The organism is Portibacter lacus (genome assembly GCF_021533215.1).
Lineage (GTDB): Bacteria > Bacteroidota > Bacteroidia > Chitinophagales > Saprospiraceae > Portibacter > Portibacter lacus.
In genome coordinates this window covers 634,385-692,055 of sequence record NZ_JAJNKA010000001.1, presented here as the reverse complement: position 1 = coordinate 692,055, position 57,671 = coordinate 634,385, and the positions used below count along the sequence as shown (strand labels likewise).

At 35.2% G+C, this 57,671-nt stretch carries 43 protein-coding genes and 1 tRNA gene (2 of these 44 running past the window's edge); 12 read left to right on the top strand and 32 right to left on the bottom strand.

What is annotated here, in order from left to right; genetic code table 11:
• The 5 genes from L2586_RS02440 to L2586_RS02420 form a co-directional block, all read right to left on the bottom strand.
• Nucleotides 1–483, bottom strand: the 5' portion of a protein-coding gene (locus L2586_RS02440; RefSeq protein WP_235291175.1) for an amidohydrolase family protein. Its footprint begins 1,257 nt before the window's first position; 483 of the gene's 1,740 nt are visible here — the first part of the coding sequence; it begins with the start codon at nt 481–483; its stop codon lies beyond the left edge, outside the window.
• Nucleotides 484–487: 4 nt separating this feature from the next.
• Nucleotides 488–1,690 carry a DUF4350 domain-containing protein gene (locus L2586_RS02435; protein ID WP_235291174.1) on the bottom strand — a complete coding sequence of 401 codons (1,203 nt, stop codon included), beginning with the start codon at nt 1,688–1,690 and terminating at the stop codon, nt 488–490.
• On the bottom strand, nt 1,687–2,397 hold the full coding sequence (locus L2586_RS02430; protein ID WP_235291173.1) for a hypothetical protein: 711 nt from the start codon (nt 2,395–2,397) through the stop codon (nt 1,687–1,689). Before L2586_RS02430 ends, L2586_RS02435 begins: the two co-directional genes overlap by 4 nt.
• 83 nt (nt 2,398–2,480) lie before the next feature.
• Nucleotides 2,481–3,419 carry a hypothetical protein gene (locus L2586_RS02425; protein WP_235291172.1) on the bottom strand — a complete coding sequence of 313 codons (939 nt, stop codon included), beginning with the start codon at nt 3,417–3,419 and terminating at the stop codon, nt 2,481–2,483.
• On the bottom strand, nt 3,394–4,365 hold the full coding sequence (locus tag L2586_RS02420; protein WP_235291171.1) for a stage II sporulation protein M: 972 nt from the start codon (nt 4,363–4,365) through the stop codon (nt 3,394–3,396). The genes L2586_RS02425 and L2586_RS02420 overlap by 26 nt, the downstream gene beginning before the upstream one ends.
• Nucleotides 4,366–4,449: 84 nt before the next feature.
• Between L2586_RS02420 and L2586_RS02415 the strand changes: the two genes are divergently transcribed.
• From L2586_RS02415 to L2586_RS02400, 4 genes are all read left to right on the top strand, one after another.
• Complete coding sequence (locus L2586_RS02415) at nt 4,450–5,172, top strand: RDD family protein (protein WP_235291170.1); 723 nt, start codon at nt 4,450–4,452, stop codon at nt 5,170–5,172.
• Between the two features lie 166 nt (nt 5,173–5,338).
• The gene (locus L2586_RS02410) at nt 5,339–7,546 is read left to right on the top strand and encodes a T9SS type A sorting domain-containing protein (RefSeq protein WP_235291169.1); all 2,208 of its coding nucleotides are present in this window, start codon (nt 5,339–5,341) and stop codon (nt 7,544–7,546) included.
• 108 nt (nt 7,547–7,654) lie between these two features.
• On the top strand, nt 7,655–9,250 hold the full coding sequence (locus tag L2586_RS02405) for a T9SS type B sorting domain-containing protein (RefSeq protein WP_235291168.1): 1,596 nt from the start codon (nt 7,655–7,657) through the stop codon (nt 9,248–9,250).
• Nucleotides 9,251–9,360: 110 nt separating this feature from the next.
• Nucleotides 9,361–10,905 carry a gliding motility-associated C-terminal domain-containing protein gene (locus L2586_RS02400; protein ID WP_235291167.1) on the top strand — a complete coding sequence of 515 codons (1,545 nt, stop codon included), beginning with the start codon at nt 9,361–9,363 and terminating at the stop codon, nt 10,903–10,905.
• Between the two features lie 62 nt (nt 10,906–10,967).
• On the opposite strand, the gene L2586_RS02395 is transcribed toward L2586_RS02400, so the two are convergent.
• Nucleotides 10,968–14,273, bottom strand: a complete 3,306-nt coding sequence (locus tag L2586_RS02395; protein WP_235291166.1) for an AAA domain-containing protein — start codon at nt 14,271–14,273, stop codon at nt 10,968–10,970.
• Nucleotides 14,258–15,394, bottom strand: a complete 1,137-nt coding sequence (locus L2586_RS02390) for a glycerate kinase (RefSeq protein WP_235291165.1) — start codon at nt 15,392–15,394, stop codon at nt 14,258–14,260. The genes L2586_RS02395 and L2586_RS02390 overlap by 16 nt, the downstream gene beginning before the upstream one ends.
• Before the next feature lie 154 nt (nt 15,395–15,548).
• On the opposite strand from L2586_RS02390, the gene L2586_RS02385 reads away from it, so the two are divergent.
• From L2586_RS02385 to rpmA, 5 genes are all read left to right on the top strand, one after another.
• Nucleotides 15,549–16,871, top strand: a complete 1,323-nt coding sequence (locus L2586_RS02385) for an OmpA family protein (protein ID WP_235291164.1) — start codon at nt 15,549–15,551, stop codon at nt 16,869–16,871.
• A 260-nt stretch (nt 16,872–17,131) separates the two neighbouring features.
• The gene (locus tag L2586_RS02380) at nt 17,132–19,303 is read left to right on the top strand and encodes a DUF7133 domain-containing protein (protein WP_235291163.1); all 2,172 of its coding nucleotides are present in this window, start codon (nt 17,132–17,134) and stop codon (nt 19,301–19,303) included.
• A gap of 25 nt (nt 19,304–19,328) precedes the next feature.
• Nucleotides 19,329–20,573 (top strand): aspartyl protease family protein, encoded by a 1,245-nt coding sequence (locus tag L2586_RS02375; RefSeq protein WP_235291162.1) that lies wholly within the window; start codon nt 19,329–19,331, stop codon nt 20,571–20,573.
• Between the two features lie 79 nt (nt 20,574–20,652).
• Nucleotides 20,653–20,964: a 50S ribosomal protein L21 gene (rplU, locus tag L2586_RS02370; protein WP_235291161.1), complete on the top strand. Its 312-nt coding sequence runs from the start codon at nt 20,653–20,655 to the stop codon at nt 20,962–20,964.
• 19 nt (nt 20,965–20,983) lie between these two features.
• Nucleotides 20,984–21,616 carry a 50S ribosomal protein L27 gene (gene rpmA / locus L2586_RS24765; RefSeq protein ID WP_348535545.1) on the top strand — a complete coding sequence of 211 codons (633 nt, stop codon included), beginning with the start codon at nt 20,984–20,986 and terminating at the stop codon, nt 21,614–21,616.
• Between the two features lie 354 nt (nt 21,617–21,970).
• Here the strand turns inward: rpmA and L2586_RS02360 are convergent, their stop codons facing one another.
• The 3 genes from L2586_RS02360 to L2586_RS02350 are packed head-to-tail and all read right to left on the bottom strand — an operon-like array spanning nt 21,971 to nt 25,672.
• Nucleotides 21,971–22,738: a hypothetical protein gene (locus L2586_RS02360; protein WP_235291160.1), complete on the bottom strand. Its 768-nt coding sequence runs from the start codon at nt 22,736–22,738 to the stop codon at nt 21,971–21,973.
• Nucleotides 22,735–24,510 (bottom strand): OstA-like protein, encoded by a 1,776-nt coding sequence (locus L2586_RS02355; protein WP_235291159.1) that lies wholly within the window; start codon nt 24,508–24,510, stop codon nt 22,735–22,737. Before L2586_RS02355 ends, L2586_RS02360 begins: the two co-directional genes overlap by 4 nt.
• A gap of 22 nt (nt 24,511–24,532) precedes the next feature.
• Nucleotides 24,533–25,672 carry an NAD(P)/FAD-dependent oxidoreductase gene (locus tag L2586_RS02350; protein WP_235291158.1) on the bottom strand — a complete coding sequence of 380 codons (1,140 nt, stop codon included), beginning with the start codon at nt 25,670–25,672 and terminating at the stop codon, nt 24,533–24,535.
• An 87-nt stretch (nt 25,673–25,759) separates the two neighbouring features.
• Between L2586_RS02350 and L2586_RS02345 the strand changes: the two genes are divergently transcribed.
• Entirely contained in the window at nt 25,760–26,194 is a 435-nt protein-coding gene (locus tag L2586_RS02345) for a DUF4293 domain-containing protein (protein WP_235291157.1), read from the top strand.
• Nucleotides 26,195–26,246: 52 nt separating this feature from the next.
• Here the strand turns inward: L2586_RS02345 and L2586_RS02340 are convergent, their stop codons facing one another.
• From L2586_RS02340 to L2586_RS02315, 6 genes are all read right to left on the bottom strand, one after another.
• Nucleotides 26,247–26,714, bottom strand: a complete 468-nt coding sequence (locus L2586_RS02340) for an ExbD/TolR family protein (RefSeq protein WP_235291156.1) — start codon at nt 26,712–26,714, stop codon at nt 26,247–26,249.
• 21 nt (nt 26,715–26,735) lie between these two features.
• Nucleotides 26,736–27,275, bottom strand: coding sequence for an ExbD/TolR family protein (locus L2586_RS02335; RefSeq protein WP_235291155.1), 540 nt, complete (start codon nt 27,273–27,275; stop codon nt 26,736–26,738).
• A gap of 7 nt (nt 27,276–27,282) precedes the next feature.
• Nucleotides 27,283–27,762, bottom strand: coding sequence for a hypothetical protein (locus tag L2586_RS02330; RefSeq protein WP_235291154.1), 480 nt, complete (start codon nt 27,760–27,762; stop codon nt 27,283–27,285).
• A gap of 19 nt (nt 27,763–27,781) precedes the next feature.
• Nucleotides 27,782–28,507 carry a MotA/TolQ/ExbB proton channel family protein gene (locus L2586_RS02325; RefSeq protein WP_235291153.1) on the bottom strand — a complete coding sequence of 242 codons (726 nt, stop codon included), beginning with the start codon at nt 28,505–28,507 and terminating at the stop codon, nt 27,782–27,784.
• Between the two features lie 86 nt (nt 28,508–28,593).
• Nucleotides 28,594–28,681: transfer RNA gene (locus tag L2586_RS02320), tRNA-Ser, on the bottom strand.
• 248 nt (nt 28,682–28,929) lie between these two features.
• Complete coding sequence (locus tag L2586_RS02315) at nt 28,930–29,709, bottom strand: TatD family hydrolase (protein WP_235291152.1); 780 nt, start codon at nt 29,707–29,709, stop codon at nt 28,930–28,932.
• A 45-nt stretch (nt 29,710–29,754) separates the two neighbouring features.
• On the opposite strand from L2586_RS02315, the gene L2586_RS02310 reads away from it, so the two are divergent.
• Complete coding sequence (locus L2586_RS02310; RefSeq protein WP_235291151.1) at nt 29,755–30,381, top strand: ribonuclease H1 domain-containing protein; 627 nt, start codon at nt 29,755–29,757, stop codon at nt 30,379–30,381.
• A 1-nt stretch (nt 30,382) separates the two neighbouring features.
• Here the strand turns inward: L2586_RS02310 and def are convergent, their stop codons facing one another.
• The 13 genes from def to L2586_RS02245 form a co-directional block, all read right to left on the bottom strand.
• On the bottom strand, nt 30,383–30,943 hold the full coding sequence (def, locus tag L2586_RS02305) for a peptide deformylase (RefSeq protein WP_235291150.1): 561 nt from the start codon (nt 30,941–30,943) through the stop codon (nt 30,383–30,385).
• Nucleotides 30,940–31,350, bottom strand: a complete 411-nt coding sequence (ruvX, locus tag L2586_RS02300) for a Holliday junction resolvase RuvX (protein WP_235291149.1) — start codon at nt 31,348–31,350, stop codon at nt 30,940–30,942. Before ruvX ends, def begins: the two co-directional genes overlap by 4 nt.
• 27 nt (nt 31,351–31,377) lie before the next feature.
• Nucleotides 31,378–31,863, bottom strand: a complete 486-nt coding sequence (locus L2586_RS02295; protein WP_235291148.1) for a hypothetical protein — start codon at nt 31,861–31,863, stop codon at nt 31,378–31,380.
• Nucleotides 31,864–31,866: 3 nt separating this feature from the next.
• The gene (locus L2586_RS02290) at nt 31,867–32,367 is read right to left on the bottom strand and encodes a hypothetical protein (protein ID WP_235291147.1); all 501 of its coding nucleotides are present in this window, start codon (nt 32,365–32,367) and stop codon (nt 31,867–31,869) included.
• A 10-nt stretch (nt 32,368–32,377) separates the two neighbouring features.
• Nucleotides 32,378–33,901: an ABC transporter permease family protein gene (locus L2586_RS02285; protein WP_235291146.1), complete on the bottom strand. Its 1,524-nt coding sequence runs from the start codon at nt 33,899–33,901 to the stop codon at nt 32,378–32,380.
• Nucleotides 33,898–34,728 (bottom strand): ABC transporter ATP-binding protein, encoded by an 831-nt coding sequence (locus L2586_RS02280; protein WP_235291145.1) that lies wholly within the window; start codon nt 34,726–34,728, stop codon nt 33,898–33,900. The genes L2586_RS02285 and L2586_RS02280 overlap by 4 nt, the downstream gene beginning before the upstream one ends.
• 47 nt (nt 34,729–34,775) lie before the next feature.
• Nucleotides 34,776–37,298: a type VI secretion system protein TssR domain-containing protein gene (gene tssR / locus L2586_RS02275; RefSeq protein ID WP_235291144.1), complete on the bottom strand. Its 2,523-nt coding sequence runs from the start codon at nt 37,296–37,298 to the stop codon at nt 34,776–34,778.
• Nucleotides 37,299–37,304: 6 nt separating this feature from the next.
• Complete coding sequence (locus L2586_RS02270) at nt 37,305–38,825, bottom strand: hypothetical protein (RefSeq protein ID WP_235291143.1); 1,521 nt, start codon at nt 38,823–38,825, stop codon at nt 37,305–37,307.
• A 67-nt stretch (nt 38,826–38,892) separates the two neighbouring features.
• Complete coding sequence (locus L2586_RS02265) at nt 38,893–39,504, bottom strand: hypothetical protein (RefSeq protein WP_235291142.1); 612 nt, start codon at nt 39,502–39,504, stop codon at nt 38,893–38,895.
• A gap of 1 nt (nt 39,505) precedes the next feature.
• Nucleotides 39,506–41,557 (bottom strand): T9SS type A sorting domain-containing protein, encoded by a 2,052-nt coding sequence (locus L2586_RS02260; RefSeq protein WP_235291141.1) that lies wholly within the window; start codon nt 41,555–41,557, stop codon nt 39,506–39,508.
• A 13-nt stretch (nt 41,558–41,570) separates the two neighbouring features.
• Nucleotides 41,571–46,865 (bottom strand): T9SS type A sorting domain-containing protein, encoded by a 5,295-nt coding sequence (locus L2586_RS02255; protein ID WP_235291140.1) that lies wholly within the window; start codon nt 46,863–46,865, stop codon nt 41,571–41,573.
• A gap of 206 nt (nt 46,866–47,071) precedes the next feature.
• Nucleotides 47,072–52,126 (bottom strand): T9SS type A sorting domain-containing protein, encoded by a 5,055-nt coding sequence (locus L2586_RS02250; RefSeq protein ID WP_235291139.1) that lies wholly within the window; start codon nt 52,124–52,126, stop codon nt 47,072–47,074.
• 176 nt (nt 52,127–52,302) lie between these two features.
• The gene (locus tag L2586_RS02245) at nt 52,303–54,048 is read right to left on the bottom strand and encodes a PKD domain-containing protein (protein ID WP_235291138.1); all 1,746 of its coding nucleotides are present in this window, start codon (nt 54,046–54,048) and stop codon (nt 52,303–52,305) included.
• Nucleotides 54,049–54,382: 334 nt separating this feature from the next.
• Here L2586_RS02245 and L2586_RS02240 point away from each other — a divergent pair, with 334 nt between their 5' ends.
• Entirely contained in the window at nt 54,383–55,390 is a 1,008-nt protein-coding gene (locus tag L2586_RS02240; RefSeq protein ID WP_235291137.1) for a tellurite resistance TerB family protein, read from the top strand.
• Nucleotides 55,391–55,445: 55 nt separating this feature from the next.
• Here L2586_RS02240 and L2586_RS02235 read toward each other — a convergent pair whose 3' ends face one another.
• The 3 genes in view from L2586_RS02235 to L2586_RS02225 are tightly spaced (at most 15 nt apart) and all read right to left on the bottom strand, a layout consistent with a single transcriptional unit that may run on beyond the window.
• Nucleotides 55,446–55,970 (bottom strand): DUF4199 domain-containing protein, encoded by a 525-nt coding sequence (locus L2586_RS02235; RefSeq protein WP_235291136.1) that lies wholly within the window; start codon nt 55,968–55,970, stop codon nt 55,446–55,448.
• 15 nt (nt 55,971–55,985) lie between these two features.
• Nucleotides 55,986–57,476, bottom strand: a complete 1,491-nt coding sequence (locus tag L2586_RS02230; RefSeq protein ID WP_235291135.1) for a hypothetical protein — start codon at nt 57,474–57,476, stop codon at nt 55,986–55,988.
• Nucleotides 57,476–57,671 carry the end of an ion transporter gene (locus tag L2586_RS02225; RefSeq protein WP_235291134.1) on the bottom strand. Its footprint extends 710 nt past the window's final position, so only the last 196 of its 906 coding nucleotides appear in the window; its start codon lies off the right edge, out of view; it ends in the stop codon at nt 57,476–57,478. The genes L2586_RS02230 and L2586_RS02225 overlap by 1 nt, the downstream gene beginning before the upstream one ends.

Genomic DNA, 57,671 nt, shown 5'->3' with positions numbered 1-57,671 from the left:
GGTCATCATTACATGAGCTCCATCTTGTAATTTATTCATCTCCTCCTTTCTATCAAGAAAACGATAAGAGGCTCCTACATCGATTACATCTGTAATTCCATTCTGTAAGTACCTTCGCTGAATGCTTGCTGCTTTTTCATGAGCATCATCAATTTCTTCTTCGTAAGATTTAAACTTTCTAAGGTCGATCACATCCGGACGCGTGTAGAGGCCACCACTTTGAAAGAAGTGAACGTGAGCATCGGTCAGCCCTGGAATTAAATACTTGCCCGCTCCATCTATTTCTTCCGCTCCACTTGGAATTTTAATTTTTTCAGCATCTTGGATATCCGAGATCTGATCACCAGTAATGACAACCGTTTGATTCGTAACGAATTGACTATTGATAACATCTGCTACTGTAACATTGGTAATGTACGTTTGCGAAAATATAGGTAAAGCAAACATTAAGAAAACAGGAAAAATCAAATAGCGTTTGTTCATCAGTTTATGTGGTTTTTTCTTGATTATAAAATTCATTAATCTTCTTCACGATGGCTTTCAGCTGGGCATCTGAAATTTCTGACAATCCACGAAATTCATTTTCCAACTGAAATATTCGATCGATCACATCTTTTTTAGCACCTGATTTCAATTTTAATTTTTCTGCCTCTGCATGTGAAAAACTGATATCCTTCATAAAAAACTGGCTGTACAAGTGCTCTTTGAACACTTGAATCTTCTTTTCAAAGATATCTTTATTATTTCCTTTGTTATAGTATAGACTTCCTAGCGTTCTAACAAAGTTCACACTTTCATTTCTAGGTGGTTCGATAACTGGAATTGCTCGTTGCTTGCGCTTCGCATAAAAGATCATAAATAAAACCACACCCGAAATTGTTAGCCAATAAGCCCACCGAAATGCATCATATCTCATCAGCACACTTAGTGGTGATTGCTGCACAGCTGATCGATGAGGCTTATAATATTCATCCCATATTAAGTCATAGTCTTGAGGCAACTGAGAGAACACTGAAGAGATATATGATCGATTTTCCTCTTTCATCAGATAGTAATTCGTTAACGCATATGGAAAGCAATGCAGGTAAAAATTACCAGATTTGTACGGGATTTTGATGTAGTTGTAAAGACTATCTTGCCAGCCAATTCCTGAGTGTTCCAACTCGCTAGAATTCCTTCTAATAAAATAAGTATTCACCCATTGCGCCTTAAATTCGTAGACATCATCAGAATCTCTAATCTCCAGTTGAGAAATTCCACCATCTAACTCATTCACGTTTGCAAAATTATTAAGGTGCGTTTCTGTTGTCACACCTAAAGAATCCAAAAACTTATCATCGAAAGATTCTGCGCTTATAAATACATTATTTCCTGCTCCAGCAAAAGTAAAAAGTGCCGACTTATCTAAGGAGTCAACATAAAAACTTGAATTCAGAAAAATATAGTTCGAATTCGAAATGCTGGTATCTTTCAGCAAATTGTATAAAGGTTCATCGGAAATAAAAGTCTTCTCCGTTCTGAAAAGATCCTTAATGTTTTCATGCACCGCTTCAGCGCCATATGGAGTATTATGATGCTTACTGAAACTTGGACTCCAGTCTAGTTGCCGCGGCATGAATACTCCCATCAAAACAATAATGATTACATAGAGTATAATAAGTCGAATATTGCGTTTAGTCCCTTTGATCATAAACTGACTTGCTTAAATCTTTGAAAAAAGGACTGAAACGACGATTTTAGGCTTTCGTATTTTTCATGGTCAATGTCAAATTCTCCATAAACAACATACTCGAAGCTGTGACTCAGATCTTGAAAAGCAGTTTTAATTTCGGCATCTACAATTTCGTCTTCGTATTCAATATTAGTTTTAAAATCTCTCCACTCTATCAATTCTTGAAGATCTAGTGTCCGAAGTGTTTTCAGAAAAAGGTAACTGATTGCAAGTGAATAATCTTGCTCCTGCTCTGCTTCTGAAATCAGTCGATCTAAGTTGACACCTCCAGATTGGCTTTTAATTAATGTAGAGTGAAAATCAGGACTCTTATCCGATCGATTAAAGAAACTTGACTTAGAAGAACCTAGTAAAAACCACAGTAACGCACCAATTCCTCCTAGAATTAATCCATATTTAATGATTTCCCAAGTAATGTTCAAAGTGTTCCTTCCTAATTTCTCTTTTAGATTTTTCCACAATTGATACCACCATTTCCTCAATGGATTCTGTTCATACTTGGGATCTAAGTCATAATTATAGTCTTTCTTGCTCGTAAATTGCTCAATAGTTTCTGCTTTGAAATTTCGAAGTGTTATAGGAGATGTGTCTCGTGCAATTTCTACTTGGCCTGATGCCAGAAAGACATTGACCAAGAAAAAAAATACCATGAAAACAATCTTCATATTTAGCAAATTCAATAAATACTTTATAATTCTTATTTGATCCGATAATACATTGACCTTCCTACTAAAAACCCAAGCGGAAATTAAAATTCACCTTCATTTTCAAACATAGAAGATTCTCCACTTCCGATGGAATCAATTTTATCATATAACGAAGTACTATCCTTACTTTCTCGAAGATCGTAATACTTTAATACGACAGCTGAAGCGGTATAAATTAACACAATTGTACTTGCTATGACCGAAACGACAATCATTATTCCCATCCAAAAACTCATCATACTTGAGGCATCTCCTGTTGCATTATCACTACTCATCATTTGAACCATCATAATAGCATAAACAGGAATAATTAATATATAACTTGCGAAACTTCCTATAATATTGGTAATCAATATTACTCCGAAAGTTGACCACCATTCACCCTTTATTAACCGAATAGTATCTTTCAAAGCGTCTATAAAACTAAGATCAGAATCGAGATAGACGAGCGGAAAAATATTCAGGAAAGGAAACAAGTAGAACATTCCCACTACCATCCCAAGTATAACAAAAGCACTTAAAATAGGGCTAACCCAAATAAAGAGAAACATTATAGCCATCATCACAAAAACCATCCCGATCATGGCTAAGAAATAGATTATGTATTTCACTGCATTCTCTTTCATGAAGTTAATAACCATATATCTATCAGGGGTTTCATTATTATTTCGTTGGTAAGTGATTGCAGAGGAAAAGATGATAAAATAATAGATCAGAAACGACAAAATCATTAAACCATATCCAATAATGATCTTAAACCCGCCAAACATCGAAAAAGGATCAGTTTCATCCACATTTAATAAATCCATCTCACTAAAAACAAAGTACATATTATACAATGCAAATAATAAAAAAGGAAATACTAGGACTAAAAACAGCCCTCCTATAACTTTGAAATTACGTCGAACTAAGGTAAATCCATCAGAGATTACATCTCCTAAGTTTCTTGATTGATCAAGAATTAATTGCTTCTGTGCCATGTCTGTATAATTTTCTAGGGTACCAAATAAAATACCAAATTATAAAAATAAAGGAAACTATAATGATCGCCCACCTCCCGATGGATCCTATTTCTAAATAGTGCTTGGTTACAAAACTTTCCAGCACTGCTGCTGCAATAATCACAGGAATGAGCCCAATCATAATCTTCAAGGATCGCTTAGCTCCTCTTTTCAGAGATTCCATTCTGGTAAAGGTTCCAGGAAATAAGAAAGAATTACCCAAAACCATTCCCGCTCCACCAGCAATTGCAATTGCTGACAGTTCAAGTGCTCCATGAATAAAGATGGTGCTGAATGCAAGTCCGAACAATCCTTTGCGAATAAAAAAATGCAAAAAAGTGCCTACCATGATGCCATTCGTTATCAAAATAAAGGCAGAAATAACAGAGCCGAAAATCCCCAGTACAAAGGCATATAGTGCAACTTTCACATTATTCTGACCTATTCCGATAAACATAGAAACACTTTCAGAGTCATATACTGCCATCGGGTCGCCTTTCTCTATATTATCAAGGGTCATATTCACATAAGAATCACCCAGAATTTGTCTTGTAAAGTTTTCATCGATCACATTAGACAGCAATCCGATTCCAATAGACAGAAGGAAAATAAAAAGTGCCCATCCTATCGTTGTTCTGCTCTCCCATATGGCCAACGGCACTTCGAATTTGAAAAAAGAAAGAAGTCTACTTTTCTCTTCCTTCTTATTGCGGTAAATCGATGTGTGGGCCTTAGCAGCTAGCGTATTTAAATAACTTATTAAATTGCTATTAGGATAGAAAGTTTTCGCATACGATAAGTCATCCGTTAGTTGGATATAGTAATCAGCAAGCACATCTGGAGAGCGCATTTCATGGCTATCCAAGAAGGTTTCAAATTCTTTCCATCTGGACTGATTCTTTTTGATGTATAAAACTTCCTTCATTTAAAACCAATATAATACAGTTTTATAAACTTTGCTGAGAATTCAAAACATATCTTAAATTTGTAAAAAGAGATCTACTAGCTTATGCCTCACACTATTGCCATTACAACCGCACAAAATGTAAACATCGATTATGAAGTTGCTAACCTAGGAGATCGGATTTTGGGATTCATCATTGACATGGTTATCAAGATAGCTTATTTGTTATTGGGTGCTTTACTCTTCGTACCCTTTCTAGACGATATGAGTTATCAATTAGCTATGATCATCGGTTTCCTTTTTGCACTACCGATCGTACTTTATTCATTAATATTTGAAGTTTTCAACAATGGACAGACCCCTGGAAAGCGTCTTCTAAAAATGAAGGTCGTCAGTCTAGACGGAGATGAAGTGTCATTCAGTGGTTACTTCCTAAGGTGGCTATTTCGAATAGTAGATATCAATATGTTAAGTGGAATAATTGCTGTGTTAGCCATTGCTTTTTCAGAAAAAGGGCAAAGAGTAGGCGATATTGTCGCTAATACTTCTGTGATCAGTCTAAAGAATAAAAGCAATCTTCGAAATACAGCATTTCTTCAGCTAGAAGACGAATATACGCCTATATATCCGTCGGTTATCAATCTTAGAAATGAGGATATAATGATTATCAAAGAAGTGCTCAAAAAAAGATCTGAAGATGCATTTCATCTTAGAACTAAATTAGCTGAAAAGATAGAACAAGTAATAGGAGTTTCTAAATATGGTAGCTCGGAAGAGTTCTTAAAACAAGTAATTTCTGATTACAACTATTTTGAGCAGTCCGAGTAACGAGATCATTATACATTTATATTTAAAATATATATTATTTAGCAATAAACTTAACACTGTTAATTTGCAATGTTACAATTCTCCGCTTATCTTCACAAAAACAAAACCAACTGATAAGCAATCACCTTGCTTGTTATGTACGTTAATTTTAACTCAACATTCGTATATGAAAACAGATTTACAAATTGTAATCCCCCGCACGCTTATAGTGATTATTCTAGCATTTTTTACTTGCTTGAATATAAATACTGCAGCCGGAGAAAATAATGAAGACGAAGATGTCTTTGAAATATTTTGTCCGCCTACCAAGTGGCTTAATTGTGGTGAAGAATTGTGGGACCTTGATTGGTTAGGAAATGCATGGTACAAGGATTACACAGGAACTCATGATGCAGGTCATGCTGAAGTGAAATACTACCTTAATGATTGTAACATCGGATATATCACCAGAACTTGGAAAATTGCTGATTACCACGGATACTGGCATAAGTGTAGTCAGAAGATCTACGTTCAAGGAAATTATTTCAACTCTAGTTCGATCAAATGGCCTTCTAATGTAGAACTCACGGGATGTAATCCTGGTATCAAACCAGAACAATTACCCTATGGAAAGAATATGCCAACTTGGTCAACAAACGGAGCTACCTGTTCTAAGATAGGATATAGCTACCATGATAATAAGTATGTATATGGACCGGGTTGTTATGAAATCATCAGAACATGGACGATCGTTGATTGCTGTAATTTCAACCCTTGGACAAATCAAGGAATCTGGACTTATAACCAACGTATAAAAGTAACTACCGCATACAATGAGCCACAAGCATGGGTTCCTGAAGATATTACGGTAACTACCACAAGTTGTGAAAAAGCATGGGTAGATGTTCCTTTATTTAAGATAGAAGATGGCTGTGATGATCAATATCAGATCACGAATAATTCACCATATTCTTACTACGGTGGGGCTGATGCAAGTGGAAAGTATCCAGTAGGAACTACGAAAATCAGATACATGGTTAAGTACAACTGTTGGGAAACTAAATTTTTCTATGTCAATGTTACAGTTAAAGATCACTCAACACCAACTCCTTATTGTTATTATGGACTTGCAGTTTCACTTATGGGTGTTGACACCGATGGTGATGGAGTAGTTGATGATGGTATGAGAGAAATATGGGCATCAGAATTAGATGCAGGATCAAATTTCGCATGTAATCCATATGCTAGTTTGAAAATCTCATTTTCATCTGACCCTTACGATAATGTAAGAGTATTTACTTGTGAAGATGTAGGAAAAGTGGAATTAGATATCTGGGTAACAGCTTCTTCAGGTCAACAAGATTATTGTACTACATACATCAAACTGCAAAACAATGCAGCAAATATTCCGAATTGTGAAGCGTTAGAAGAAGCTTATATCACAGGAAATATTTCAAGTGTTTTCGGAAATACAGAATCTCTTATCTTAGATGTGAACAGTAGTTATGAAGGAATGACTTTCGATACTACTTATTCTAGTGAGGTTGCCACATTTGTAATCGATAGCACAGTCAATAATGATGGATCTGTTTCTTACCATTATGGAATCGATGAAGTAGAAGTTCCAACTTATGATACTACTCAAGTAGATAAAGATTTCGAGGTTGCAGTTACTGAAGGAGAGTACATGCTTGAAAATTTAGATCTTAATGAAGATTACGAATTGACATTATATAATGCTGCTCCTAATACACAGTTCATTGATTCAATGGATGTATACTTACTTGCAGGTTACTTAGATGGGCAGATTCAACTGAATATGTATCAGAAATTAGCAGCAGATTTAAATCATGATAAAATCATCGATTTACAAGATTTAGCAATCTTGAACGATTTCGTAAATGGAAATACTAATGAAGAGATGTTCAATTGGGTAACATTAGATCCTGATTATTCGATTTCAAATAATATAGCAACTGATATAGATGAATATCCAACTTCTAAGATGGTAGAAATCAAAAACAGAAATGCTGTTGGAGTGGACTTGATGATCTTCCAGATGGGTGACTTAACAGATAAGACAAACTTAGAAGACTTATTCGGAACGCAGAAAGTGGCATTAAGAAGCAATTCTACTTTCGAGTTAGCGTCTCTTGCACCTAATCCATTTAAAAATGAAACTCATTTCAACTTCAATAATGATAAATCACAAAACATAACAATTGAGATTTACTCATTAAATGGAGCAAAGGTTTATACGAATACAAGAAACTATAATAAAGGAGTTCATGCGATTAAGATTGATCGTTCGATTATAGATGCTACCGGAGTGTATTTTTATCAATTAAAAACTGAAACAGAATCGTTCCAAGGCAAGTTAATTCGAATTAACTAACTGATTTTAAATTAAATATATTTGGAGAGCCTGCTATTTATAGCAGGCTCTTTTTTTATGCAAGAATAAAAAAAAGTAGTAAATTCAATGAAATAATTACTATGTCAGATGCCATCATACACCACCTATATCACATTATTATTCTTTTCGGTGGTCATTCTAATATCTGCAACACCGAACGCAAGAATAGAAATGGTTGAAATATGTGATAATGGAATAGATGATGATAATGATGGACTTATCGATCTCATTGATGATGATTGTCCTTGCGAAATTACTCAACCTATCTCCCTTATTCCAAACCCTTCATTCGAAGAATTAAATTGCTGTCCATCACAAAGAAGCCAGCTTAACTGTGCAGTGGATTGGATTCAAGCTTCAGAACCTACGACTGACTTAATACACACTTGTGACTGGTTAGGATGGGATGAATTTCCACCCCCAAGACCATTTCCAGATGGAAATTCTATCATGGGTTTTAGAGATGGGAGATATAGTCAAGAAGAAGGACAGATCGCGGGTTGGAAAGAGTATGCAGGATCATGCTTGTTAAACCCTTTATTAAAAGATTCGACGTACCGCTTTCAATTTGACTTAGGTTTTGCATCTCCTAGTAGTTCTCCACCTATAAATATCACCATATTCGGAACCAATGATTGTGTCAACTTACCTTTTGGTGAAGGCAACCCAGATACGGGATGCCCGTCGAATAGCCCCGGTTGGGTTCATTTAGGTCAGCGCAACATTTCTGGAGGCTCTGGACATAAATGGGTTAACACCTTGATCGATGTAACTCCAGCAGAGGATATCTATGCCATAGCTATCGGTCCATCATGCCAAGCCCCAACTGCTACAGAAAGTCTATATTATTTTTTCGACAATCTTATTCTAGCTAACATTAAATTTTTCGATCTAGATATCATAACCGTTAATCATTACTGTGCAACGGATTTCACATTAAAAGTTAGGCACAATAATGCCTTTGAATATCAGTGGTATAAAGAGGGAATCGCGCTTGTAGGAGAAACTTCTTCTAATCTCAGCCAGAATTATGGAGAAGGCAACTATCAAGTAAGAATCCAAGACGGCTCTACATGCAGACTTTCTACAAGGTTTGAATACATTAAGCCTGAAATTTTCACAGAACCTACTGTAACCATTTGCGAAGACGATATTTATGAATTCGGAGAACTAAATTTAACAGAATCAGGCACCTACGTGGATACTTTTACCTCTGTGGATAATTGTGATAGTATAGTTACACTAAATCTTCGTGTTCTAGGAGAAATAATAGATACCGTCTCTGCAAAGATTTTCAAAGGTTCTAAATACCGTTTGGATAAGTATGTTTTTAAAGATGCCGGGGAATACCCTATCATTCTTAATTCTTCATTAGGTTGCGATAGCCTAGTCTTATTACAATTAGAACTATTCACTGTTTTTATTCCAAATATCTTTTCACCAAATGAAGATGGGATCAATGATACATTCGGTTCATTAGGTGAATCAGGACTCTTTCGTATTAAAAGGATGTCAATTTTCGATAGATGGGGCTCTAAGATGTACGAGGGAGCAAATGCAGAATGGGATGGCACCTATCTAGGTAGTCCTGTAAAGGAAGATGTATATCTTTATGAAATAATAGTCGGCTTCACCGATGGTAGTGAAGAAGCAATGTTAGGTACGGTAACTTTGATACGTTAAGCAATGCAACGATCGCAAACTAATCTAAAATGTCATTCTTATTAAATAAAAATACGAATCAAAAACACACCTAAATCCTTTTTAATAACACCATGACCATCCGACATTATATGACCTGCTTTCTCTTTTCCCTATTGGCTTTTGCTAATGCTCAAACAGAAATATGTGATAATGCATTAGACGATGACAATGATGGATTAATAGACCTTAATGACGGTGATTGTGAATGCGAAACCATAAAGCCTGTTTCATTGATTCCTAATCCATCATTTGAAGAAATGACCTGTTGCCCAAATGGTTTCGGTGAATTGGGATGTATTCAAAATTGGGAAACCCCTACTGAAACCACTGGAGATTACTTACATCACTGCGGTTTCCTTGGCTTTGATGTGGTTCCGCCGCCTGAGCCATTTCCAAATGGTGATGGAATTATTGGCTTGCAAGACTTTTCCTACCCAGGTCCAGACGGAACAATTACAACGTGGAAAGAGTATGCTGCCATTTGTTTAACACAACCACTCTTAGCAGATAGCATATACCAAATTCAATTTGAACTTGGATTCGGTGTGGATTTGTTTTCTCCGAAAATAGTTATTGAAATTTACGGTGCTTATTCATGTGATGAGCTTCTAAAAAACTATGACGGAAATCGAAGTTGCCCAGATGTTGATCTCGGATGGCATACCCTAGGAGCCGTAGAGGTGTCCAGTGGGAATGGTGATAAATGGGTGAAAAGCAACATCACATTTACTGACAAAAAGAGCATTGCAGCCATAGCCATAGGTCCTGCTTGCTCGAGAAATGACACGACCTATAACGACTACTATTTCTTCGATAATCTAATCCTTTCAGGAATAGAAGAATTTGGTTCTGAAATTATAGAAATCTCTCAACCATGCGCAGACGATTTTACACTCGCAATAGTAGAAAAAGCAAATCGATTCTACCAATGGTATAAAGACGGGATTGCTTTAACTAATGAAACAAAAGCGAAGTTATCTAAGATTTATGGTGAAGGAATATACCAAGTCACTGTTCTTGAGAATGGGATTTGTAATTTATCACAAGCGTATAATTATATTAAACCAACAGAATGGTCAGAAGTAGCAAGAACCATTTGCCAAGGTGACTTTTATCAATTTGGCAATAAAAAACTTACCGAATCTGGCATCTATCAAGATACACTAAAGACCAGATTTAATTGTGACAGTATCGTTAGTCTAACTTTAGGTATTTCAGGAGAAGTGCTTGATACCATTCGCGGAGAAATATTTCTGGGAGAGACTTTTAACCTTGGGAATAAAAAATTCGATAAGAAAGGGGAATACATTGTTTCTGTAGTTTCCTCTCAAGGTTGTGAAATAGATGTTTTATTGATGCTGGACGTCTTCGGTGTATTTATACCTAATATTTTCTCACCCAATCAAGATGGTTTTAACGATACTTTTACCATTATCGGCGAAGCAGATCAGTTTCAAGTTCAGGAATTTAAAATATATGATCGCCTAGGAAACATGGTCTTTTCAGGATATGAATGGGACGGTACCTGGAAGGGAAGTCCCATAGCAGAAGGAGTTTATACTTACTTCCTTCGATTAAAAATTGGGAATGGAAAAACTGAATTAAAAACGGGAAGTATCACCCTCATTCGGTAGCACAAAGGCGAATACAATCCGAAGATCTAAATTCAACAGCCTGAACATTGTGAGCCCTTATCTTAGACCACATTTTCCTCGAAAACTCTGAGCGAACATGCGTCAATCAAGGCAGAGTAAAGTATATTCTTGCGCATGATTTCTTCATTACCCAAAATGATAATTTGTTTTCTCGCTCGAGTAATTGCGACATTCAATTTTCTATCGATTCCATCATCAGATAGATTCACTAATTGCCTTAACTGACTTTCTGCATTCAAGCATAAAGAAATCACTATGATATCTCTTGCGCCTCCTTGGTATCTTTCTACGGTATCAATATTGATATCTTGAGTAATTCCATCAGCAAGCAATTGTGATTTTATGGCTGAAATCTGAGCACGATAAGGCGTTATCACACCGATCGCATCTTCGCTAACTGGAACACCTAACTTTTGGTAGTGATTTAAAATTTGCTTTAGAATAGTGCTCGTTTTCTCAGCTTCATCTTTATTCGTCTTATATGTGATCGCATCCGAATCGATTTCAGTAGGTATATATACCAGTCTTTCACCAAAAATTATATCATTCGTTTTCACATCATTCAGATCTAGACGAGAAGGAATAATCGACAATCCACCTTTATAAAAATACCGATTAGCGAAAGACATGATATCTGAGTGCATCCTACCCTGCTGTCCTAGTTTCCCTAGCGCCCAAGTCCAATTTTCCCGCTCACATTTCTTATAAATTCGTTCGAAAAGAGAATTACTTAGATCACTTAACCCAATTTCATTCAGCTCTTCATCTTTTACCGCACTTTCTATTTCACTTTGTCTTACGATAGCTGGTAACTGATAATGATCACCTATCAGGATAAATTTCTTCGCTAAGGACAAAAATCCGATAAGCTGCGGTTCTAAAATTTGCGACGCTTCATCGACAATTATCGTATCTATTTTCATTAAAGAAAACAATTCCTTCTTACCATGAATCGATGCCAGTGTGGATACGATGATTCTAGATTTTTTCAACATCGTAAGTAAGTCGAATCGATTAGTTATATCTTCTAACTTCGTTACTAATAAATCATCGACAAACTTCTCATTGGACGAATACCGAGATCCAATTCTAAAATATTCATTTTTTATTTCGCCGCCTATTCGTGAGATCGATTCACAAATCTCATCTACTGCTCTATTCGTATAGGCTAAAACCAAGACTGTTTCCTTCGTCTCGAAATAAATATGCTTCAAGTATTCGTAGAGCATTACACTCGTCTTCCCTGTTCCTGGAGGCCCCCAAAGCAAGTAATAATCTTTCGCCGCAACCATATATGATAGAATATCTATCTGCTCTGAAGTCATATAATCACTATTAATGGTCGTGATTTCGCTAGGATCACGTGGAGGTACTTTCCCTAATATTCGATTTTGATATTCCTTAGTTGTATTGATAAACCTAAATAAATCTTGATACATCGAATTAAATCCATGATCTAAGTGGTCATGTTCTATGTGCCAGATCTCTTCGCTATCAAAGATGTAGGTATTATTTTGCTTATTTCTTAATCGAACTTTAACAAACGCTGGATCTATGCTGATTATCGAACCCTTGAATATTTGATTTCTAAGAGTAGATTCGTTTCCAGCATTATACGGATAGACCACTCCTAAGTCACCTTGTCTGAAATTCGCATTCACGGCGGTATGCGGTGTCCTTATGAAAGTTATCACCGTGTGATCTTTTTCTACTTTCAGCTGGTCAATTTTCAAAGCATTTAAAACTTGAAAATTATCTATTTTCTCCTGCATGTCATCTAACCACAATCCAGCTAGGCCGCTTGATTTATCCAATCCAAATTCTCCCGTCTTTGCAAGAATCTGTTCTCGTGCAATAAATGCAGTATAAGCATTAAAATACTTTCTGACCAACTTCGAAGACTGCTCATATGCTTTCTGAAACAACTCAATATCTCGCTTGGCGAATCCATCAGACTTAATATAATTAGCTTGGATGTAAGAAAAGAGATGGTCATTATCTAGCTCGACATCAGCCAATAAATAATCAATTTCTACCAGCTGATTTCTCAATTTTATCGCTTCCTTCTGCTGCAATTTCAGCGGCGGTGCAAATCTTAACGAATCTGAAGCCTGGCTACTGTAAAGTATAAAACTTGAAATCTTTAATTTCCCGTTGGTAACTGCATTAACCATTAAATCATAAAGCAATGTCTGCACATAGTGGTTAATATTCAGTCCATAACTATTCGAACGATACGGCTTTCCACTTTTTAATTCTATGATCTTCGCCTCCTTCGTCTTTTCCATATAAGAAAACAAATCCAGACGACCTTGAAAGCCATAATCGGGAGAGTAAAAAGAGGGTTCTAAGTAGGTATTTTTTAAATCAATAGAATGAATGCTTAATTGGTTCGTCACCACATCTCTTATCGTATGATAGTGAATTTTCAGTGTATTAACCACTTCTTGGAGTTCGTGATCATTCATCATAGAAAATCCTAACGGGCTAATCTTAAAGGTATCTTTTAACAATTCAGAAAAGGACACTTCAGGATTATCGAACAGTTCATCCAAGAAATAATTGGCAATATTTCCAATGATCAAGTACTTATTCTGCAGAACCGGGATGAATTTCTTAATAAAATAGAAGAGCGGGTTTGATTCATTAGGCTTGAAACATTCTGCAACAGTGGTAATATCAACGAGATAGTCAGGTTCGAAAACGATGATCGCAGGGGTATAATTTCCTTTTTCATCTATTTCTATCTGCTCTAATTTCAGAATAACTGGAAACTTTTTTCGCCGATCAAGAAATCGCAACACGGAATTGTAATCATCATTGACCCCAGTTACATTTAATAAAATACTAATTTCTGCTTCAGGTAGATCTTCATTAAATCCCTTAAGTATAGCTTCTTCTTTATGGTAATCAAAAATATGAACACGTGCCGATTTTAGATACGAAACGGATCTAGATGGAGAAGAGAAAGTATATTTCGGAAGATTAGGATAAGTATAATATTCTAGGTCAATTTTTTCTTGGTCAATTTCATAAAGCATCTGAGTAAGGCAAAAAACTGCTACATCTAATTGAATAAGGCTTGCATTCTCCTCACTAGTCAGTTCAATGTTTTTCCTGTGCTTATGAAGGAAGTAACTCAATCTTTTCGAAAGCTTAAACTTTAATGTAACATATGCGATTTTGGTAAAGAAAGTGGTGAAGTGAATCTGTTCATCTTTTAACTTATCTTCTATATAAAGATCAATCATTAGATGCACACCTCTTAATCTGCTATAAAGTGAGACCTCACTTTCTAGTAGATTATGCAACTTGTGTAATATTTCGTCGACTAGACTTCTATCCATTCTTCAGCCCATTTCTTGCCTACTTTAAATAATTTCCGCTTTGATTCCGGAATGTTAATTTTCTTAGGCATACTTTTATAAAGAGAATGAATTCTTTCGAACCCAATTTTAAGCGCTTCTTTTTCGCTGATAGAACGGATGGCGCAAACTAACCATACGGGCTTTTCGAACTCATCAGCAATTTCCTTGATCTTAGAAATAAGCTTTCCATTAAAGCTTTGCATATCTATATGACCTTCTCCGGTAATCACTAAATCAGCATTTTTAATTTTATCTCTAAGTCCAGCTATTTCAGACAAAATATCAAAAGCAGATTTGAGTTGGCCGTCCAAGAACAAAATAGATCCGGCACCTAATCCACCCGCAGCACCAGTACCGGGTACATCTTGAACATCAATATTCTTTTTATCCAGCAGCATTTTTCGAATGTTCTCCATACCAAGCTCTAGCAATTCTAGCTGCTCTTCTGTTGCACCTTTCTGTTTCGCATAAGTAAATACCGCTCCATTTTCACCTAATAAGACATTATCTACATCACAAGCTACATGAAACTTCACATCACTAATTCTAGAATGTACATTTTCAGTCCTAACGTTACTTATATATTTAACATCTCTAGCTAAAGGTCTCTCCAGCACCCTTTTCTCCATCATAAAATGATATCCAAGTGCGGCTGCCATTCCTACACCACCATCACAAGTCGCGGTGCCCCCGAGAAACAAGTACACTTCATCTACGCCAAAATCCAAGGCATCAGCTATCACTAATCCTAACCCATAAGTACTTGCATTATAACAATCAGGATCTTTATCTAGCACTTCTAGTCCTACTACGAGTGCCGCTTCTACATATGCGATGTTGCGAACAGGATCTACAAGATAGTCAGCACGAATCGGCTTCATCAAAGCATCAAAGGTGTAAATCGTCCTCGTTTCGCATTTCACAAAGCGTTCTACTACTTTCAGACTACCCTCTCCTCCATCCGCAAATGGGAATTGCTGTATATCCAGTCCCTCTTTATAATAATCTAGCCCTTCCGCCAGCTCTTCTGTTACTTCTTCGGCTGATAAACTGTTCTTAAAACTATCAGGAACAAGCAAAATTGTGTTAAATTTTCCCACTTTTCTTAGATTAGGCAACAAATATAATGATAGTTTACTGAAAATGAATATCTTGCAGCTTGAACCGCACTTTAGAACTTTAGAGCAACCCCTGCTCCAATTTACAACGAAGAATTTTCTTTAACAAAATTTATTAATCAATAACAACTAATTTATGAATTTATTAGATATGTTAAAAGATCAGGTAACTGGTTCTTTAGCAAAACAAGCGAGCGGAATGCTAGGTGAATCTGAAGAAGGAATCACTAAAGCATTAGGGGGAGGATTTCCTGCAATTTTAGGATCAATGATCAGCAAAGGATCATCGACTGAAGGAGCTGGAACACTTCTAAAATCTCTTACCAATTTTGACGGTGGCCTTATGGATAACATCGGAGGAATGTTCGGAGGTAGTGATACTGCAGCTGCAGATCAACTTATGGGAAAAGGAAGTGGAGTCCTTGATATGTTATTAGGAGACAAATTAGGAGGTGTTATCGACATCGTTTCTAATTTAGGTGGAATTAAAAAAGGTTCAGCTGGATCATTATTGAAATTAGCTACACCATTTTTAATGAGTATGATCGGCAAGCAAGTTGCTGGAAAAGGAATAGGAGGATTAATGGACCTACTTAAAGGTCAGAAAGATAATGTAGCAGCAGCAATGCCTTCAGGTATGGGATCTTTATTAGGCTTAGGTAGCTTATTAGGAGGTGCTAAAAATATGGCTGCAGGCCTTAAAGATTCTTCAACTAAAGCGGCTGTAGCAGCAGCAGGTGTAGTAGGAAGTGCTGGAACAGCTGTAAAAGGAACTGCAAGTGATACCATTTCAACTGCAAAATCAAGTGGCTTCATGAAATGGTTAATTCCTCTTTTGGTATTAGCAGCTCTTGGATACTACTTAAGTACAACTGATGCTTGTTCTAAAGGAACTGGAATCGATGCACTAGATAAAGTAGGTGAAGTAACAGGTGATGCAGTAAAAGGTGCTGGTGAAATGGCTAAGACTGGAGTAGATAAAGTAGGTGGTGCATTAAGTTCTGCATTTGCAGTAGTTGATGAAGGTGCGAAAAAAGCATTAGACGGTATTACTTTTGCTGCAAATTCAGCAGGAGCAAATATGAAAGCATTTATTGAAGGTGGAGCTGCAGATGGTGATGGAACTTTCCGTTTCCAAAACTTAACTTTCGAAACAGGTTCAGCTGCAATTTTCGGAGATTCAGGTGTAGAAGCTGATAACTTAGCTGCTATCTTAAAAGCTTACCCAGGAATTAAAGCTGAAGTTCAAGGTCACACAGATAATACTGGAGATCCTGCAAAGAACAAAATGTTATCTCAAGCAAGAGCAGAAGCTGTTAAAGCTAGATTAGTAGGAAGTGGAATTGATGCAAGTAGATTAACTGCTACAGGATATGGTGATGCTGAGCCAGTTGCTAGTAATGATACTGCAGAAGGAAGAGAGCAGAACAGAAGAGTAGAAGTTAAATTAATGAAATAATATTCTATTTATATTGAATACAGCCAGTCCTTGTTAACAGGACTGGCTTTTTTTATGTTCCGAAGTGAAATCTCCATTCGAAAACGACTTACAATCAATTTACTGCCTTATTTCTTCTAACCGAATAACTTGTAAATTGCTATCCAGCTTGGGGTGTATAAAAAATTCAGAAAAAACTTTTATTTAATTCCTTCTTAAGTTTCTATTAAAACCAAAAGCTTCTATTTTCGTTACTTATAGGTAAATCATAGAATCTATTAATGATCCAGCGCGCTTTCTTCTTATTATGTTCCATAATTACAATGGCTTCTTGCGTCCAACAAGACCTTCCAAAAGATGTAGATCTATCTTCTTACCAGTTGATCGATACCAGTCTACAGCTAACGGCAATCGCAAGTGAGCCCATGATCTATGCACCTGTAGCTATTGACTTCGATTCTAAAGGTCGATTATGGGTTGCAGAAATGCCTGATTACATGCCTGACATCAATGGCGAGAAAGAAAATATCCCAAATGGTCGAATTCTAATTCTTGAAGATTCAGACGAAGATGGTATCATGGATAAATCAACCGTGTTCAAAGATAAAATCCATCATCTAAGAGCTATTAGACTCTACAATGGTGGCATTCTGTATGCAGATGACCCTAATTTATATTATAGTGACATTATTAATGATCAAGAAGGCGCAACGACCATCATTGACTCATTCTATGCAGTCGGTGGAAATGTAGAACACAAACCGAATGGGCTTTTATTGAATATTGACAACTGTTTTTATAATGCTAAAAGCCATTACCGATATTGTTACGATGGCGAAAACTGGACGAAAGAATCTACTAATTTTAGAGGTCAATGGGGAATCACCAATGATGAAAATGGGCGCCTATACGCGAATGACAATTCTAATTTTCTGTATGGGGATCAATTTCTTCCCAATACATTAATCTCAAATAAATACATTCATAAACCTCAGGGTTTAAATAAAGATGTCGTTCGAGATCGGTCTATATTCCCTATACACGCAACTTCTATCAATAGAGGATATAATGAAGGAACACTAGATGCTGAAGGGAAAGTGCTTGCTGCAACTTCTGCTTGCGGTCCACTCATTTTCCAATCTATTGGCCTCGGTGAATCATACGACGGAGATGCTTTCATCTGCGTCCCGGAAGGAAACTTGATTAAGAGGTTAAAAATCCAACAAAATGCTTTCTTTCCAAAAGCAACTTTTGCTTACCCGCAGAAGGAGTTCCTAGTATCTGACGATGAAGCTTTTCGACCTGTCAATATTAATACAGGACCTGATGGTAACTTGTATATCGTAGATATGCATAGAGGAATTATCCAGCACAAAATCTACATGACGAACTACTTGAAAGAAGAAATTCAGCAGAAGAAGCTCGATGAGATCGTAGATTATGGACGAATCCTAAAAATCTCAAAAAAAGGCAGCAGTCAAAAAATGCCAACATTTGATTTCTCTAACGAAGACAGTTTGCTCCAATACCTCAGCATGGATAATGGTTGGCTGAGAACAAAAGCTCAAGAAAAATTAAGATTTCTGGCTTCGAATACCATTGACCATAAACTATATGAATTACTACAAACAGGAAGTAAGCTATCCAAATTGCATGCTTTATGGATATTAGATGCTAGAAAAAACATTGACCTAGAAAAAATAAATAAAATAAAATTCTCAGATCCGTGGGTTATAGCGAACCTCTTCAAAATAGTAGGGCAAAAAAACATTGACCTAAAAAAAGAAGCGATCGTTCAATTGTATGAAAACTATATTTCCCTTCCAGAAGAAGTAGTCGTAAATCATATGCTAACAAGTCTTGATATACTTTATAATGACTATCCTGAGCAACATCAAAGATTCCTAAAAGCGCTAGAAGAAGGCATGGAGGATGCAAAAATAGCTGCATATCCTTCGGGAACTCTAATAGAAAATCCAAGCGAAAGGGCGACCATATATAATGAAAGAGTAAGCAAGCGAGACTCCTTTTATATCTTTAAAAAACAGAGTAAAAGAAAAGCAAGTCAGGATGGATATTCTTTGTTTAATAATTACTGTTCTCCATGTCATGGTTTCGGCGGTGAAGGGATGGAAGGTCAGGCTCCTTCATTAGTCGGTTCTACACTAATAAATAATCAACCAGAAATAATCCCGTTAATTATTCAGCATGGATTAACAGGGCCAGTTACTATCAATGGAAAGGAAGAAAACTTCCCATCTGTAATGCCATCATTTAACATTAATGCTGCTGAAATAGAGAAGATTAGTAATTATATTTACAATGCATTTAGTAACGAAGTAAGATCCGTGAACCGCAATAAAATAAAATTATTGCAAGACAAATTTTCAGATCGAAAAAAAATGTGGACAGAAGAAGAGTTATTAAGAACTGATTTCGAAACTAAACGTTAAATGATATAGAAAACCCATTTAAATATTGAGATCCTTAATAATAACATTGGTTATTTTTCTGACTTATGGAATATGTCAAGCACAATTTCCAGGTAGGGATCTATTAAGAGGGCGAAGTCATGTCGAAGTTCCATTCGAATATATCCAAGGTTTCATTATTCTAAATGTTGACTTCAATCGCTACTTACAGCTAAAATTCATTTTTGATACAGGAGCAGAGAATACGTTAATTCTGAAAAAAGAAATAACTGACCTCCTAGGGATGACTTATTCTAAGAAAATCAGTTTGATCGGATCTGACTTGACCAACTTAGTATTCGCTTATATTACTAGGAATGTGAATTTGAAACTAGACAATTCAGGACGGGTTAACCAGGATATACTGGTTTTAGAAGATGACTTAAATAACTTGGATAATATCACAGGAGTGAATATAGATGGTATCATCGGGGCAAGTATATTTAAAAATTTAGTGGTAGAATTAGACTATAAAAGAAGTCGAATCATCTTCCACGACCCGGATAAATACAAAGGGCCAAAGCATGGTTTCGAATCTTTCGACTTACAAGTGCTTAAGAACAAACCTTATATCCAGTGTACAACAGGCATAGGAGACAATGACAGTATAGATATAAATCTATTAATAGATACAGGTGCTAGTCTAAACTACCTCTTACATGAAAATACTCATGAGGACATCGAATTACCAGAATATATTATACCTGGTCAGATCGGTACTGGCATCAGTGGTAGCTTGCAAGGATATATGGGCAAGGTGAATTTCTTAAAGATAGGCAGTTACCAATTTGATGGACTAACAACCAGTTTTCAGAATCTAGATAGTTCCATTATTGATAATTCCGTATACATTCGGAATGGGATCGTGGGTAATAAAATACTGGAGCGGTTCACGGTTGTAATCGACTATCCAAAGCAAAAAATCCACCTAAAGCCAAGAAAATTAATTTTCAACAAGCCATTTGTGTATGATAAGAGTGGTATGGTTATTTTTGCAATCGGACGAAATTTTGATAAGTTTTATATCAAAAGTGTTATTGCAGAAACTCCAGCTTCAAGAGCAGGATTAAAGCCTGGGGATTTCATCTTATCCTTTAATGGTATACATTCTAGGTTTTTGACGTTAGAATCAATTACAAAGAATTTGTCAAAAAAACCGGGTAAAAAAATTAAGCTACTAGTGGCTCGAGGCAGCGAAAAACATAGGATAACTTTCCGTTTAGAGGACTTCTTAGAAAAAAATATTAAATGATATAGATATTAGTCTTTGAAAAACAAAAGATTAAAGCTATCTTTGCAGTCCAATTTTCGAAAAATAGTAAAAGAGCACAATGTTTGCAATAGTTACAATAGCAGGACAGCAGTTTAAGGTAGAGCAAGATCAAGAGATCTTTGTTCACCAATTAGACGCGAAAGAAGGTGATTCCGTTAAATTTGACGAAGTTCACTTAATCACAGACGGAGATAATACTTCTGTAGGAACACCATTGTTAGGATCAGCATCAGTAGCCGCTACTGTTGTAGAACATGCAAAAGGTGACAAAGTGATTGTATTCAAAAAGAAGAGAAGAAAAGGTTACAAAGTGAAAAACGGTCACAGACAGTATTTCACAAAAATTAAGATCGATTCTATTTCAGCTTAAAAATTAAAAATTTAATATCATGGCACATAAAAAAGGTGTAGGTAGTACGGATAATGGAAGGGATAGTAAAAGTAAAAGACTAGGAGTAAAGCTTTTCGGAGGTGAACTTGCAAGAGCAGGTAACATTATCGTTAGACAAAGAGGAACAAGATTTCACGCAGGTGAAAATACATATTTAGGAAAAGATTTTTCTTTACATGCTAAAGTAGATGGCTATGTAACTTTTACTAAAAAAAGAAATAACAGAACATTCATCAGCATACTTCCTGCAGATGCAGTAGTAGATGAGGTTTCTGATGTACCAGCACCAAAAAAGGCTGCAAAGCCTGCTGCTGAGAAAAAAGCAGCTCCTAAAGCAGAAGCTAAGCCTAAGGCTAAAGCAGCAGATGCTAAAGGAGATGATTTAAAGAAAGTAGAAGGAATCGGTCCTAAAATCGCTGAGATTTTTAACGAAGCTGGAATCTTAACTTTTGCGGACTTAGCAGCTACTGATGCTGATAAACTAAGCGAAATCTTAGCTGCAGCTGGAAATAGATACAAAAGCCACAATCCAACAACATGGCCTAAGCAAGCTGAATTAGCAGCTGCTGGAAAATGGGATGAATTAAAAGAATGGCAAGATAAATTAGACGGAGGCGTAGAGGAAGAGTAAATCTTTCTTTCCTACAAAATATATAAAAGACTGCTTTTTTAAAAGCGGTCTTTTTTTATGCCCTTTTGAAAATAATAAAAACTGCTTTGATCAAGGACTTAGGATGGCAGTGAAGGAATTTTCTGCCTTGACATTCAGAACTGGTTGTACAATGAACGATCATTGCCATAGATATACATGATATACAATTAAAGATTCTTTCTTCTGTTGATCATATTCTCGTAAAATTCTAGATACGCTCTAGGATCAGGAAACTTAGAAGGTAATGAAAATACTCCATAACGATGTGTATATCCTGTTCCGCTGCCTAATTATATAGTTAGCTTACCTTGGATATGGGAGTAACGTGGTGCTCTAGATAATCTCTACAAACTCTTTCTTAAGCCACGCTTCTGTATAGTCTTGAAGCTTTACTTTATAGAAGTCGCCTATCTCATCCTCTATTTTCACCTTTACTCCTTGATTCGCTTTCATCACCTCTTGGCTATTTGCCTCCGCTCCCATTCTTAATGGAACACTGTCTTGCATAATAATCGCTGACCTAGTATCATTTTTCAATTGGCTCCTATTAAAAGATATGCCGCCCAATATTAATGAAAGAATAAATAAGCCTATGATAACTCCTCTGATATAATAGAAATGGAGATTGAAATCATTCCCCTTAATCAAATAAAAATAGAGCAATACGATAGCGATGATCAACGTAATGATGTGTAACCACAACCAAGTGGAAATACTTGCAATTTTAGAAACTGAATCTAACCAAGCCTTTAAGAAGAAATCCGGTAATCTGCTTATTTCGCTATCTACATTCTCCTCTAAGAGTTTCAGGTTTTTATTGATGTCTCGATTCAGAGGTGCAATTTTATTCGCTTTCTCCATGTACAGAATAGATTCCGCTAAGTTCCCTTGATAATAATGAGATAGAGACAGGTTATGGTATAATGGAGCGGATTCGTAGTCATGAACTAAGCTCGTGTATAAATTTATCGCTTCGTCATATTTCTTTGCTTCAAATGCTTGATTGGCTTCATTTAAAACAGCTTTAGCATCCTTTATATCTGATCCAGATAGAAAGTGGAAAGAAAAGAATAATAGGAATATAATACTCAGAGCTCTCATAACGCTTTTTTATCTTTTGGTCTTATTCTTGGTTGCCAATTAAACCCATCGAGTGTATCTTCGGGATTCACATCTTTCATGGGTATTAAATTAGAATTAACATTGACATAAAAATAAATATCTTTTAGATCACTGTCCTCAAATTTGAAACTCATTTTAGAACTAATAGACTTATTCATACCGATGTAAGCCTTTTGCTCATCCATCATAAAGTAAACAGCTTCCGCATTCCCAGTTACACTCATGGAATCTATTGCCCCCTCTACAAAAAAGACTTCCACCAGCTTTCCCTTAATTTGATTAAAATAAATAGAATCCTCTGTATTAATAATAAAGGCTTTATTCTTTAACACCACTTTATATAATTGCTCATCTTTTAAAAAGATGTCAATCGTATCTGCAGTAAACTGTGAAGAGTCAGACCAGATCATTGGATTATCATACATAGATAAAACGCTATCTGTGGTATTAAAAATCATAGAATCACATATCGCTTGCAAGTTAGATTTATAAAGTCTTACATCATGATATGCATTCAGTATTGTTTTCTTTGCAGTGGAGTCTCCGAGTTCATAACTGACTAACGTATCTGATTTCATAAACAAGCTGTCACCTTCCAGGATGGATTGCAACATGGGGCGATTATCTTTGTTGCTATAGGCCTTAGAATAATTCTCCGTCTTTCGATATTCTATGGTATCACTAAAGATGGTCGTTTTCGATGATGTATCTATCAATTCCACCATTCCTGTCGCCACACCAAAATCATCTTGCTGGGAAAAGTCAATGTGATCCGCTGTTAAGACTGTAGAAGAATCGATGATCGTAGAACGACCTTCGCTTTTGAATGATTCACTCTTTGCGTTATAGAATATTCGCTCTCCATTCATATTCCGTTCAGCATCTTTGAAATAGGCATTTCCAATCAATCGAGTGTCCTCTGTCTCTTCGAAATATTGAATAGTGTCTCCTTTAGCATAAGTTTCCTCCTCTCTATACTCCGCATTACCTGCGAGCAAAACCATTTTTAATCTTGCATCATACTTTATTAAATCCCCATTGGCTACTTTCTGCCCTTGTATATATTCAGCATTCTTTCTAAACTCGGCTAATTCATTGTTTATATCATAGAATCCATCTTCACAGTATATTTTCGAACTATCCTGGTTAATCCGAGTCGGCCCAAGAAAGTAAGTGATATTTTCCTCACTATCATATGCTAATGAGTCTGCCCAGAGCTGGAAGTCCTCATCTACAACAGAAACGTTCTTATAGAAACGAACCTTCTCTTCGTTCACATAATATTTCCCTATTAAACTTTTTATTTCTGTTCCCTTATTCTGAAGCAATGCTCCTTCCGTATAAGAACCCACTCGAGTATCTAGATTATAGATTAGATAATCTGAAAATAGTTTTCTTGTCTTACTTTCTAGAATTACATTATTATAAAGCGTAGCAAGCTTTAGATCACCATTATACAGCAGGGAATCCGCGAACACATTAACAGTATCACTTTGAATGATAACAACGTTGCCATAGGCCGTTAATTCGTTACCTCTTAGAACGGCAGTATCGCAATACATAAATGTACTATCCTGGTACATTCTTACATTTCCATTAAGGTACTTCACTCCTACCCCATTCTCAGTCGCGTACTTGAAATTATCAGCAAGCTCAACGATAATTCGCGAACTGGTACTTGTATCTTGAACAGTCTGTGAAATAGCACAAAATGACAACATACTGAAAAGTAGGGATATAATTAATCTCATTGTATCTTCAACGCTTTACAATTCATTTTGTAGTATTATTTAACAAAATATTAGCAGCTTTATTACCTAGAAGTGCACCAAGTGCAACTCCCATTCCTCCTAAACGAAGTGCAAATATAATACGTTCTGAATGTTTTCTCAATATTGGCGTTTTTATAGTACCAGTTCCCATGATTCCACTCCATTCATAGGCAACTTGAATGTCTCTAGAAACTCCAATTTTCTCATGTAATATATTCAATAAATAGTTTTTGATTTTTGCTGTACTCCCAAAATCAGCAGTCGTTTCCTCTTCGAAAGCCATATTTCTTCCCCCACCAATTAGTAATCGACCGTCAATATTCCTGAAATAAACATAACCTTTATCATAATGATAGCAAGAATTAATTTTCAAATTTGGTATCGGATCTGTTACTAGAACTTGATTTCTACTAGGTTGTAGTTCAAGCTCAGGAAATAATTTTTTAGAAAAACCATTCGTACATACTAGCATTTGATCACATACAAATTCATGATTTCTTGTTTTAACATAGACCCTATCATCACGTTCTTCAGTAGCATGCACTTCCATTCCGTAAAGGATCCTTACACCTAAGCGTTGAGCTGTATTTAAAAGAGTTTCCATCATTTTGCCTGGATGCAGCGCCCCTTCATGTTGATTAAAAATACCAAGGGTATTAAAACTATTAAATTGGCCACCCAGCTTACTGACAGAAAAGGTATTTTCAAGACCAGTTGCTTCCAAGATGTGATCATTTAAAGAAGGTACTTTTTCAATAATATCACTTAATAACGGATCATCTCTATCAAAAACTTCATAACCTCCAGTGGGGCTGTAGTGCAAATGCTCATCTCCTACTCTATTACGTAGAAAACCTAGCCCTTTTACTCTACTCTTTAAAAGCGATAGAACATTCTCTTCACTATCTTGTTCTAAATCATCTAGAAGCTCTGTCACACTCCCAAAACATGCAAAACCAGCATTCCTTGTACTTGCTCCTAAAGGGAAGCTTTCTCTCTCTAAGATTAGCACATCCAAATCTGGCTGGGATTCTTTAAGAGAGATTGCGGCGTTAATACCTACTAATCCACCACCGATGATTACGATATCTGGATCTCGAAGCAAGGTAACTGCCTCCCAATAACTAACTTTAGCACACATTGTGTAATTTTTAAAGATTAGAACTATCTAATATTATAGGTATATATAGTTTTAATTATTTTTGCCAAACTGAAAATTAATTAAATTATGATACAACGAATACAAACGATATTCCTATTTCTTGCTTCAGCCAGTTTTTTTGGACTTTTCGGAGTTCCCTTGGCAACAAGTAATGATACCATGGCGGGTATTTTTGCAGATAAGATTTACAATATTTTTGATAATCCAGTTTTACTTGGCATCACGATTGTTGGAGGATTGCTTGCACTAATAACTATTTTCCTATTTAAAAATAGGCCATTGCAGAAAAAACTAGTTTATGGTGTAATGACCATGGGCATAATATTTATCATTGTTGCTTTGTTATTGGTTTTCCAAGATAACCAGTCTGACTTAACAGCGAATATCAATGAGCAATTTGGAATAGGCTTACCGATCTTAGCGATACTTTTCGGAATCTTTGCGAATAGATATATTGGGAAGGATGACAAATTAGTAAAATCAATGGATCGATTGAGATAAAAAAAAAGCCTGATGAAAAATCATCAGGCTTTTTTTTATTTGATCACAATTTCTAATTGCTTTGTGGTTTCGCTGAATAGTTAACTTTTAGTTGATTTGCTTTTCTCAAAGCAGTCTTAACATCAGATACAATTCCCATCGTCACAGATCCATCAACTTTAAGAGAAGATGTAATTCCAGGTCTTTGAACTTCTGGAACAGTAATCTTGTGATTCTCTAAAAAGAGTGGAATTTCTTCCACTGATGAAAACTTATCGCCAAGTTGAATTTGTGGACTAGTACCATAGGTAGCTTGCCATTTTTTCATTGGACGACCGACATAAATATAATTGACTAAAGACTTTTTCTCTAATTTAGTTAACTCAGAAGCAGCAGGTGTATTCACATTCACCTTAAGTTCTGCATCTCTAAGCACAGTTACAACCATAAAGAAGAATAGAAGCATGAAAATAATATCAGGAAGAGATGCCGTTGATATTGCTGGCATTTCCTTTCCCTTTTTGCTACTAAACATTCCCATAATATGAGTTTTTTAAGTTAATTAATTCTCCTCTCCGAAGTTAGTTGGTTCCGCTTCAGAAATTACCAGAGGCAATTCTGATCTAATTTTATCTCTCTGATCTCTATTCAGAAATTCAAAATCTTTACCATGTCTTCGATTAGCTAATTCATCTCTAAGTTCATTATAAGCAGCTTTAAGCTCATTATAAACGGTGAGATAAGTTTCATAATTAGTCCCTCTATCATTTCTTAAAGAAACAATTGCCTTTCTAGGATCCTCAGCCATGTTTTCCAATTTTTGAGGATTAGAGATAAATACTTTAGTATTTTCTCTCAAAGTTTCGATAGAAGTAGGCTCTCCTCTAACCAGTAGTTGATTTTCAGCATTTACTAACACTGAATATACATTTCTGGTATTCATTTTTTGAATTTCCGGAGGCTCTTCAGACCAAGGTGGAAGCTTAACTAAAACTCCTTTATCTTCTACAATAGTAGTCGTTACTAAGAAAAAGATTAATAGTAAGAAGGCAATATCGGCCATCGAACTAGCATTAATCTCAGGTGGTTTTCTTCTACCCATAATAGTTTTATTTAAGAGCGTTTCTTAATTCAGAAAATAACCAGATTACTAGTGCAAGTCCTAATAATGAAAGTGTCGTATTAATTCCCGCAGAAATAAACTTACTTATATTATCAGAAATATCGAATTCACCAGCAAGTCTTGCTAAAATACCTGTTTCGTCTGGAGTTGCTACAGTATAAAAGATGAAAAAGAGAACAAGTATTAATCCAATTCCGATTAAAACTTTTAATGAACTCTTAAAATCTCGTAACAATCCAGCTATTGCGAAAATCACAAAAACAAGAACTGCAGCAAGAGCAATCAGCGCGATCGCAGCATATATTCCAAAATTGAAAATATCTGTTTCGATTAGCGCTTCATTGGACATCTGAGCTAAGTCTCTATCTTTTATGCCTATGTAAATAAATAGTGCAAAAATAATAGACAACCCGGCACCCAGTATAAATGCCAATGTTTGACCTTTGTTTATTAAAAATTTATACATAATAAATTATTTCTTTAGATTATTTAAAAACATTGTTCTTAGCCATAACATCAACAATTGCTAATGATGCAGCTTCCATTTTTCCAGTAATACTGTCAATTTTAGAAACGATGTAATTATAAAAAATCTGAAGAATAATAGCCACAACAAGTCCGAATACAGTAGTCAATAAGGCAACCTTAATACCACCTGCAACTACTGCTGGAGATAAATCACCCACTTCTGCAATCCTATCGAATGCTTGAATCATACCGATTACAGTTCCCATGAACCCTAACATCGGTGCAATTGCGATAAATAGTGATATCCATACTAAACCTTTTTCCAAAAGTCCCATCTGAACAGCTCCATAAGAAACAATTGCTTTTTCAACTGCAACTGGTCCATCGCCAATATTCTTTAACCCTTCATGTAGTACACTAGCTGTTGGGCCAGGTGTAGATCTACATAACTCTTTAGCACCTTCTACATCATTATCAGCTAATCTCTCATCGATGTTAGCTAATAATTTATCAGTATTAGTCGTTGCTAAGTTCAACGTGATAATTCTTTCTATACAGAAAGCTAATCCTAAAATCAAACATACAAGTACCAGAGTCATAAACTTCCAGTCCCCTTCGATGAAATATTGCTTCAACGTTTGTAAAGCACCTCCTTCATCAGCAGCATCTTGGGCAACAACCTCGATTGCTCCAAAATAAGAAGCAAACATGAAAACTGCTAATAGAACAAATAATTTGCGCATAATCTTAATCTTTTATTGGTTTAACGTAACTTAATTAAATAGACTCTAAAATTAGAAAATAAAAAGGAATAGCCTAATTTTTTTTGCGGAGAGTGAGGGATTCGAACCCTCGATGCCCTTTTGGAGCATACACACTTTCCAGGCGTGCGCCTTCGACCACTCGGCCAACTCTCCTAATATTTTGACCTAAAGTCAACACACTTTCTCCTAAAAAAGTAAGTAAATTCCCTGACAATGTATTTATTACAAATTACAATAAATCATAATGCCATTTTCTATTCTCTTTCAATTATAGTCTTTACTATAACATGGTTTTCTGTATACTCCACAATATTACAAATAATTCAAATTTTTCAAAATTTAATTTACACTTGACCCACTATTTGAAAAATTTATGATTAGTTGTCTTTTAAATTAGATTCCTATTTCTTAAATATTGGTGTGTTAAATAAATCTAATGCATTTTTTGTAGTTACTTCCTTCACTTTTTCTAACTTTTCATCAAGTGTAACAGCTAATTGCTCAGCTATTATTGGTATGTAATTACTTTGGTTTCTTTTACCCCTGAATGGCGTTGGGCTCAAATATGGAGAATCTGTTTCTAAAACCATCATATCTAACGGTAAATTAATCAATTCTTCTTTAACTCCAGCATTTTTGTACGTAATAACGCCCCCGATCCCAATTAAAAAACCTACATCCTTAATTTTATTAGCTTGCTCTTCTGTCCCATTAAAGCAATGAAAGATGCCTTTTAAGTTTCCATCTTGCATTCTTGTTACCGTTTCTATCGTTTCATCCAACGCCTCTCGTGAATGAATCACAAATGGCAACCCCATCTCTCTGGACCACTCTATTTGTGTTTCGAATGCTTCTTTCTGTTCCTTATGAAAGGTCTTATCCCAGTGCAAGTCAATTCCTATTTCACCTATTCCCACAAATTTTTCACTTTCCAGTTTCTCTCTTGCGAATTTCAGCTCATCCTTATAATTTTCTTTTATCGAACAAGGATGTACACCAATCATCGGGTGTAACATTTCTGGATACTCCCCTGCCAATTCCATCATACTTTCATAAGTTGATGAATCGACATTCGGTAAGTATACATGATTTACTTCTGCTTCTAAGATTAGTTCTATGAGCAAATCTATATCTTCTTCAAATTGCTCTAGGTATAAATGTGCGTGCGTGTCTATGTACATAACCTGCAAAATTACAATTATATTGAGGCAAATTTTAAAATTCTAATGGCTAAAAAAAAGAAATACTATGTTGTCTGGCAAGGCCACGAACCCGGAATTTATGAATCATGGAATGCGTGTCAGCAACAAATCAAGGGATATCCAGCTGCAAAGTATAAAAGTTTCTCAACTGAATCAGAAGCAAAAAATGCTTTTCATGGCAATTATCATGATCATATTACAAAGGCAAAGAAAAAAAGTCCATCATTTGGTTCTAGAGATGCAATTCTTAAAAATACTTGGTCAGTTGATGCAGCTTGTAGCGGTAATCCTGGATTAATGGAATATCGTGGAGTGGAAACAGATACAGGTATACAACTTTTCCATCAAGGACCATTTAAAAAGGGAACGAACAATATTGGTGAATTTCTTGCCATCGTTCATGCCCTAGCATTATTGCAGAAGACAGGCGACCACAATAGAATAATCTATACCGATTCACGAACGGCAATGGCTTGGGTGAGAAATAAAAAAGTAAAAACCATGTTAAAAAGGGAACCCGTGAACGAAATCTTATTTGACTTGATTGACAGAGCTGTAAACTGGCTTAAAAACAATAAGTACCAAAATAAAATCGTAAAATGGGAGACCAAAGAATGGGGCGAAATACCTGCAGATTTTGGTAGAAAATAATCTACTTCGGGCTAGCGTATTTCATTCTATAATCGGGATCGATATTACCTTTCTTAATCGCTTCTAATTTACGCTTGAGCAATTTCTTCTTAAGCGGTTTCAGATGATCGACGAATAACACCCCATTTATATGGTCATACTCATGCTGGACCACTCGTGCATTGATTCCTGATAATTTATCTACCTGAGGTTTAAAATCCTCATCTACATATTTTATCGTAATCTCAGGCTGGCGCATTACATCAGCTCTAATAAACGGTATACTTAGACATCCTTCTTCATATGCCCATGGTTCACCGGTTTCTTCTACGATCTGAGCATTTATATAAACCTTCTTGATTCCTTTATCTTTCTCTTCATCCTCTAAAATCTGAATGGTGTCCACTATAAACAAGCGAATATCTTCGCCAATCTGAGGAGCTGCTAAACCTACACCACTAGCATTATACATCGTTTCCCACATATTCTCGATGAGGTCACTCAAGTTTTCAAACTCCTTGTCTATATCTTCGCATTCTTTTTTTAAAACCGAAAATCCATATCCGTAAATTGGTAAAATCATAATTGATCTAAATATCTCTTTATTATTAATACTGCACTAACTTGATCTACAAGCTCCTTACTACGTCGCTTTTTCTTTTTCGTCCCACTTTCAAAAATTATTGACTTAGCTTCAGACGAACTAAAAGACTCATCGACTTTACTAATTTCAATTTCTGGAAAAAGTTTTGCAAACTTAATTAAAAAAGTTTTTATTTTTTCTGTTAGGTAGGTTTCCTTTCCATCTGAGTGTGTCGGCCAGCCAATTGCGAGACAATCAACTTGTTCTACACTTAAATATTTCGAAAGAAAAGGGATGAGTTCATCAGGTGGTATTACGGTAATCGGATTTATAGAAATTTTAAGGATATCAGTAGCTGCAATTCCACAACGTTTTGCCCCATAATCTATTCCGATAACTCTTCCCAATATTTAATTTATTTATATCAACCAGATCTAATCAGGAATAATTCCATAGTAAGCCCAATCTAGCCCAGACGGATGTGCATATTTATTCTTAACCTCTTGGACTTTATTTTCTCGAATGGTAATATTTCTGTAGAGACATCTCTTTCCGACTTTTTCTGCAAATTTTATCATCTGCCTTCTTTGCGTTTCATCTCTGACGGGCGGAATCACAAAGCGACTTCCCATATCTGTCACTTTCGCTCCGATTGTTTTCATGTAATATTTAAAATCTGCATAATCTGGATTTACAAAGTACATTTCCACATCAGCAAGGTATTCAAATTGCTTGGCAAGTTTACTGAGTTTTAAGGCAAAGTTGTTATTCATTATGGCAACATAAAAAACAGCTACATCACCAGATCGTTGAATATCATTGCAAGTATTTGCTAATATTCTATAATCTATTTTTAAAGAATCTTCAATTTTATCTTCGTAATTAAAGTGCTTGATTGTTACACCAAAAACATGTCGCATAGGCTATAAATCTTCGTCTTCATCAGCATACATCTTCTCTTCTAAATCGAAAAAACGATCCTTATATTCAGCACTTTTCTTGCACTTATTAAATATTGGGTCATTAGCCCAAGCTGCTAATTTTTTTATTACACTTTCTTTATCTTCACCAGAAAGGTATTTATCTACTAATGTTCCGTATTCTTTTATGATACTTTCACAGTCTTTTCCCAGATTAGGACTCTCTTTAAGCTGTTCTTTTAATATAGCTTTTTTTTCTGCTAATTCCTTCTCTTTATCCACTACAACTTCATCTAGTTCCACTTCTACTTCATTAGTGACAGTCCCTGCTTCATCAGCAACTTCTAAGAGCTCTTCATCCATGGACAATTCTTCCTCCAAGAAATCTTCAGCTAAGTCTTCTACGTTTTCTTCGCTTATTTCTGTAACACCAGCCTTGTCACTTTTACAAGAAATAAAGGTTCCCATTGATATTACAAGAAAGTAGAGTATTATTTTTTTCATCTCTTAGTATTTATCTATTGTAAATTAAATCACCTGGTGTTTTTAGCAATGTCTTAGAGATTGTTCTTTGTGAAGTAATTAATGCTGTAATAATGATAACAATTATAGCGATTAAAATTTTATAATTAAATACATCAAAATAACTAGTACTAAACAATCTTGATTCTAAAAGGTCCCAGATTCCACATATTACATATGCTATAGCTATCGAAATTCCGATAAATGTCAAAATAATCTTCAAGTAAGAACTGATTAAAAAATTATTATTCAATCCAAATGCTTTTAATGTACCTAGATTCATTTTAATCTTCTCTAAGTGTGTACGCAAAAGACTATTCACATAAAAAACTATACTCAAGATACTAAATCCGAATAAGATTAGAGAGATAAAATTAGTCAGGTTCGACACTAAAGCAAAGTTCTCTTTCTGTTCCACCTGATCCATACTAATCTCAACTTCATATCTATCCCACATGTGATTTTTAAAATCTCTTACCTTATCTAACTGATCGAAGTTAAAAGAAAGATAATACGGATCATCAATATTATAAAGCGTACCAACATTACATTCCCAAGGTGAGAATCTATTATATACGTATGATGAATTTTGCTTTAACTCGGAAACGATGGTGTCCTTCACACTATATCTAAAATAATCATTAAAATACAGCGTAACGATCGTGCTAATCTCTCCATCTACTAATTCGATTTCCCTCGTGTCAGTAGAAGCCACACTAAAGTTTTTCAAACTTTTCCTCACATCATCTTCTAATTTCTTTTTATCTGTTTCTGGGGAAATTACTTCGATCTTATTGGAAGAAGAGATATTGATAAAATTAGTAGTTTCAAATGACTCGATTAATAAAGTATAAAAGTGAGGAGTTATGACAAAGTCAACCAAATTAGGCAACTCTTTTACAACTGCTGTTATTTCCGGATAAACAACAAAATTTTCTACTTTGATCGGAATTCGTCTCACGCTTTCTACATCTTCATATCCTAGAGAACGCAGACTTGATTCTTTAATTATTATTCCACACTGCTCGATATCAATCGGTCCATCTCCATTGTAGGAGTATCCAGAAACCACATTTCCTTTTGAGCTGCTCAAAATTTCACCTAGTAGATTGTCTTCGAGATCTAAAGTTCTTAGTCTAATGTTGTACTCTTCCCCATTCATATAATTAACAAATGGCAGAAACTCAATATTATATTGACCAATATTGTTAAGCATGAACTTAGACTTCATACTGTCCCTCTCCATCTCAAGCTGAACGTTGGTTACTTTATCTCTATAACTTTGTTTGATTTCAAGATTCACCCAATTTGTAAACGGGTCATCCATCTTTTCTTTCAGATAATTAATACCTCCTATTGCATATCCTAGAGCAAGGAAGGTAATTCCAAGAATAACAGATAGTGTAATGATGCCACTTTTAGATTTTCCTGTTAATTCTTCGTATTCATTAAAAATAAAAAGGTTTTGAAAATCACCTTTAATATTGAGCAATATGGAAACAATCTTCTTCATCATCTTGTCAATATTTCACTAACTAAACTCAAAGGATCAGCAAGAGGCTTTCCATCTTTTCTTTTCCATTCTCCATCTTCTTTAATCAGGTAGTACTGAGAATCAAATGTACCGTGCACATTATCACCCTCTCCTTTCTTCGATAGTAATAGAATAATATCCGCAAAGGATAATGCAAGATCTATATCATGGGAAACGATAATTCCCGTTCTATTAAATTCTGCGAGATTTTCTTTTAAGGTCCTCATTAACTTGTGACCAGTATCTCTATCTAGATTTCCAGTAGGTTCATCACCGAATAAAACATTGAATCCTGCGATGATCGCTCTTACAAAAGCGAGTCTTTGTCTTTGCCCTCCTGATAATTCTTGTATTTTTCTGTCATATAGATCCGGATCTAAATTCAATTTCTCCATCACTTCCAGAACTTTCTCCTTTACTTCTGCAAGTTCTTTCCCTTCAATAAGCATGGAAATACACATATTCTCTCCTGCACTAAAATTAGGCATAAGATTAGTGTTTTGAAAGATAAAGCTAAAGTGATCATTTCTAAATTTAGACAATGCTTTATTGTCCCTTGACCAGATATTCTTTATTTCTTCAAGCTCGTTTCCGTTGTTAAATTTGATAGAAGTTTCTGGTGTTACATGAATTGTTTTATTCATTAACCCAAGCGTCTCAATAAAAGTACTTTTTCCTATCCCAGATACACCCAAGACAAATACTAGTTTGCCTTTAGGAATTTGTAATTCAGGTATTCTTAAAACAGTAGTACCTGGAATGTATTGGCATTCCAGGTTACTAATATCATAGATTAAATCTTGTTGCATTAAGTGTCAGTTGGTTTTTATTGTTCGGGCGCATTAGTAAAGTTTATTTATAAGGTATATTGAACCGGAATCCAAAAATAAGTATTATCAGCTGTTGAATATGAAAATTCATATCGATCCCCTAATCGATATATACTCTCTAAACCATCAAGTTTATCAAGTATATCAACTATTAACTTTTCTAATTCTGCCTCTCCCATTTTTCGAGGAGATAAAATGCTTCCTATTTTGAATTCCATACCTTCCCCGATCTGCAATCCTTCTCCCTCTATTCCTTGCATTATAGCCCGAAGTTCATCTACAGAGGTTTTCTCTATATCTTTTCTGGACAGTCCTGAGTTACCAGTGAACTGTTTTAACAATTCGGTAAATGTTAGAAACAATGCCTCTCTTTGCTGATCAGGTGAACCATCACTTGCACCTGCTAATTTCTTCAATGTACGAATATAATCTTTAAGATCTTCTTTAGGCATGAACATCACATATGACATGGCATCATGTTTAGCTCCTTTCACCCTTTTCACCAAGAAAATTTCTCTATACAAGTGATATTTCTGATCAATGATTTTTTTCAAATCATCTTCACTAAAACTTTTATTTTCTTTTCTTTTCTGAATCAATCTGTATACTTCTCTAGCAATAGCAGGTTCCCAAACTCCTGAACTTTGCTCTAGATCCATTGCATCTCCATCAAACGTTATGTTCGCCATTTTCTCCCAGTGATCTTCAACAAATTCTTGGATATCAACAATGGTTTCCTCCATATAATCCTGCAGTTCCTTCTGTGAAATTTCAGCATTCCTTTCTGGTTTCAATACTTTACCTACATTCGGTCCTCCAGTCATTTCAAGCATCTTTCCTTCATCCATATCTGGCATGGAAGGATTCACTATTTTAGCTCCTGGGAAATATTCCGTTATAGATGAATATTCTCTGTGTTGCCTTTTCGAAGCTTCTACAATAAATGATGCTCCCATTGAAGGGTATTTTGCACAAGATCTATTTCCTTGATTCATACATTGTACAGCAATCAAGTGAGCATTGATTTTAGCTAAATTATCTAAAATTCCATCTGCTTCTAACAATGTTTTATCATTAGATTCTTGAGCCAATTGCTTTCTTGCTCTATCAAACTTGTAATCTGCGTTATTTCCTATTAGGAATATTATGTTCGTATGATTATCTGAAAAGCTACCTTTTAATAACATTTCATTCATCGCATAATAAAGAGCAGTATATTCATCATTATCATGCCACTGATCAAACTCCGCTTGATTAATGAAATTAATCACTTTTGCTTTATCATTTACCAGTGGTTGAATTTCAAACAATTTCCCTATTTGCTCCTCTGGTGTATCTCTATAAACTGCCGCTCCATATCTAATTTTAACTTCATCACCGAAGTTTCTTTCTAAATTCTCTATGGTATTTAGAACAGATTGCTTGTACTTAGCTAATTGTCGAGTTCCTTCAATTAAGAAAAACACATTATAATTATCTCTAGAAGTACTACTTTCTTTAACACCTTCTACTATTCCTGAGTAATCAACTTCACTTACACTGTTAACTACATCCTTCATTGATTTAGTCTGAATCTCTCCGATAGCTCCAGACTGGAATGCATCTGGATAACTTTTCAACATAGGAAATCTAACAACCGATCCTTTAAATCTTCGTGGATTCGAACTTGCTAATTTATTAGAACTAATATTTATTGGATCATTATCCCATGCCTTTTTTTCATCAATGATAGCACCTGTAGTTGCATTTCCATTTACACCTCCAAGATCCGTAAAACCTATAACCCTTAGATCTGGATTATTTTGTCTTTCTTCGAAAGCCAATTGATCAAAGTTAGGTTCTAAAGCAATTCGAGTATTCCAGTCTGCTGCTTTTTTACGATCTACCCATCCGACGATAACATTTTCTACTCTTGAAGAACTTACAAGAGATTCCTTTCCAAGAAGGTACCTATCATTTTCCTTTTTATATACAAAGTAGAACTCATAAATTGTTTTTTTGTCTGCAATTTTATTCGTTAATGGGCCCGAATAAATCTTTGCAAAGTCTTTTGAGTCCTCTCTTAATATTCGTTCTATATCTTGTACTTTATTCAACAAGAAGGCTTTCTTGTGAATTCTTGTTATATCATCCACGAGCCCTGAAGTCCATAAAAGCATCTTGCTTTTCGGAACCCAACCGTAGTCTTTATTAAGTTTGGACACTTTTAACCCACTCGTTCTTGCTTGGATTATATGGATCCATTCATCTTTCTCATCAACCACGTAAAAGTAACTTTTGAAACCGATGGTTTCCATTTGCTCACTCGATTCATCTGGTTTCTTATAGGTAGGATTATTATCTCTGTCAGATACTACGATCCAAGGAGCATCTTTGTCATATTTATCTCTGGCATTTTGAAATCTCAATTGATCAGCTTCGGCAGCATAATCAATAGGTCGATCAAACTTGACAGGTTTACCCATGATTCTACTATATTTCTGAGCATAAGTGCTGCTTATTGATATAGCAAAGAACAGAATTAGGGCGGTTACTTTAATAGAATTCATAAGAACTTAGTTTATTTTGTAATGAAAACCTATTTTAAGGCTAGCATAAAATGGATTTACTCCGCTATAATAATCCTCTAATATACTAGATTTAGTACCAAAAGATTTATTTGCGTATTGCGACTTTAGATATCCATTTGTCGAATTGTTATTTCCTAGTAACGAAAGTGCATTATACCAAAGGTTTACACCTATTTCGATACCATAGTTAAAACTAATATCATACATATAGGTTGGTGACAGTTGAACTCCTAGTCCGAAATTATTTCCAACAGATACATCATTGTCTGTATATTCAAAATCTTCGTTTCCGAAAGTATAGTTTTCTAACCTTTCTGCACCATCAGGTTGCTCCAGAATACTCGCAACACTTGGAAAGTGGTCAGAATCAGGAATAATTACTCCCTCAGGTTTTCCTATAGTACTTCCAGAAGATGAAAGACTATAACTTGGAACAATACTTAAGTCGATAAAATATCTAGATTTATAAGTTTTAGATGGTCTGAATGTAATACCAAGAGGCACATCAATGGTGATAACATTTAATAATTCTTGAGATTCATCAATTTTATTAATCGTAACATTACCAAGTAACGTTTGTCCATTTTCTGTGGTATAAGGCTGAGGGGTCATTCCATTCACGTTTGCGCCAATAAATTCTGATCTAGAAGTTTCTTCCCCTGGTAATCCAGAATTGTTAAAATCATTATAACCTGTTTTAAGAGAATGTTGTTGAGCTCCTACTCCAAGGTGGAACCAAAATTTTTCAGCAGGGTTCAATGCTTTCCGCATTAAAAGTTGAAAACCTAAAGTACTAGCTGATTTACTAGTTAACGTTCCAAAACTTTCACCTACTGTATTCGGTGTTCCTTCTATGAATGAACCGATGCCATAATGAAAATTACCGGTCAAGTACGCAGGTGTCTTTACCCGTTTAGCAGCTTCCTCTCCTGTAATAGACTGAATTTTAGGATCATTGATATCATAATCTGGCATATCAATCTGAACATTCAATGTGTATCGTTTTCCATCTCCGAACTTTACTGGAAAATTTTCCTTATCAAGTCCAACAAATACAATTTTATCCATATCTAAATTTGCCACATAAAATCCACTTTCGTCTCTTTCTACACTATTCAAATATACATTCTCAAGTAAAAACTGAACTCCTTCTTCCTGCATGTATTGAAATACATTATTCGCATAAGTAGAATATTCAATATTAGTAGGTTTATCAGCGATATCATCATATACTCTTGCAGATCCGGAGAATAAACCAATAAACTGAGAATACTTTTCTTCATCAAAAGCCTCAGCGTTTTCATCCCAAAAACTAGCAATTTCATAATACCTATTCAAAACATTTCTGATCGACTCAAAAATTTGTCCTTTTAATTGCTCATCAATTTCAGCAGAAACAGCTGTTCCGTCTGTAATTAAATTAACCGTTTTCTGACCATTTACAGTGTTTATACTTAATAGTAGCAATACAAGTAAGGACAGATAAATTTTTAAAAATGTTTTCATACGTTAATGGTTTTTCAAATAACCGAAGAATAATATTTATATCCTTTAATCATCTGTAAATTTTTCTTTAATTTTTTGCAGGTAGTATATCTAATATATATGCTTTCTTTTCTTTTTCTGAAACATAAAATACGAAATCGAGTTCGTGTTCTATAGGTTCGTCAAAATAAATCACCTTTAATTCTTTATTTAAAATATAATAAACACCTTTTTTAATCCTGTAGGTGTATTTATATATCGTATTATCTGGATCTGATTCATTTAATCTAGGATTTAAATCCTCATATTCTAATGTATAAAACTTATCCAGTACATCATCTTCATAGCTTACTTTTAAGCCTTTGATTCTATGGTAAATATATACTTGATCTGCGTAGGCACCAGCATATTCATATTTCGGTTCCCATAGATAATCATTCCACACTTTTGCATTACTTATAAATAGATTTTTAAACTCTTCAACAATCTCGATAGATGGTCTTGAAGATGAATCTACAAAGCTGGAATAATCAATATATTTTTTCAAACAATCATACATCCATCGTTTATGGTGTAAAAATGCTTTTTCAAAATCTTCCTTTTCGCTTCCTGTCAAGTCTAAATTTGACTCAATTTTTGGACTACATGAAATCAATAAAACACTCAAAAGCACTATACTCCAATATCCAATTTTATGCAAACTATTTTGTTATAATCGTTTTTATAATCTCTTTTTTGCCAAATTCATTACTTATCACAATAATGTACATTCCATCTGGCAGATGACTTAATTCTATATCTCTAATCGATCTATCATATAGCTTTTCTACTTTATAATCTGCTACTCTCTGGCCAATATCTGAAATCACATCTATTCGATATTCACCTCTATAACTACCTTTCAATTCAAGCCTAAAGGTTCCATCGTTAGGGTTCGGTGCTATATTCAATGAAAAATCATCTCTATCTCCTTGATTTAGACTTGGTAACAAATTCTTATTATAGAAAACAATACTATTACAATTATTCAATGAAAACTCACAATTAGGTGTATCGTAAATAGCTACGAAGTAACCTCTTTCCTCTAAAATACTCTGTGTTATATTCTCATCAGAGAAGAAATACTTTTCATTAGCTCCTGGAATAGAATTTACAGCAAAGTTTCCAAACTTATTTACAAAGCCCCATTGATAACAAGGGCCATCCGAAGTACTTGCAAAAATATTTCCTGGCCAAAGAATAATGTTACTTTCTTCTGGTGCGGATACTAATCCATCTACTGAAATATCTATACTATCTGTTGTTCTGCAAATTAAGGTATCCGAATTCGTAGGCCTAAAATCAGAATGATAATAGAGCGTACTATTCGAAGTTGCACTTGGGAAACTTAAAAATATACGTTCACTGTTCTGACTTCCTAATACTGCGCCGCTTCCTTCACTAGTCTCCCAAAATTGGGTACTCGGTCTTTTAAGAGGTTCAGCAATGTCAACAGTGTACATTCTATTCATCTCATTCGCACAAACTTCCAACTTACCGCTAATACTAAAATCATCCTTACTGAACCATTTAACCTTAGCCCCAAATGATATATCCAAACAAATTCCAGGTTTATCTAAATCAAAATCTTCTATTGTTAATGGACCTACAACAGCTGAAACATAAAGTTGAGAATCAGCTAATTCTTCACTTGGAAGGTTAAAGACGGGAATATAACTCTTATCAAAGACTGCACCAATATCTTTCTGATCACTATTGTGCAACACATAAATAATAGAATCAAATGGTCTCTTTTCTAAATTAGTTTTATCATGAGATACAGTAATCTCATCAGATGCGCATGCTGCAAGCGATTTATTTTCCATTTCTCCGGCATTATTGATGCAATCGCAAACATCTTGTTCTTGAATCTCTTTGATCCCACAAGTCGGACCAGAATTAAAAGAAAACGTAAATAGTTCTCCAGAAGGTCTAAAATTAGTTGTTAGGATGTTTCCCGATAAGGTACCTATTTCAGGAGTTAACAATTCATAGGTTCCATCACCACCTTGTAATTCAAATACCATTGAATATTCTTCTTTAGCATTACATTCTTTAGATATAAATTTGGCACTTGGTTCATCAAACACAATAACTTTCAGAGAATCAAAATCTGCAATCTGAATACAGTTTAAATCATTGTCTTCTACTTTTGTAATGAACAATGTAAAACTTTCAGAAACTGCAAAGTCACTTATAAATGTTCCCACTCCATTACTTTCTGCCGAAACATTCCTCAAGATATTAGAACTAGTTACAGTAGCATTAGCATTAGATGTATTAAGAAAATTAATATCAACAATTAATTTCTCATTTTTACAAACAAGAATGCTATCGACAGCAAAAGAAGCTTCTGGTAATATGACTTCTGTAACGACCTCTTTTACACAAGGTGAAACATTCTCACATGTGGGATCATCAAGATAAGTATATCTAATTGTATAAAATCCAACTTTATCAAATCTTATCTTCACATCATTTCCATCACTATTCTGCTGAGTAATTTCAGGGTTAGCACCAGAAGGACTCGATATTATTTCAATCATCTGAGAAATATTGTTAAGGCATCCACCTTCTTTATCTGCAGAACCAAGGTAAAAGCCATTTTTATCAAGACATAATCTTTCTGGACCTGACAATGTTGGATTCGAACAAGCAATGCTACTAAGAGTACTTAAACAAATAATAACTAGGACTAATAGTAATTTAGGCAACAAAAATCTCATATTAATTTATAACTAGTTTGTCAATAGAATATTCATTTAAATCTTTATTAATAATCTGAATAAAGTAAATTCCTTTCTCAATTCCATTCAAATTAAAACGCTCTATGTTTCTGCCTTGCGCAACAGATGCTTTTTTATTTAGAACTCTCTTTCCTGTAATATCGATTATATTATAATCAAAGTTCCCATCAAAATCACTAAATAAATCCAATTCAAAATCTCCTCTATTCGGATTTGGTTTAACCTGATAGCTAAATGTTTTCTCTACTTTGAATCCAGCTCTTGGTTTAGGACCTTCAGCATTATAATAAACCCTCGTTACACAATCAGGATTATCACAGAAGTAGGTGTCTACATAATATATTCTAGAGGTCGTAGAAAAATCTATATCACTTGCTGCATAAAGATATTTATCGGTACCTATTACGCCAGAATTTTGGCCAAAACTCTCAAATCCCCATTCAAAACATGTTGTTGACGAATCTGCTGTACTTGCCAATATATTACCGGGCCATAAAATAATTTCGCTTAGTGGAGGCGACCCTTTACCATCTTTAACATATAAAGTGAAAGTAGATTCTCCTTCACAAGAGAATGTAGTTTCTCCATCAAAATATTCTTTCGTCGCGAATAAAGTAACATTAAAGGAATCTTGGCCATTATCTTTAAAATAGACAAAAGCAGTATCTCTAAATCCGTAATCTCTTATAAATTCATCAGGGACTCCTTCTATAGCATAAGAAATTGTAAAGTTCTCCGCGTTATTCTTAGGAAATATCATAAAATCATATGCATTTCGACAGATTTCAAACTCGTTATTTACTGTACCTAATTCTAAGTTAGGCTCTGCGTACCATGTAATAGGTACACCACTTACGACAGACATACATCTATTCGCACCATCTCCAGCAATACTAGATGGATTCTCAAAATCAAAATCACCCAATTGTGCTTTTCTAATACCCACAACTGAAAGTCTATAGGTTGTTAAATTGGGTATAAATCCATCAAAATCATTATTGATAGTTGTTGTAGAATAAGGATAAACCTTATAAACTACAGGACCAAGATTTAATCCAGTATTTTGATTATGCAATACATATATTAAAGTGTCTGTAGATGGATCAAACTCCTCTTCATTAACTTTAAAAATATTCGTAATATCAAACACATCATTTTCACATCCTGAAAATCCAGTAGCAATATTTTCTCCAACTGCAAAAGTACAATTACATGTAATCATTGGGATTTCTACTAATATTGATTCGCAAATATCTCCTCTTATAAGTGTGAATTCATAAGTCTGTGTTGGATCCAAGTTTGGAATAATGTAATTATTCCCAGACTGTGTACCAGCTATCCCGTCAGCTATAATACTTTCATTAGGATCACCACCTGAAGTTCGAATAGTATAGGTATATGACAGCCCATCATCTTTACAATCACTTGTTTTAGATTCAATTTTGAATTTTGGCGTTACATCAATTTCTATTTTCTTTCCAACAACATCCACTTTACAACTTGCATTCTGAACGGAAACGATAGTTAATGTTTCTTTTAAGTTAGATCCCAGCTGGAATTCAAAACTACTACTTTCATAGGTAAATGTTGAACCATCTGAATATTCTACAACGACTTTCTCTCCTGCATCAAAATCACTAAAATTAACTGTTATTGATTCTCCTTCACATCCGCTTGTTATATTATTACTTGCAAATCCAATACTAGGAGCTGGAACAACCGTTATCGTCCTGGTAGATGATCTATTACAACTACAATCATCTTCAATGGCAAATCTCATTTCATAAGTTCCGGCTTCATGAAAAACAACATCATCAACCGTATAATCGTATTTACTCGCTGGTACCAAAGTTCCATTCTGGAAAACATCAAAATTTCTTGATTGTATATTACATCCTGGAGTTGCAGTTGCCAATGTTGTTATGTTTAACATTTTTCCGACACATGCTATTCCTAAACTGTTATTGACTGTAAATTCTCGAATTGCGCATAGATCCGACTTAAATATTTCAAGAATTTCCGTTTTCTCAGCTGAACACCCGCATGAATTCGTCACGCTTAATTTAATATTTTTAGATCCGTCTGATGTAAATGTAGGTTTCGTGTCTACACAATCTCCATCAGCTGGACTTCCTTCAACTGTCCAACTGCAATCTGTCAATGTTCCACAATTTGCAATCGAAACATTTTTAATGGTTTGGAAATCACCTGAAGTTTGAGAAGCGCCACTAAAATCTATTAGAGGTGTTGGATTCTGATTAATTTCCACATCAATGGATTCCGTATCCTTACAACCTTTAGAATCCGTTACAGTAACAACGTAAGTTTCATTTCCAGCATTTGGACTTAATGTTACAGGATTCGATAATCCTCCTGACCAATTATATGTACTTCCTCCTGAAGCCGTTAAAGTAATGGGGTCACCTTCACATAGTTTGCTGTCATTATTGGCAAGACCTGAAGTTTCACTAACTGTTATTTTAGCTACTGGTAAAGGATTAACAGTTACGGTAACTGAAGCATCATCCGTACAATTATTAGTGGCAGCATCTGTAACTATTACTGAATATGTAGTTGTTGTTGTTGGTGAGACTGTTACCGTAGGATTAGTTCCTAGGCCATTATTCCATGCATAAGAAGTTCCGCCATCTACTGTTAAAGAAATGCTTTCACCGTTACAAATTTGCACGCTTGAAGGATCTATTAAACCTACCACAGCATCTGGTTGTTTTACCTGAGCGCTCTCAACTTTAAAACAACCGTTTTTATCTGTCACAGTAACAGTATAAGTCCCTGCTGAAAGGTTGGAAATAGATGATGATGTCGCTCCACCAGGTGCCCATTTATAAGTATATGGCAAAGTACCACCTGTCGCTGAAACGCTTACTGCTCCATTACTTTCTCCGTTACAAATAGCATCTGAAGGGCTGACTGACACTGAAATCGGCAACGGTGTTGTTATTTCTTGCATAAAAGTACCTAAACATCCATTCGAGTCCGTAATATTAAGCGTATATACTCCCGGCCCTAGATTATCAATATCTTCAGTCGTGCGACTAAATCCATTAGGACCTGACCATGAATAGTTATAATTACCAGTTCCTCCTGTCTTATTAATGTCAATTCTTCCATCTGTATCACTATCACATGTAACTGATGTTTTCGAAGCACTAACATTTAACGTTATAGTAATTGCGTTAAGCCTGCTAACTGAAATAATATCTGTATCCTCACAGTCATTATTGTCTGTTACTGTAACAGTATAGTTTTTAGGTGATGCCCCTGGGTTTGTGATTGAAATGGAGGCGCCTCCACCTCCTGATGACCATGCATAAGTTTTAAACCCTGAAGGGCTTGTTGTCAAGGTTCCACTTGTTTGATCAAAACAAAACTCATCATCTCCACTTATTGTTACAGCTGTAGGAGATAATGGAGCAACGTTTACGGTAGGTAGTGGTTTTACACAACCTTTTGAATCAGTAACCGAAATACTATAAGGACCTGAAACTAAACCAGGTATCGTTGCTGTAGGACCTGAAGTTGCTACCATATTATTCGGACTATTCCAGCTGACAACGTAAGGTCCAGTTCCACCAGATATACCTGTCACTTGAATTGCTCCATTATTATCACCTATACAAGCTCCATGCGTAGCACTAGCACTGGCATTTATAGGTGTCGCAGGATCAATAACGACAGTCATATTAAAATTCTTCTCACAATTAATAAGATCCTTTGCGGATACATTATAATTTCCAGGAGCTAATCCTGTTATCGTGTAATTATTGCTCGTTTGAGTAGATGATGTTCCGGAACTAGCTCCAGACCAACTAATTGTATAACTAGTAGTCCATCCAGTAGTGTTAACGAGAATTTCACCATCCGATTCACCTGCACAGGAAGAAGCCGTTGGAGTTGCTGAATTAATATTTAGACTACATGCCAAAGGAACTATTACCGTAGAACCTGTTGCAACACAAGATTTGGAATCCGTAACCGTGACATTATATGTCCCAGACGTTAACATTGGGATATCAAATGGCTCAGAACCAGAGGAGCCTGATACAACCGGCCCTGGTAGTAGTGTTCTTTGCTGTTTCCATGTATAACCTGACATTCCATTAGATACATTTACATTTATACTACCATTGTTACCTCCTATTGTAGTCGGAGAAGTAGGTGATAGGGCAATAGACATGGCAGAAGCTGGTTGTGGAACATTTACCATCGTAGAATTTACTGAGCACATAGACCCACCAGTATCTGTGACAGATACAGAATAATTCCCCGCTTCTAATCCAGAAAAAGTTTTTACTGCACTACCACTTGATGCGGTTCCACCATTCAATTCAAAACTATAGGATCCAGATCCTCCAGTAACCGTTGCTTGTATTTCTCCATCATCTCCACCAAAACAGGAAACATCCTGAGTTTTCACTAAGCTTACCGCTAAATTTGATTTTGTAATTGTTACTGCTGAAGAGCCTACTGAACAGCTATTTCTTGTTGCCGTTACCGAATATGCGCCATTAGTTGCGCCCGCTATAGTAACATCTGTGGGCATAGACCCCGATGCTGTGGACCACAAATAAGTAAGTGAACCTATACCACCTCCTGTAGCTAGTGCTGTTAGCGTCACACTTTCACCATCACAAAACTCGCCACTTGCAGGATCCATTGATATACTAACGGCAAGGTCTGATTCAGAAACAGTTACATCGTCTGCAACAACTGTGCAACCATCTACGTCAACTGTTAAACCATGTGCCCCTGGTTTAGAGGCTTCATATGTTGACATATTATAGGGCCCTGTCGACCCCTCAGGTGCTGTCCATGAATAGCTTGATCCCGCACCTGATAACGTTGCAGAAAGTGTAACGTCATCTTCGCCGCATAAAATACCTGGTGCATTAATTGTAGCTGTCTCAACTTGCCTAACTAAAGCAACTCTAAAAATAGTAACACAGGTATCAGGGTCTGCTTCTGTATTTATATCTTCAACGTAAATGAAATCAGCTGAACCAGAATAGGTAGATGATAATATTTCATCATCTAGACTTCCTGAACCATCGCAGCTTTCATAATATTTCTGCTCCTCCTCATCACCTACAGTAATATCGGCAATAGTAAAAGCAACACCATCACATTTAGTTAAAGTTTGGTCCGTTGTAGTTGGGCAATCGTCACATTGCGCATTAACTATATTTGGAAAAGAAAATACAAATAATAGACAAATTAATTTAAACGTATCTCTTGCGGGTAAAGATATTTTCATTTGGTTTAGCTTTAATAGAATTAAGTAGGGGTTTGTCTACTTTAATCCTCCATTTTTAAAGATTCTAATATGTATTGGTTCAAAGTTTCGCAAGATATCTAAAAAATGATTAGTAAATCTACAATATAACTTTGAATTTTTATAACTCAATTTTGATAAGTTTATATTTCTTTTAACAAAAATATTAACACAAAACTGATTTTTTTTTAATGTTTTATCAATTTATCATTAAATGTCGAACCATCTCCAAAAATCGTACTCACGATATACACTCCTCTAGGTATTTCGAGCAAATCTAATCCCTTATTTACAATTAGTCCATTTTTCATAAAACTAGACTTATGAATTTGTCTTCCTCGAATATCATACACAACAATTCCAACTTCTCCTATATAATCATTATTCATTTTCAAATTAAACAAACCCCTTCCTGGATTGGGGAAAATAGTCATTCCACTCTCTGATCGTCCACCTTGAAAACTAATTGGAAATTCACCATTAAATATATTACGCGTAACGCAAGTCGGATCATCACAATAATAAGTCTCCACCCAAATTTGTCGTCGCTCATTAAGTCCCTCTACATCGTTCATATCTGCAAAATAAAATCTTTCATTAGCACCTTCGAACAAGGTATCTTCTACAATACTATTCGTTACTCTGGTTGTTTTCCCCCATCTATAGCAAATATTATCCAAAGTATCCGTGCTGGCAAAAATACCTCCTGGCCATAAAATTACTTTACTAGTATCTGGTGATATATTCTCTTGATTAATATTGACTAGGTAATTCACATCACTTACACATGTTGTCTCATATAAATCATCATAAATGACATCACTATGGTAGGTCGTAGCCACAATATCTATTGGAACTTGTAATTCATTACCATTGACAAAATGCACGTATAATTTTCCGTCTGTTTCACTAAATGTATAATTCTCTTGAGTTAATCCTGGAATAGTTATTGACAATTCTGCTCCGTCCCCGATGCCGGCACTTACGAATATTTCATTATATGCATTTCCACAAACCTCATCAGGACCTGAAATACTTATTTCTGAACCGTGCCAGATGACTGGAATTCCATTACTAACAGAAAAGCAATCCTCCACACCTTTAAAACTTAAACTACCCTTATCATTAATATCTAAGTTGAAAAAGTCAAATTTCCTAATCCCGACTACTGATAAAATATAATTTTTATTCGGAATATAGTCCTCGAAGTTATTAGTTATAAATGTCTGAGTGATAGGATACACTTCATAGACCTTTCCTAGTGTTTTTTCAAGTAAACCATCATGCAAGATGTAAACCGCCGTATCCAACAAACTATTAACTACATCCGATCCAGAATAAACATCTGTAATATCATAATACTCTCCTGCACACCCTAGAAAGAATGTTTGCTTCATCGTTCCGGGCTCGAATATACAATTGCATGAAACTAAGGGTTGGTATACATCTAGTGGATTACAAAACTCCCCTCGAGACATGGTAAATGAAAAATCCATATTAGGATTCAATCCACTGATCACATAATTATCTCCGTTTTGAACTCCGGGAATAGTAGAGAGTATAGATGCTGAAGAACTTCCACCTGAAGTTTCTAATGTTAAAGTATAGAGACCATTATCATCACATTTAAAAGATCTTGACTCTATTTTCAAGGGTTCTATAACATTGATATTTATCAATTGATCAGTAACAACTTTTTCACAGATAGAATTACTTACTCTGATTATTCTTAAAGGAATTGTGCCAATTTCACTCAAAAACAAATTGATAATATCAGTCTCATAAGTTTTTATTTCATCTCCAAACTGAATGGTTACTTTCTCTCCAAAATCGAAATCTTCAAACCTGATTGAAATCACCTCTCCTAAACATCCGAGCGTAAAGTTTACATCCGAAAACTTAACATCTGGTGCTTCTACCACATTTATCTCTCTTATCGTGGATCTCCTGCAAGAGCAATCATCTTCAAAAACATACTCCAAATTATAAAGACCTTCTTCAAAAAACGTAATCGTTTCTCCGTCAAAATTAAAGCTGGTAACAGGAACACCATCGATGGTAGCATAAATTTTATTAACTGCTACATTACAACCCTCTGAAGCCTCAACCACAATATCAATAGGAACCGCCGCATTTACGCATGCTTCGCCTAAGTCATTATTGATCGAAAATAGCTTTATCTTACAAGCATCTCCAGAAAATATATCAATTGTTTTCTTCGCGGTATCTGTACAACCACAATCATTTTCCACTTCTAATTCCACTTCATAGCTACCTGCTGAATTAAAAGTGTGTGTAATATCATTGCAACTTCCTGACTTAGGAGCTCCGTCAATTTCCCAACTGCAGCTTGATAAGGCACCACAATTCGAAATGGAGGTATTTTTAATGATTTGTGCATCTCCTATAACTTGGCTTGCATCTGATAAGTCAATATTGGCGTCTGGACGTTGATTAACAATAACACTTTGGCTAAGAATAGCAGTACATCCTGCATTATCTGTAATCGTTACCGTATATGTTTTATCCGCTGTCGGGTTCACGGTAAGCGGATTCGCAAAACCACCTGTCCAAGTGTAAGAAACACCTCCTATTGCAGTCAATGTTATATTACTCCCTTCGCATATTTCTGCATCATCATTAACTAGACCTGAATTTTCCGAAATTAAAATATCTGCACCACTAAAATCATTAACATTCACCATTGCCGTTTTGACCACGGCACATGTATTTCCAGCTCCACTGATCGTCACCTTGTATGAAGTATTTGCTACTGGAGTAACCTCAATAGATGAAGTTGTTTCGCCATTGCTCCATAAATAATTACTCCCACCACTTGCTTTCAAGGTTATACTTTCTCCAATACAGATCGTAGAATTAACGGGAGAGATCGAACCATTTATTGCACTCCCTTCTCCTACAACTTTAGTCCCACTAGCTGTACAGCCTTTCGAATCTGTTACCGTCACGCTGTATGTTCCTCCATCTATATCTTTTAGATGCTCAGTTGTTGCCCCATTAGACCATAAGTAGGTGAATGGACCATTACCACCTATCACTTTGGTTTCAATACTTCCATCTGCCATACCTGGACAACTTGCACTCGTTGGATTTAAATCTACTTGAAAAGAGCTTGATCCAGAAATCACTTGTGTGTATGAATTCGAGCATCCATTTCCATCGGTAACTGTTAAACTATAATTCCCAATGCATAGGTCTGAAATATTCATTGACGTGGAAGAAAAACCACCTGGACCAGTCCATTTATAGGAATAAGGTGCCCCAGCTCCACCTGAAACATTTGGAGAAATTTTTCCATCACAATTTCCTTCACATGAAATGGATAGTTGAGAACTACCTACATTTGTTCCCACAATAATATCATCACCTTTAGTTACAGTGACCGCATCCACTCCTGTGCAACCTCCTGCATCTGTAACAGTAACACTATATGTCCCCGCAGAATTAATGGTAATACTTTTTCCTGTTCCACCTGTAGACCACTTAAAACTAAAATTAGCTGGATTGGTTTCAAGTACACCCGAAGATTGCCCAGCACAAAAGACTAAATCACCAATGATGGATACATTTATTTGAGATTGCTCATTGACAACTATATTCTTTACAACAAAGTCACAACCATTGTCATCCTTTATTATTACATCATATGTCCCACTAATTAAATTAGATATTGTATAACTATTACTGCCAGTACTAGCATTATCGTCGTTACCAAAAGCATCAACCCAAGTAATTGAATAAGGCGCAGTCCCATTGACAATGTTGCTCACGAGTATGCTTCCAGTATTTGATCCTTGGCAGGAGGGAGAAAATTCTGCTGCTGTGAATGAAAATGGCGAAGGTTGAACAATACTAATTGGCTTTGATAATGAACAGCCATTATCATCAGTAATCGTAACCATATAATTTCCAGGACTTAAGTTACTGATATTATGTCCTGATGAAACATTAGAAGCTGAACCAGACTCTGCGCCATTCCATGAAATCATGTAAGGCCCAATGCCACCAGAAAAATTAACAATAACTTTACCATCATTCGTATCGCTACAAGATGGATTCTGTGCAGAAAGTGATAACTGAAGTCCATCTGCTTTTCCTATACTAGTTGTAAATGTTCTCTTGCAACCTTCCATATCGGTGACGGTAAGTTTATATTCACCATTACACAGCTCTTTGATATCTTCCAAATTACTCGTAAACCCATCAGGCCCTTCCCAATTATAGATGTATCCCTTGGATTCTAATCCACCAGTAACTTTAATAAATACTTCCCCATCACAGCTACCTGGGCATGATTCTTCCAACGTGGAGATATTGGTATTAAGATCAATATTAATTTTAGGAAGTTTGACAACATTCGCTGTCGCAGTTCCCTGACACCCATTTCCATCAGTTACAGTTACACTATATATACCTGAGGACGATACAGAAAGGCTGGACCCAGTCGTACCATTAGACCATAAGTATTTTGCAAATCCGCTAGGACTTGTAGACAGAATGGTTCCACCTGTTTCATTACAGAAGGTTAAGTCTCCCACTATACTTACATTAACTGATCCTAATGAGGTCACTGTTGTCATATTAACATTAGAACATCCTTTCGCATCCACAACTGTAATCGAATAACTTCCAGCAACTAAGTTTTGAATTGTGTAGTTTCCAGAAACCCCAAATTTAGAGCCATCATTTCCACCCGGGCCATTCCAACTAATATTATAAGGACTGGGACCATATTTATAACTTGAAACTAAAATCTCTCCGGTTCCTCCCCCTATACAAGTAGGAGAAGCTTCTGTAGAATTGAAAATAAAGGGTTCTGGATCTGGGATGAATATTGTTGCTGTTCCAACACACCCATCTCTGTTTTCTATAATAATTTTATATTCTCCTGCAACTAAGTTGGGGATAGTAAATTTAGTCTCTTCGGTCTCAAATACGCCTAATATCGGACCATCTAATGTTATTTGAAAAGGTGGTTTTGCCTCAACAATTAATATAGTAATGCTTCCATCTTTCTCCTTAGGACAAGATGGAAATGTAATATCATAATCAAAATTAATTTCGCAAGAAGCCCTGATTAAATCTTCTTCATCTGCACTAGAGTTTTTAGATACCAGATCTGTAACCCCATCGCTGCTATAATTCTCCTTGCCATCTAAATCGCTAAAATTTAGAAAAAATAGAAATACGAAAAATATCAACGAACTATGTTTACTTGTCATTCAAGATTGATTTTAAGAATTTTATGGGGCGGATTGTTTTCAAGATTTAAAATTAAGTAATATTAACCACAAAGTCCAGTAGGCTGTTAAGTCCAATGCTAAATAAATAATGCCCTAGATCGTTAAATCTAAGGCATTATTTATTTCAACATTTTATAATATCCTTTAATCCTTTCTTAATAAAAGAACTTTAAGTCATACAAAACGAACTTATCATTATAGTTAACTGCAACAATATCACTTGTTAATGGTCTAGGACTGCACTTAACAGCATTCTCTAACTTCAGTGTACTATTTGGATCAGATGGCTTAATCATTAATGTATATTTCACACCAGGCTCCAAAATAATCGCTAAATCCGTTAAATAAATATTAGAAGGTCCAGGATTTACCTGTACATTATTTATTACACCAGTTTCTTTCTTATCACCCGTAGTTAAAATAATATCAATTGTTCCATTTTCACTAGCATAAACCTTAGCCACATCTAGCTCCATCGGTTTCTTAGGACTGATATTTATAAATGCCGCACCTGAGTGCCATTCAGAAGTAGTTTCATCACATTTCTGAGATGATAACAATCCTACTCTACCAGGAGTAGTTCCTTCATAAGTGTCTAACCAGTTAGGTTGAGAAACGCTAGATGTTGAACTTGTAGGTGCAGGCTTTGTTTCAGCAACTTCTACAGGTTTAGGTGCTGGCTTTTCAGTAATCGTAATCGTTTCAGTTGTGCATTTGTCTGACATATCATTCAAACACAGTTTTACGGTAAAAGTACCTGCCTTATTAAAAATATGACTTACAGCACTCTTTCCAGTATTAAGATCTGGTGATCCATCCCCGAAAGACCATTTTCTTTTTACAACAGCTGAAGAAGGTTGTGAACGGTCAGATAGATTCACTGAAGTTCCTACCATAGAAGTTGCTGGAAGTTTAAATTCGACTTTAGCAATCTCTGGCTTCTTAGGTTCTACTGGTTTTTCTACTGGTTTTTCCGCTACGACTTCTTTTCTTGGTGGACGCGGCTGAATATTCACAACCTTACTCGTACACTGATTTGAATTATTCAAACAAAGCGTTATCGTTTTCTCACCAGATGAGAAATATATTTGATTATAAACTCCTCCTTTTGTTTTCTGTGTAGTCCCATCACCCATATCCCATTGACGAATAAATATAGAACTTGATGGAGATGACATATCTCTTAGCTCTATAGTATTTCCTACCATTAAATTTCCTTTGATTGCAAAGTCAATATTAGAAATTTTCGCTGGTGGTGGTGGCGGTGGCGTTGTTTTTGCCGGTGGCGTAGACTTCGTTGTTGTTTTAGGTTGCTCCACTTGAGCTATTGGCTTAGCTTGTTCTTGCGTATTCGAGTTAACTGGGGTATCAAATAAATCATCCTTTTCTGGCTCTACCGCTGCAACTTCTACCTCAGTTTCACTTGATTCAGTAGCAGCGATGTTTTGATCTTCAGCAGAGAATTCTGTAGAAACAACCTTAATTAACTTAGTCGCATAACTTACGTCTTCTATATATAGGCTAATTCTGTGATACCCTGGAGCATCAAAAACATGTGTAAACTCAGGAACTTGAATCTTTTTATCATTTTCAGCTTGCTCCCATTCATTATCATTCAGTTTCCAAACCCGCTTACTCGTGCTTGTTGAACCTTTGGAGGTATCTTTAAATTTAACAGGCTCACCAACTTTAACAGTTAGTACTTTATTGGGATCGTTATTGTCTCTTTCAAATTCTTGCTCTGTGTAGTCAAGTCCAAATTTCTCGAGATCTCTTTCATTTAATAGAAAGTCCACTTCTATAATTGCATGATCTCTGTTCGGAGCATCTCTCTTACAAGAAGAAATTAATATCACTACAAAAAATGAAAATATCAGTAAGGACAAATAAGATTTACTCATTGTTTTACGATTGGTTTTTTTAATTTAATTAAACAGCGTATCCCTTATATTTAATAATTTATATATCAGGATTTGCTTAGTTGTGCATAAAAATAAAATATTAATTCGATTTTATCCAGAATATTTCAACCTTTGGATAGAATTATCAACAACTTAAATACTTGGTGTTGCTATTTCTCATAATATTAACAAATTGAAACTGATTTTTTTTGATCTATTTCTATTTTTCTTTATTTTATGACTTCTATGACAACAATTTTATATTAAAATGGACATTATATTTAATATAGGACTCTGTACATTTATAACGTTAATAATTAATTAATAAAAATATATGAAATATTCTTATCCTGATATAGAGCAATATTTAGTTGACTATCAGATAGATGGAAAACAAATTCATTGCACTTTTCAAACTCCTAACGGAGAAATATATGAAGCTTCTAATTTAATTTCTGCAACTAAAACCATAGGGAATGCGGTTCAACAACAAGTGACCAAAGTTGTTAAGAGAAATGCTCGTAGGCAAACAAATAGATTAATTAGGTCAATGTTAGGTGGAACGGCTGGACGAATAGGTTCTAAAGTAGCAAGATCAGCACTAAGTAGTGTCGGAACGTCTAATGAGGCTAACTTCACAACAGCAGACAAAGAAGAAGCAATCGTTAAAGCTTTCAACCGTGTTTCCAGAAATTTTGAAACTAGAAAAACGGACCGAGTAGTTAGAGAACGTCCGCAAAGAGAGGAAAGAAGAGGCAGAGATAGAGATCGTGACAGAGATAGAGGACGCGGCTCAGATAGAAGACGAGATCGTAGAGGAGGAAGTGAAGAATCAGATTCTGAATACGAAAACATCGTAAATAATAATCCTGTAGAAAATGGTTATGAACAAGAAATCTTATCGCGTTTTTTAGTTGCAATCGCTGATGCCGATGGTAAGATTACTCCTGAAGAAAGAGAAATGCTTACTGAAATTATACCTGCAAGATTTGGAAGTATTCAAGAAATTCAAAATAAAGATCAGGTATCTAGGATCGAAGCTGAAGAACTAAGTAGCAATGTTAAAGAGACCGTATACCTATTAGGTTGGGCAATGGCCTTAGCTGATTATGATGTCGATGCTTCTGAAGTTAGAATTTTAAATACTTATGGTGAAATCTTTGGTTTACCTGATCACCGAAAGGAGAAATTAGAGATATTAGCTAAAAAATATTGTTTAGAGCAAGCAATAACGGAGGAAACTTCTAGAGAAGATTTATTCGAATTGGCTGACGGAATGGAGTTAGATCGAGATGAAGCGGAACGCTGTATGATTAGTTTTAAAAAGAAAAGATACCAATAATAAAAAAGGCTGCTCTACATCTGTAAAGCAGCCTTTTTTTTATATTTTTTTATATTTAGTTCTTTTTCATAATAGCTGCTGCTATCAATGAGATGATTAAGCCTGGAAAAATAAGACTAACAACCCATCCAATACCTAGCTGGACAATAGAAAAAGGATTCGGGATTTCTTGGTTTTCCATTTCTGAAAGCATTTCAGCTTTTTGGGCTTCATCTAATCCACCAAAATTAGCTACCGTTTCTGCTGTTTTAGCTGCAATCTCCTTACTTAACTCTATAGCTGTATCTCCTAAAGATGGATCAATAAAATTCGCTAACACATACATAAATGCCATTGATAGCAATGTCCCAATACCATAAGTTATCATTCCTGCCTTAATTCCTTCTGCCATTGTATAACCAGGCTCATTATCTCTATCTGCTCTAATGGATAGAACAATAAACAAAATAGAAAGCCCAATACTTAAGACCATTCCCAGAACTGGGCTAAACATTGATTCTTTGGCTACTAAAAATTGGACTAAAGTGATACCTGAAGATACCAAGAAGAAGAACAATCCATACTTTACAGGAGGCGTCATAATAATTTATTTAAGTTAATTTTTATCTAATATAAAAGGAATTTCTAATACCATCTTACTTATGGTCTTATTTGTTCTATTATACAATCCTCTTTCTAGCCTAAATTTATGGACACCATTTTGTAATGAATCAATATTCACGAAACAATTCCAACCCTTTTCTCCCAGATTAGAGTGTGAGGATAAAAGACAAGAAACTTCTTCTGTTACCTCCTGTTCATCTATAAAATACTTGTTCATTTTTTCGAAAGCTTGATTTATCTCTCGAATCCTATCAGCATAGTATTCTCTACGCATAGAGTCTTGGGACATCGTTAAAGAATTATTCTCATTATCCCAGTACTGCTCAGATTTATTATTTTCATTTTTCTTCTTTGCGATAATAAAATTATGAATTTGCGATTTCATGGTATCCATCATTTCCATGTAGACTGAATCTTCACTATTTCGTTTCCTGAATATTGAATTAATCCCTGTCCTATTTAATTTTGAATAATTCATTATCTCATTAAAGTAGTTTTCATCTTTTTTTATATGTCTTACAAAAAACTCCAATATAGATCCATCAACATGAAATGACTTCATGCTAAAACTATTAATCGTTTCATTACCCTCTGGTCTAAGATCGTCATAAAGGTAGGGGTTAATAGAATGTTCACTATAAGCTAGTGATTTCAAACTTTCATTTTTAAAACTAGGAATATAGGAAATAGTCTCTCCACTCAACTGTGGCAATATGATAATTATGATAATGCCATAAGGAATAGAAAACAAGAATAATTTTCTTGTAAATTTATTATCTAGGAAGTTAAGTAGTAATGGTCTAAAGATAAAGGAGAGCGTAATCGTACTGAATACCCGAAAAATAAATCCATATACTATGGAAAACCATTTATCTTCCATTCTTTTGAATGGATTAAGGAAGATAAAATCAATAAAAACAATCATTCCTAAGAGAACGTAGATCAATGCCAACAATGCCCCAATTTGCTCTCCTAAAAAAGACAAAAACACAACCGGCCAAACAACAAACAAACAAGCCGAAATCAATATAAAAAATAGAAGAAAAGTATAAGCAAATATAACACTACAAAGCTTTTCAAGGTCTTCTATATAATCATCAAAAGATTCGTATCTTCTAGTGTATAATTTTTTGAAATAGGCCGAGAACCTTAATTCATCATAATTAATATCTTGGGAAACATATCGCAATCCAATAGCTCCGATCCAGAGACCTCTTAATACAATATGAATTAACAGATTGATAAGGAAGATATACCAACTACCCTTTAACAGGAATACAAAAATATTCACAGCTAAAAGTGCTGATCCTCTTAAAAATTGAATGCTGATATAAGACTCTAAAGAATCTAAAAGAACTTTTGCTTCAAAAATTCCAAAAAGTGCTAGACCTGAAATAAGAAGCTCTAGTTGCCAACTTTCCTGTTGTAAAGTTTCTAGCCAAGTCTTGAAAATATTTTTCCTTTCCTGAGACTCTTCTTCCATTAATGTTCTTGAATATCTTTACCACAATGAGGACATATTGTGATGTGTTCGAATTCTTCTTCATGGTTTTGAATAGCTTCCTCAGCAACTTCCGCAGCAATTTCAGCAGATCTTTCTTCTATTCTTTTCTCTTTTTCTTCATTGATTGCCTGTACAAACGATCCTGACAAAATACCAGTAGGTAATGCTACAAGT

Bases quoted from the DNA above. Each gene is read 5' to 3' on its own strand.
- L2586_RS02435 (WP_235291174.1), bottom strand. From the start codon at position 1,690: ATGATCAAAGGGACTAAACGCAATATTCGACTTATTATACTCTATGTA.
- L2586_RS02430 (WP_235291173.1), bottom strand. From the start codon at position 2,397: ATGAAGATTGTTTTCATGGTATTTTTTTTCTTGGTCAATGTCTTTCTG.
- L2586_RS02425 (WP_235291172.1), bottom strand. From the start codon at position 3,419: ATGGCACAGAAGCAATTAATTCTTGATCAATCAAGAAACTTAGGAGAT.
- L2586_RS02420 (WP_235291171.1), bottom strand. From the start codon at position 4,365: ATGAAGGAAGTTTTATACATCAAAAAGAATCAGTCCAGATGGAAAGAA.
- L2586_RS02415 (WP_235291170.1), top strand. From the start codon at position 4,450: ATGCCTCACACTATTGCCATTACAACCGCACAAAATGTAAACATCGAT.
- L2586_RS02410 (WP_235291169.1), top strand. From the start codon at position 5,339: ATGAAAACAGATTTACAAATTGTAATCCCCCGCACGCTTATAGTGATT.
- L2586_RS02405 (WP_235291168.1), top strand. From the start codon at position 7,655: ATGCCATCATACACCACCTATATCACATTATTATTCTTTTCGGTGGTC.
- L2586_RS02400 (WP_235291167.1), top strand. From the start codon at position 9,361: ATGACCTGCTTTCTCTTTTCCCTATTGGCTTTTGCTAATGCTCAAACA.
- L2586_RS02395 (WP_235291166.1), bottom strand. From the start codon at position 14,273: ATGGATAGAAGTCTAGTCGACGAAATATTACACAAGTTGCATAATCTA.
- L2586_RS02385 (WP_235291164.1), top strand. From the start codon at position 15,549: ATGAATTTATTAGATATGTTAAAAGATCAGGTAACTGGTTCTTTAGCA.
- L2586_RS02380 (WP_235291163.1), top strand. From the start codon at position 17,132: ATGATCCAGCGCGCTTTCTTCTTATTATGTTCCATAATTACAATGGCT.
- rplU (WP_235291161.1), top strand. From the start codon at position 20,653: ATGTTTGCAATAGTTACAATAGCAGGACAGCAGTTTAAGGTAGAGCAA.
- rpmA (WP_348535545.1), top strand. From the start codon at position 20,984: ATGGCACATAAAAAAGGTGTAGGTAGTACGGATAATGGAAGGGATAGT.
- L2586_RS02360 (WP_235291160.1), bottom strand. From the start codon at position 22,738: ATGAGAGCTCTGAGTATTATATTCCTATTATTCTTTTCTTTCCACTTT.
- L2586_RS02355 (WP_235291159.1), bottom strand. From the start codon at position 24,510: ATGAGATTAATTATATCCCTACTTTTCAGTATGTTGTCATTTTGTGCT.
- L2586_RS02350 (WP_235291158.1), bottom strand. From the start codon at position 25,672: ATGTGTGCTAAAGTTAGTTATTGGGAGGCAGTTACCTTGCTTCGAGAT.
- L2586_RS02345 (WP_235291157.1), top strand. From the start codon at position 25,760: ATGATACAACGAATACAAACGATATTCCTATTTCTTGCTTCAGCCAGT.
- L2586_RS02340 (WP_235291156.1), bottom strand. From the start codon at position 26,714: ATGGGAATGTTTAGTAGCAAAAAGGGAAAGGAAATGCCAGCAATATCA.
- L2586_RS02335 (WP_235291155.1), bottom strand. From the start codon at position 27,275: ATGGGTAGAAGAAAACCACCTGAGATTAATGCTAGTTCGATGGCCGAT.
- L2586_RS02330 (WP_235291154.1), bottom strand. From the start codon at position 27,762: ATGTATAAATTTTTAATAAACAAAGGTCAAACATTGGCATTTATACTG.
- L2586_RS02325 (WP_235291153.1), bottom strand. From the start codon at position 28,507: ATGCGCAAATTATTTGTTCTATTAGCAGTTTTCATGTTTGCTTCTTAT.
- L2586_RS02315 (WP_235291152.1), bottom strand. From the start codon at position 29,709: ATGTACATAGACACGCACGCACATTTATACCTAGAGCAATTTGAAGAA.
- L2586_RS02310 (WP_235291151.1), top strand. From the start codon at position 29,755: ATGGCTAAAAAAAAGAAATACTATGTTGTCTGGCAAGGCCACGAACCC.
- def (WP_235291150.1), bottom strand. From the start codon at position 30,943: ATGATTTTACCAATTTACGGATATGGATTTTCGGTTTTAAAAAAAGAA.
- L2586_RS02295 (WP_235291148.1), bottom strand. From the start codon at position 31,863: ATGCGACATGTTTTTGGTGTAACAATCAAGCACTTTAATTACGAAGAT.
- L2586_RS02290 (WP_235291147.1), bottom strand. From the start codon at position 32,367: ATGAAAAAAATAATACTCTACTTTCTTGTAATATCAATGGGAACCTTT.
- L2586_RS02285 (WP_235291146.1), bottom strand. From the start codon at position 33,901: ATGATGAAGAAGATTGTTTCCATATTGCTCAATATTAAAGGTGATTTT.
- L2586_RS02280 (WP_235291145.1), bottom strand. From the start codon at position 34,728: ATGCAACAAGATTTAATCTATGATATTAGTAACCTGGAATGCCAATAC.
- tssR (WP_235291144.1), bottom strand. From the start codon at position 37,298: ATGAATTCTATTAAAGTAACCGCCCTAATTCTGTTCTTTGCTATATCA.
- L2586_RS02270 (WP_235291143.1), bottom strand. From the start codon at position 38,825: ATGAAAACATTTTTAAAAATTTATCTGTCCTTACTTGTATTGCTACTA.
- L2586_RS02255 (WP_235291140.1), bottom strand. From the start codon at position 46,865: ATGAAAATATCTTTACCCGCAAGAGATACGTTTAAATTAATTTGTCTA.
- L2586_RS02250 (WP_235291139.1), bottom strand. From the start codon at position 52,126: ATGACAAGTAAACATAGTTCGTTGATATTTTTCGTATTTCTATTTTTT.
- L2586_RS02245 (WP_235291138.1), bottom strand. From the start codon at position 54,048: ATGAGTAAATCTTATTTGTCCTTACTGATATTTTCATTTTTTGTAGTG.
- L2586_RS02240 (WP_235291137.1), top strand. From the start codon at position 54,383: ATGAAATATTCTTATCCTGATATAGAGCAATATTTAGTTGACTATCAG.
- L2586_RS02235 (WP_235291136.1), bottom strand. From the start codon at position 55,970: ATGACGCCTCCTGTAAAGTATGGATTGTTCTTCTTCTTGGTATCTTCA.
- L2586_RS02230 (WP_235291135.1), bottom strand. From the start codon at position 57,476: ATGGAAGAAGAGTCTCAGGAAAGGAAAAATATTTTCAAGACTTGGCTA.